The following is a 57,671-nucleotide window of genomic DNA, read 5'->3' on the forward strand; positions in this document are numbered from 1 at the left end:
ATTTTTATCAATTAAAGCTTGTACTAATTAAGATGTATTGAGCGTAGACTAATAGGTTAGCTTGGTATGTCTTTAATCTAACAAACTTTCCTCTTGAGAACAACCGTTCCTTTATCCACAAAGTGGGTGCAAAAGATGTTAGTAACTTGTTTATAAGAAGGTTTTCATTGCAAATAGTGGCAGGTATAGTGTGTATAACCTTATCCACAGTTTATAAAACTTGCGAAATTTGTCGAACGATTTATTGAGAAAGTATGAATAAGCCACTTGTAAACAATCTGAAACTTGTTATGTCTAAAGAATTTAGTTGAAGTGTAATATAAAAAAGATCCACTAAGAAATAGATAATATTTCTTAGTGGATCTTTTTTTGCATGTATAAAAGTCCAATTGCCTATATATAAGATTAAATAAATATAAAAACGTAAATGATTACAGTCTTAAGTCTATTAACTTAGATGTCTATAAATGCACTAGGTAAAGCATTTTGAATAGTATTACCTATGATGGTTTCGTTGAATGTGGTCGACTGTGGTGGTACTATAGATATAGAAGTAAGATAATTATATCGAGAAAATAAATTAATATTCAGATAAAAGACTACTCGAGCTACTGAAAGGAAGAATGATTTAAATGAAAAAAATACTAACAGCTGTGCTACTTTCACTCTCGCTGATTCTCTCTTCAACGAGTTTAGTAGATGCTGCAACTTTCAATGATGTTTCAAGTAAACATTGGGCATATAAAGAAATAAGTTATATGGTGGAAAATGGATTGATTAATGAGTCTTCAAAAGGAACGTTTTCACCTAATCAATCAATCACGCGTATAGATGCTGCAAGGGCACTTGCGTTAGCTATCGGTGCTAAGCCTTCAGCGGGTTTCAAACTGAACTTTAAAGATCTTGATGTGAATCATGAATCTTACAATCATGTTCGTGCATTAGTAGAACTTGGAGTATTAAACAATGCAGAGAAATTCAATCCAGAAAATAATTTGACACGTGCTCAAATGGCGAAGATTTTAACACTAGGTTTTGGATTGATTATTGATGGCAATCAGCAAATAAGCTTTAAAGATGTTGCAAAAGGTAATCATTTTTATGGATATATAAAAACGCTGGCAGAGGTCGGAATTACAACGGCAGGACAGAACGGTGAGTTTAATCCGAATGGGCATGTTTCAAGGTCTCATATGTCGGCATTCGTTCATCGTTCGGTAAAATTCAATACGGATTTGAAAAACGGACTTGTCAGTTACGATAAAGTGAATAAGAAATATGTTGGTAAGCTTGGAGTCGGTTCAGTAGCTAATGCTTCAGGGCTTCCAAGTGCGGCCCTCGATACAGTTACATTGGTAAATCAAAAGCGTGCAAGTGAGAAGTTGCCTACACTAAAGTTAGATGCTGAATTGAGCCGAATCGCTCAATTGAAAGCAGAAGACTTTGTCAAAAACAACTACTTTGCTCATTTATCACCTACATATGGTAGAGCAGGAGCGATGTTAGATCGCTTTAACTATTCATGGACTGCATATGGCGAGAATCTTGCTTATGGTTATAAATCACCGGCAGCTGCTGTTGAAGGTTGGATAAAATCACCTGCCCACTTGGCCAACATTCGGAAAAGCTCATTTACAAATATTGGTGTTGGTTACGCAGTAAAAGCAGACGGTACACCTTATTGGGTTCATCTATTTTCAAGAAAATAAAAACACTGAAAAACCCCGTAAATGACAGTATCATTTACGGGGTTTATCTTTTATTTTATTTGTGTAGTAAAGACAATCCAGACTCAATTGCAGCTTTACTAACTGCGTCTGCAACAAGTTGAGTGATTCGACTATCAAAAGGGTTAGGAATAATATAATCTGCTGAAAGTTCATCTTCCTCTATTAAAGAGGCTATCGCATACGTTGCAGCGAGTTTCATTTTTTCGTTTATATCTGTTGCACGCACGCTTAACGCTCCCTTAAAGATACCTGGGAAGGCCAATACGTTATTTACCTGGTTCGGATAGTCTGAACGTCCAGTAGCTATGACTTTTACGCCATATTCTTTGGCGATGTCTGGCATAATTTCAGGATTTGGGTTTGCCAATGCGAACACGATTGGATCATTCGCCATACAATTGATTAATTCTTGAGTTAGAACGTTGGCTACAGATACACCTATGAATACATCTGCGCCAGTCATCGCATCTTTTAGTGATCCTTTTATTTGAGATTGATTTGTTATTTCGGAAATTTCATCTTTTATGGGATTCATACCTTCAGGGCGACCTTTGTAAATCGTTCCTTTTGAATCACACATTATGATATGGTTTACGCCGATATCCTTAAGAAGCTTTACAATCGCAATCCCCGCAGCGCCAGCCCCGTTTACTGTGACTTTAATATCGCTAATTCTTTTGTTGACTAACTTTAAAGCATTTAGTAAACCCGCACCTACTACTATAGCTGTTCCGTGCTGGTCATCATGAAATACGGGTATGTTGCATTCTTCACGTAAACGTTGCTCGATTTCAAAGCATCTTGGAGCTGAAATATCTTCCAAGTTAATGCCTCCGAATGTTGGACTGATGGCTTTCACAATATTGACGATTTCATCCACATCTTTTGTATCTAAGCAAATAGGAAAGGCGTCGATATTGGCAAATCTTTTAAGAAGTAAAGCTTTCCCTTCCATCACTGGAAGAGATGCTTCTGGACCGATATCACCTAAACCTAACACGGCGGTTCCATCAGTAACTACAGCAACTAAATTTCCCTTAATCGTATAATCATATACAGCTGAAGGGGTATTAACGATTTCGAGACACGGTTCAGCTACACCTGGAGAATACGCCAAACTCAAATCAGCGCCATTTGCCATAGGTACTTTAGAGACAACCTCCATTTTACCTTTATGTTCCAGATGCATTGCCAAGGCAGAACTAAATGTTTTCACCACTGAAAAATCCCCTTCCTATTTGTTAATATCTCTTGTTGGAGTATTCTAATTAATAGCACAATTATCGCTGGAATACAATATATTTAAACTTCAGTTTATTTGGTGGAAAGGTAGATGGAGGAAGTGAAGCGCTTTCAATTCTTTTGTTTAAGGTTTCATGTGATAAATCTAATGCGAATAATTAATTATAGATAAGTGGCGATTTGAAGGTTTGTTTAAGATTGTGTAAGTTAAGAAGTTTTGTTCAAGCAGTAGATTCGAAGGAATTCTTTCTAATGTGTCTATTTTCCCTTTAACTCATTTTAAAGAAGCTTTTAAAGAGTGTGTATTAATGGTAGAATATGCAAAACGGAGAAGAGGCAGAAAATTAAGAATGGTTATTGAATAGAAAATTTTAAAGGTGAAGGATAACTTAATCGATTTGATGCTCAAAAAATGACGATTGGAGGTCGGAAAGTGGCTAAGAAATTGGAATTCGATGTGGAAATCGCTTCTGAATATGATCGAGGGGTCCGTAGAACACTTCCAACCTATGACCAGATGCTTCGTATCTCGCAGACTTTTTTACGTGCCAATTTAAAAGGAGATGCCAACTTATTAGTGGTCGGCGGAGGAGGAGGTAACGAACTAAAAGCATTTGGACCAACTAATCTTGGATGGAGCTTTACAGCCGTTGATCCATCGTTAGAAATGCTTGACGTTGCCAGAAGGAAAATGGAACAGCTGGAGATGGAAGAGCGTGTAAAACTGATCCATGGAACAGTAAAAGACGTTTCAGAGGATGCACTCTTTGATGGAGCCACTTGCATTTTGGTACTTCACTTTATACCGAAAGTTGAAGATAAGCTCGCTCTTCTTAAAAAGGTAAGGTTACATTTAAAATCGGGTGCTCCTTTTGTTCTTGTCAGTATGTTCGGGGATCCGCAAGACCCTGAATTTCAAGAGTTGGTTAATTTATGGAGAAATTATTGGCTTGATACAACAAATATGTCTGAAGAAAAAGTGGACGAGCTTATGCAAGGGACTTTGATGGAAGCATCGATTACGGAACAAAAGCTTCGAGAATTACTAGATGATGCCGGATTTCATAGAGTCGCTAATTTTTTACGAACAAACCATTTTGGAGGTTGGATTTGCCACGCAAAATAACAAAGGGGAATCGCTATGCTTGAAGAATTGGGAATTAAAGTAATCAAAGTAGATTTGCCATTTCGACTGAATCATGTAAATTGCTTTATGGCTGAAGGTGAAAATGGTTGGAAAGTTATTGATGCCGGATTGAATAACTTCTATACGAAGGCATTATGGAGGGAAGAATTACAAGGGAAAGTGGTAACGGATTTGTATGTAACTCATTATCATCCTGATCATTTTGGTCACGCTGGAGAACTGCAAAAGTTAACCAATGCAAAGGTTTCTATGTCGAAGTTGGACGCGGACACTGCCTTTCAAGTTTGGACAGATGAATATATAAATAACCTTCAGCATGACTATGAAATGGCAGGTATTCCTCCTGATATGGCCACCTATATGATAAATAACACAGCTGAATTTAAGCCGCTGGTTACACCATATCCAACAGTCGATCAGTACTTTGAAGAAGGGCAAGAAGTTCTGATAGGTAATCATAAATACGAGGTGTTGATTACACCTGGGCATGCGGAGGGAATGGTTTGCTTTTATAATGCTGAAAAAAACGTCCTGTTATCCGCCGACCATATCTTACCTAGAATCAGCCCGAATATATCCTATTGGTTTCACGGAGATCCAAATCCGTTGAAATCGTATATAACTTCATTGAAGAAGGTTAGAAAGTTAGATGTGGATTATGTGATTCCTTCCCATGGACAACCCTTTTACGGAGCGAATAATCGGATTGATGAATTGTTAGCGCATCATGAGGAAAGATTGGAAGAAACGCTTGATGTAATTGCTTCAGGTTTGACTGTGTATGAGGCTTGTAATAACCTTTTTAACTTTGAATTAACTGTGCATGAAAGTCGTTTTGCGGTGGGTGAAACACTTGCTCACTTAGAATACTTGCGTGACACTGGCGAATGTGTTCGGGAGAAAGATGGCGAACGATGGATATATCGTAAACTATGAATTAGAAAGCAACCTCTTGAAGGGTGTGACCTTCTCAAGAGGTTGCTTTCTTTAATTTTATTTTGAAAACGATGCGATTGCTTCATTTACCAAGTAGGCTCCGAGTTTCACAGTTCGATTGTTTTCATCTAGTACATGGTTCACTTCTGAAATGTCGAAAGAAAGTGTCTTCTGATCGCTTGTTACAGTTCGGATGATTGTACGAACAGTTGCAGGATCTAATCCAAATGGTGACGTAGCGCTTACGCCAGGTGCAAATGCAGCATTTAAGACATCCGTACAGACCGTTAGCATGATATAGTCATGCAATTTTATGAATTCTTGGATCGTAGCTTCTGCTTTTGTACTCGTGAGATTCTCTTCGAATAGATAGATGACGTTCAACTCATCAGCCTTATCAAATAGTTCTTGTGTATTCCCGTACTGTTGAATTCCGAGAACCAAGTAGTGGCTATTTGCATCATTTTCGAGGATTTGTCTAAACATTGTTCCGGAAGAAGGTTGTTCTTCATATGAGCGGATGTCAAAATGTGCATCAATATTGATGATCCCTAGAGATGCATTTTCTCCGATATGTTTTCTAACACCTAAATAGTGTCCAAATGCGGTTTCATGGCCTCCGCCAAGGATAATCGGAGTTGCTCCTTTTGAAAGGATAGTTGATACCGCATCTCCTAAATGCTGTTGGGCTTTTTCAAGTTCTTCTCCAATGCATTCAACTGTACCGACATCAACAAGTTTCTTATCGATTGGAAACCTCCATGGTAGTTTGGCAAGTTCTTTACGCAATTCATTTGGAGCCTTAGCTGCACCGAGTTGCCCATTGTTTCGACGAACGCCCTCTTCACATTCAAAACCGATAATTGCGCATGTCTGGGTAGTTTCATCTAAATCCTTCAACTCAGAAATTTCAACGACTTGGTGATAACGAAAGCTAGCTCTGTTTACAAGATGATCCGTACGTCCTGTCCAAATATCCTCACTCGTCTTCTTCATCAATTCCAATCACCCTTTTCTACTTATTGGTTGCGTCTATCTTTAATTATATAGAACTTAGGGCAAGGCTGTTGTAAATACTCGTAATGTTTTTGTGAAAAGCTTTTTTTGGTATAGTAAAGACTAAAGGATTGTGAATCGGGCAAGGGGGATTTAGAAGATGATTATAAAAGAAATAATTGTTCGCGCGATGAAGATGAAGATGAAAAAGCCATTTACAACGAGCTTTGGTACGGTCCAAGAAAAAAAGTTCCTTTTAATAGAAGTAATTGATGAATTAGGGAGTTCAGGGTGGGGAGAATCTGTTGCATTTGAAGCGCCTTGGTATACGGAAGAAACTTACAAAATGAACAAGCATATCATTCAAGATTTTTTAATTCCTCTCGTGCTTGGTAAGGAGATTAAGCATCCAGATGAAGTCACTCAACTCTTTGCTCCAGTAAGACAAAATAATATGTCGAAGTCAGCAATAGAAGGAGCTATTTGGGATGCGTATGCGAAACGGAATCGAATGTCGCTTTCTGAAGCATTGGGGGGGACGTTAAAAAAGATAGATGTGGGAATTAGTATAGGAATTCAAAAGAGTGAACAGGAATTAGTAGATATTGTTCGTTCTTATATAGAAGAAGGGTATAAACGTGTAAAAGTGAAAATCATGCCAGGTAAAGATATTGTGGTGATTCGCGAACTTAGGAAGTACTTTCCTGACATCCCTCTAATGGTAGATGCAAATTCGGCATATACACTTGCAGATGTAGAGTTGCTCCAAAGGTTTGATGAATTTAATTTATTAATGATTGAACAACCATTAGCGGCAGATGATTTTATTGATCATGCTGTGTTGCAAAAAGAATTAAAAACACCAATTTGCCTGGATGAAAGTATTCATTCATTCGAAGATACGCGAATTGCAATTGAACTAGGAAGTTGTCAGGTCATTAACGTTAAATCAGGGCGTGTTGGTGGTTTGACAGAAGCGAAAAAAATTCACGACTATTGCATGGCGCATCAAATACCGGTATGGTGTGGCGGCATGTTTGAATCGGGTATTGGAAGAGCGCATAGTGTTGCCTTGTCTTCATTATCGAATTTTGTTTTGCCTGGAGACATTGCGGGTTCCTCTCGCTATTGGAAGGAGGATGTTATTGCGCCAGAAGTTATTGTTGAAAATGGCTACATCACTGTTCCGACTGACTATGGAATTGGATACGAACCGAATATGAAAGTAATGGACAAGTACACCACTCGAAAAAGAAACTATAGGGCGTAGATGCCGTGGATTGTGCAAACAACTCATTTTGTAATCGGTTTTAAGGAGAAGAGGATCGTGTTCACACGTGTCTAGATTCTCGCTAAATCTTGTGTTCATGAGTTCAAGAAAGAAATAATAAAATGTGGACGAATTCGAAACCCTATATAATATAACAATGAAAGCGTATTCAGAAATATGAGGCATTCAAAATTAATAAACAATTTAGACAAAACTGTTGACTCTTCTTCTTATCCGGGATATGATAGCAACAATCCTAATCAGTTAGTGATTTAATTCACAAACTAGTTCGAGGGAATTATTTCAGTAAATACGAAACACTAAAATACAAACTTAATATACTTAAAACAATGATGAGGAAAAAGTAAATAGACATTTGTATTAACAGAGAGCCGGTCGTGCTGGAAGCCGGCAATACAACTATTTATGACATCACCTCGGAGTGGACTACTGAAAAGGTAACTGATTATGTAGTCTCGGGCGTAGAGTTTTTCTGTGCTCGTTATGACCGAATAGGCATTCGTCTATTCACGAGGTAGCTATATGCTACGAACAAGGGTGGTACCATGAATTAGCTTTTTCATCCCTATGTAAAGAATACAACATTCTTTGCGTGGGGTGGAAAAGCTTTTTTGATTTTCTGAAATAGCGATAGATTTAAGAATGAAGGAGGAGTTTGTCGATGAATGTTGATGTTCAAACGGAGCAAGTACTTGAAGAATCGATGAAGAATAATGACCAGGAACAAACCGAAGTAGTAAAGGATGGATCAGACGTACTCATTCAGGCGTTAAAGGATCAAGGCGTTGAGATGATATTTGGCTATCCTGGTGGTGCTGTATTACCGATTTACGACGCGCTGTATAAAAACCCGATTACACATGTGCTCGCACGTCATGAACAAGGCGCGATTCACGCAGCTGAAGGCTATGCACGAGTTTCTGGAAAGACGGGTGTAGTTATTGCAACTTCAGGTCCAGGTGCAACGAACTTAGTAACAGGCATTACGGACGCGATGATGGACTCTTTACCGCTAGTCATTTTTACCGGTCAAGTTGCAAAGGCGGTAATTGGAACGGATGCTTTTCAGGAAGCGGACATCATAGGCATCACTCAACCGATCACAAAGCATAACTATCAAGTAAATGACATAAATGATCTTCCAAGAATTATTAAGGAAGCTTTCCACATTGCTTCAACAGGTCGACGAGGTCCTGTTTTGGTAGATATACCGAAAAACATAGCGACGGATCTTTTCGTAACGCCAAGTGCCTTAGACGAAGAGGTTAACTTACCGGGCTATCAACCAACAACGTCTCCGAACTACTTGCAAATTCAAAAAGCAGGTAAAGCAATTGCTGCAGCGAGAAAACCACTCGTACTTGCAGGTGCTGGTGTTCTACATGCGCAAGCGATGGATGAGTTAAAAGAACTTATCGAAAGACATCAAATTCCTATAACGAATACACTACTAGGTTTAGGTGGTATTCATGGACAACATGAACTCTTCCTAGGAATGGCGGGAATGCATGGTACGTATGCATCGAATATGGCGATAAGCGAATGTGACTTGTTAATCAATATCGGAGCTCGCTTTGATGACCGTTTAACAGGTAACTTAGATTTATTCGCAACAAATGCAAAGGTGATTCATATCGACATCGACCCTGCAGAAATCGGGAAAAATGTTCCTACTGAAATCCCTATTGTCGCAGATGCGAAAGAAGCACTTAAAGAATTATTGAAACAAGACATTGTATCTCCAGATTCGAGTGAATGGCGCGCATATCTGAATGAGCTTTCTGAATCTTTCCCATTATGGTACGAAACAGAAAACAAGAAACGATTACTTCCTCAGCAAGCGATTGAAATGATTCATCGTATTACTGAAGGAAATGCGGTTGTAACAACAGATGTCGGGCAACATCAGATGTGGGCGGCGCAGTACTATTCATTTAATAATCCAGATAACTGGGTCACTTCTGGAGGCCTTGGAACGATGGGCTTTGGTTTCCCAGCGGCGATTGGAGCACAACTTGCAAAACCTGAATCGTTAGTTGTTTCAATAGTAGGAGATGCTGGTTTTCAAATGACCTTGCAAGAACTCTCACTTCTTCAAGAACTGAGAATTCCCGTTAAAGTAGTTATTTTAAATAACGAGTCTTTGGGAATGGTTCGCCAGTGGCAGGAGACTTTCTACGAAAAAAGATATTCGAAGTCGTTAATTCCAGTCCAACCGGATTTTGTGAAATTAGCAGAAGCGTACGACATTAAAGGGTACAAAATCGAAACGCCGGAAGAGGCGGAGGCTATTTTCACAGAAGCCTTACTTTCAGACGAACCCGTACTTATCGATTGTCGAGTAGACAGTGAGGAAAATGTTTATCCGATGGTTATGCCAGGTAAGGGAATAAATGAAATGATAGGAGTGAGCCGGAAATGAAACGAGTTATTACCGTAACGGTAATCAATCAAAGTGGTGTTTTAAACCGAGTGACCGGCTTGCTCATGAAGAGACAATTCAATATCGAAAGTATGACAGTCGGCCACACTGATCAACCAGGTTTATCCAAAATGACATTTATCGTGCATGTTGAGGATGAGAGAAAAGTGGAGCAACTTACAAAACAACTACAAAAGCAAATTGATGTTTTGAAAGTGACTGACATTACCGATATGACAATCGTCATGAGAGAGCTCGCTTTAGTAAAGGTTATCTCACCGCCACATGTGCGGAGTGAAATGAATAGCATCATCGAACCATTTAGGGCAACAGTCATAGATACCGCGAAAAACGTGATTACGTATCAAGTGACTGGAAACCCAGAGAAAATCGAAGCGTTTATTGATTTGCTAAGACCGTACGGCATTAAGGATCTAACAAGAACCGGTGCAACGGCGTTTGTCAGAGAAACACAAAAGGTTCATTCACCTCAGCTTTCCATATTAAAATAATATAAAGCAAAAACACACACAACTATTAGGGGGAAATTAAAATGGCTAAAATGTATTATAACAACGATATCGACGAGAGCGTTCTACAAGATAAGAAAATCGCAGTAATTGGTTACGGCTCACAAGGTCACGCACATGCACGTAACTTGAAAGACTCAGGATTTGATGTAGTAGTTGGTGTTCGCGAAGGAAAATCTTTCGACCAAGCAAAAGAAGATGGTTTGAATGTAACAACGGTGAAGGATGCTTCTGAACAAGCAGATGTCATTATGATTCTTTTACCAGACGAGAGACAAAAACAGATTTATAACGAAGAAATTGAACCAGCACTAAAAGAAGGAAAGTCACTTGTGTTTGCACACGGATTCAATATTCATTTTGATGAAATTAAACCACCAGCTGACGTTGACGTTTTCCTAGTAGCACCAAAAGGACCTGGTCACTTAGTTCGTAGAACATATGAAGCAGGCGCTGGCGTACCGGCACTTTTCGGAGTTTATCAAGATGCATCTGGTAATGCGAGAAATGTTGCACTTGCTTATGCAAAGGCAATTGGAGCTGCACGTGCGGGTGTACTTGAAACAACTTTCAAAGAGGAAACTGAAACAGATTTATTTGGAGAACAAGCAGTTCTTTGTGGTGGAGTAACATCACTTGTGAAAGCTGGTTTTGAAACATTAGTAGAAGCGGGTTATCAGCCGGAGCTTGCATACTTCGAAACATTACATGAAGTAAAGCTAATTGTTGATCTAATGTACGAAGGCGGATTAAGCGGAATGCGTTATTCAATTTCGGATACAGCACAATGGGGAGATTTCGTTTCAGGACCAATCGTTGTGAACGCGGATACGAAAGCTAGAATGAAAGATATTTTGACAGATATCCAATCAGGTAAGTTTGCAAAAGGTTGGATCCAAGAAAACGAAGATGGACGTCCTAATTACAACGCAATCGCTAAAGCAGAAGAAGATCATGAACTTGAGGTAGTCGGTCGTAAACTTCGCAAAATGATGCCATTTGTTAACCAAGGCTAATATCTAATTAAGAAAGTAGGAATGACAAATGCGAAAAATAGATATTTTCGATACGACTCTTCGTGACGGAGAGCAAGCTGCAGGCATTAACTTGAATACAGCCGAAAAACTAGAAATCGCACGTCAGCTAGAAAAACTTGGGGTAACGATTATTGAAGCAGGATTTCCTGCTTCTTCCCCGGGTGATTTTGAAGCTGTACAGAAAATTTCTAGGCTAGTAAAAAATTCAACCGTTACAGGTCTTGCTCGTGCAATGAAAAGTGATATTGACCGTACATGGGAAGCGCTTCGTGAAGCAGCACAACCACATATTCATGTGTTCTTAGCGACATCTCCGATTCATATGGAGCACAAACTAATGAAAACACCGGATCAAGTTGTTGAAATTGCTGTTGAAGCAGTGAAATATGCGAAGCAAAAGTTTTCACTTGTTCAATGGTCTGCAGAAGATGCATTCCGATCGGATCCAGAGTTCTTAGTTCGAATCATCAACCAAGTTATTAAAGCTGGAGCAACAACAATTAACGTTCCGGATACTGTCGGTTATGCGACACCTGCTGAATACGGTGCACTTTTTAAATACTTGAAAGAAAACGTAACCGGTATTGATAAAGTAAAGCTATCCGCACATTGCCACAATGATTTAGGTATGGCTACGGCTAACACAATTGCCGCTATCGAAAATGGTGCAGACCAAGTTGAAGGTACGATTAATGGACTCGGGGAGCGTGCTGGAAACGTTGCACTTGAAGAAATTGCCGTTGCACTTCATATTCGTAAAGATGTATATGGATTTACAACAGATTTGAATTTGCATGAAATCAAGCGCACAAGTCAACTTGTTAGTCAGTTAACGGGAGTTGTCATTCAACCGAACAAAGCTGTTGTTGGTAAAAATGCATTTGCGCATGAATCCGGTATTCACCAGGATGGAATGCTGAAAAATCCTGAGACTTATGAAATTATTACACCCAGCTTAATTGGAGCGACTGTAGAACCATTAGCGTTAGGTAAGCATTCTGGTAGACATGCATTTAGCGATCGTGCAATTACAATGGGCTTCGATTTAACGGATGATAAAATGAATGCTGCATTTGTTGAATTTAAAAAATTAGCCGACCGTAAGAAAGAAATTACGGAAGACGATCTGTTTGTCTTATTTACGAATCAGCAAATTACACTTAAAGATTCACCAGTTTATAAATTAACGAATGTGCAAGTTCAATATGAAACAGAAAACACACCAATTGCGACTGTAACAGCAGATCTTCCAAATGGAGAATCGGTTACGTTATCAGAAGCCGGTGCAGGTTCTGTTGAAGCAATCTTCAATACGTTGGAAAAACTAATTACAAACAAAGTCCATATTCTTGATTATCGCGTAACTTCAATTAGTAAAGGCAGAGATGCACTAGCAGAAGCATTTGTTAATTTAAGCATCGACGATCGAGTAATAACAGGACGCGATACCGCTCAGGACGTTTTGGAAGCATCAGCAAAAGCTTATTTAAACGCAATCAACAGACACTTAACAAACGAGTATGTACAAAAGATAGAAGCAATGCGATAAACACACTAGAAAAAAATAAGGAGGAGAACTCAATATGGAAAAAAGAGTAGCAGTTCTACCAGGTGATGGCGTTGGACCAGAAGTAACGGAAGCAGCAGTAAAGATCCTTCAAGTGATTGCAAGACGATTTAACCATACTTTTCATATTACTCACGGATTAATTGGCGGCGATGCGATTGATCAGCTCGGAAAGCCACTACCAGAAGAGACAGTTGCTCTTTGTGAAGCTAGTGATGCGGTTCTTCTTGGTGCAGTCGGTGGGCCTCAGTGGCATGATACTCCATCGGAATTACGTCCGGAAAAAGGACTATTAGCGATACGGAAACATTTCGATTTGTTTGCTAACCTACGCCCAGTGAAAGCCGTACAGTCTTTGCTCCATGCATCTCCTCTAAAAGAAGAAGTTGCTAAAAACGTTGATTTACTAATTGTTCGTGAATTAACAGGTGGGTTATATTTCGGAGAACCAAGTCGCCGTACGGAGAATTCAGCTGTCGATACACTTGTTTATACGCGAGATGAAATCACGCGAATTGTTGAAAAAGGATTTGAACTTGCCCGTTTACGAAGAGGGAAAGTGACTTCCGTAGACAAAGAAAATGTTCTTCAGTCTAGCAAGTTGTGGAGAGAAATTGTTGAAGAGAAGAAAAAGGCGTATCCAGATATTGAAGTTGAACATATGCTTGTAGATTCAGCTGCGATGAAGATAATTACAAACCCAGGTGCATTCGATGTAATGATTACGGAAAATATGTTTGGTGACATTTTAAGTGATGAAGCATCTGTTATTACAGGGTCGATGGGATTACTTCCATCAGCGAGTATTCGTGCAGATGGTTTTGGTTTATACGAACCTGTACATGGATCAGCTCCTGATATTGCGGGTCAAGGAAAAGCGAATCCAGCAGCAGCAATCCTGTCAGTTGCGATGATGTTGAAATACTCCTTTGGATTGGAAACAGAAGCTTCTTTAATCGACGAGGCAGTCAATACTGTATTCGAAGAAGGCTTCTTTACAGCTGATTTAGCAGGACCTAAAGACAGAGTTTTATCAACAAAAGAATGGACAAACAAAGTAGTAGAAGAGCTTGATATCCAGTCAGTTTCTGATTGCATCATGCTTACGTATGCTTGAAGAAGGGAGAAGTAAAAATGGCTAAGACAATTATTGAAAAGATTTGGGATCAACACGTAGTTTACGAAGAAGAAGGTAAACCAGACTTGCTCTATATTGACCTTCATTTAATACATGAAGTCACTTCTCCTCAAGCATTTGAGGGGCTTAGACTAGCAAATCGTAAGGTGCGTCGCCCTGATTTATGTTTTGCAACTATGGATCATAACGTACCTACAAAAAACCGTGATGCGATCAAAGATCCAATTGCACAAAAACAAATATCTACGTTGCAAAAAAACTGTGATGAATTTGGTGTTCCGCTTGCAAACATGGACCACCCTGATCAGGGAATTGTTCATATTATTGGGCCGGAACTTGGTCTTACACAACCTGGAAAGACTATTGTTTGTGGAGATAGTCATACATCGACGCACGGAGCATTCGGAGCGATTGCCTTTGGTATCGGAACGAGTGAGGTTGAACATGTATTGTCGACGCAAACGCTTTGGCAAGGACGTCCAAAAACAATGGAAGTTCGAATTACAGGCGAATTAGGCTTTGGCGTTCAAGCAAAAGATCTAATTTTGGCGGTTATTTCGAAATTCGGCATTGATATTGGGAACGGCCATATCATTGAATTCACAGGAGAAGCAATTCGTAGTTTAACGATGGAAGAGCGAATGACGGTTTGTAATATGTCCATTGAAGCTGGTGCGAAAGCGGGATTAATCAGCCCGGATGAAACAACGATTGAATATTTAAGAGGTCGTAGGCATGTTCCTGAAGGTGAAGCATTTGACCGAGCAGCAGCAGAGTGGCTTGCACTTGCAACAGATGAAGGAGCAACATACGATACGACAGTCGAATTAGATACAAGTGAGATAGAACCTTTCGTTACATGGGGAACGAATCCTTCAATGGGTTCAGGAATTACAAATAACGTTCCACATTCATCTGACTTTGAATCAGAATCTGATAAAGAAGCTTTGAAAAAAGCACTTGCTTATATGGGCTTAGAAGAAGGAATGCCACTGACGTCAATCGATATTCAACACGTATTCATTGGTTCATGTACAAATGCACGCTTAAGTGATTTACAAGCGGCAGCGAACATTATAAAAGGACGTAAAGTCCATCCTTCTGTTACAGCAATTGTTGTTCCTGGTTCTCGAACTGTAAAAATGCAAGCCGAAGAAGCTGGTTTAGATAAACTCTTCTTGGATGCAGGATTTGAATGGAGAGAATCAGGTTGTAGTATGTGTTTAGCGATGAATGACGACGTTGTACCTGCAGGTGAAAGATGTGCGTCTACATCTAACCGAAACTTTGAAGGACGTCAAGGAGCTGGATCACGTACGCACTTGGTGAGTCCTACAATGGCAGCGGCAGCAGCAATAGCGGGCCATTTTGTAGATGTTAGGAAGGAAGACTTAGCCACTGTTTAAGTGGTAATGTCTTTTAGAAAGGGATGATTTCGTGGAACCAATTAATAAAGTAGAAAGTGTTATCACGCCTCTTAACCGAAAAAACGTTGATACGGACCAAATTATATCTAAAGAATTCCTTAAGCGAATCGAGCGAACAGGCTTTGGACAATACTTGTTTTATCATTGGCGTTTCAATGCAGATGGCACTAAAATAGAAGACTTTGTAATGAATGACGAACGCTTTGATGGTTCAAAAATATTAGTAGCCCATGAAAACTTTGGATGTGGCTCTTCAAGAGAGCACGCACCCTGGTCTATATTAGATTATGGTTTCAATGTTGTTATAGCGCCTAGTTATGCAGATATTTTTTATAGCAACTGTATGAAGAACGGAATTCTTCCAATTGCATTAGAGGTATCTGAAGTAGAGGAACTATTAGCAAATGGTGAAAAAGAGCAATACTCTGTTCAAGTGAACTTGGAAGACCAAACGGTTACAGGTCAAGATGGAAAAACCTATTCCTTTGAAATTAACCCCTACTCTAAGAAGATGTTGCTTAATGGTTGGGATGAAATAGAGTTAACTTTTCAATACGAAGACTATATTACAAAATATGAAGAAAAACAGCGTGCTTAATTTTGGTGGGCGATTATAAAGGGAGATGTTTGCCGTTGGGAATTATGATGCAGGTAGTTTACTCGAAGCATTTGAAAGGTTAACAGACGTTGTTCATAGAACACCGTGTAAAGAATCTGCAACGTTAAATGAGTGGTCGGGTGCCGAAGTGTATATGAAACTTGAGAACTTACAGAAAACAGGTTCCTTCAAGGTAAGAGGTGCTTTTAATAAAATTGCACAACTGAGTAAGGAAGAATGTTCAAGAGGGTTAATCGCTGCCTCTGCTGGAAACCATGCGCAAGGCGTTGCTTTAGCGGGGACTAAACGAGGGATTCCAGTGACAATATATATGCCTAAAACGACACCAGAAGCGAAAGTGAGCGCGACTCGGAACTATGGTGCGATCGTCAAGTTAGTTGGTAATAACTTTGATGAGGCATATGTCGCCGCTCGAGCTGAACAACTTTCTACGGGCTCGGTTTTTATACATCCTTTTGATGATCTGGCAGTAATTGAGGGTCAAGCAACAGTTGCGATTGAATTTTTGCAACAACGACCTGAGATGGATACGATTGTTGTGCCTGCAGGTGGAGGTGGATTGCTTGCGGGGACAGCGCTTGCTATTAAAAGTATGCGCCCAAATATAAAGGTAATCGGCGTCCAATCATCGAATTCACCAGGTGTGCACTCATCTTTTCATGGTGTGAATAATAGTTCAGTATCTTTCCTACCAACGATAGCGGAAGGTATTTCAGTGAAGGAACCGGGAAAGTTAACAATGGATATTATCCGTAAGTATGTGGATGATGTTATAACCGTTTCGGAAAAAGAAATATCCTCAGCCATCCTCTTTATGCTCGAAAGAGAAAAAATTCTTGTAGAAGGAGCTGCGGCTGCTGCAATTGCGACAGTGCTCTATAAGAAATTACCTCATCCCGTAAGCAAAGTGGGAGTTATTGTGAGTGGCGGTAATTTTGATGTAGCCAAAATCAGTGATTGTATTAAGATGAGTTCAAGTGCAGTTCAAAACTTCTAAGTTAAAGTGAATTTAATCTATCCGTATGTTATCGAAAGATAATGTACGGATTTTTTTCGTCTAAATATATAAAATAGTAATTTACTATTCTTTACGTATTCTTAACCTTCATTGAATATGATACATACAAATAGAATCATGGAGGTGCGGAAAATTGAAAAAGTACATTGCGATGATGACAATTATTTTTGCGAGTATATTACTGACAGGTTGTATATCAATCCCGCTAGGAGATGCAGGGACATTGGAACTGTCGGAAGACGGAATTAGTGTAACTCCCGGGGATGCTACAGAAGAGTCGGAACAGGATGCCGTAGTAGAAGAAGAAGTAGTTTTGGAAGAAGAAAGTGCAGTTGAGGATGACGAAAAAGAAAAAGAAGAGGCTGAAGCACCTAAAGAGTCTGAGGATAAAGTTGATACCATTGCAGTTGACAAATCAGGGACTTGTACTGATTTTATCGAAGACATGAGAGGGAACGAACGGCAGGTTAAAGCACTTACGAAATTAACGCCTCCTGAGTTTCCTTTAACGGATTGTACATTAATAAATAGTATAAGTGAAAGAACGAACAGTTCTGCGGATGTTGTAGAATCCAATTTTGAGGTGCAAGGCTATTGGGCAGATGTTTATGATGATTTTTTAGCATATCTTGAACAAGAAGTAGATGGCGAACTAACTAAGTCAGAAAATGCACCAGATCAATCAGCGCAATTAAAAGGATACGATCCGAATTATTATATCCGACTGGATTTTAAACAACATTCCCCAGAAGATCTACCCGAATATGTAAGTATCTATTTTATTATTGAGTATTATCACACACCTAAAGAGTAAGGAGAGGGAGGTAGAAACTTGAAAAAAGTATGGATGTTTATAGCGATATTTTCAGCAATGCTTTTAATGGCGGGTTGCGTTTCGATTCCTTTAACGGATGGCGGTACTCTAGAAATTTCACAGGATGGCATTAACGTAGTACCAGCTGAAGGTAGTGAAGATGTTGATAACGAGGCTATCGAGGCAATAGTTGAGGAATCATCAGAAGTAGAAGAAGTTGATAATAATGAATTGGAAGAAGTCGCTAGTGAAAATACAGAGGACCAAGAAGAGACGAATCACGGAGAGGTAGAAGGACTAGGCGGTTGTGCGGATGAATTCTACTTACTTGAGCACAGATTACCGGAAGGTTTTCCTATGACGCCCTGTGCATATATTCGTCACTTTGAATTATTAGAAGACGTTGAAAGTGATGAACGGACAATTATTGCATATTATGATTCAGATGGAACTATAGATGAAGTTACTGAAGAATATATAAATTATTTTTCAGGAGCTGGCTATTCATTTAATACAACTTCTCATACGCAAGAAAAAAGTGAATTAGAGGTGAATGGAAAAGGTTTTGAATTGATTGTTCAGAGCAGTCAAGGAAAAGATGAGTTAATTGACACGGTAATTGAGTACAGAGAAACACCGATTAAACAATACGGACATAAAGAATCAATTATTAACTACACTGACAATGGATACGGAAAATGTTCGGACGAATTCTATACCGTCCTTCACCTATTGCCGGAAGGCTTTCCGATGAATGAATGTGCACAAGTCACCTTTATTCAGATAGAGGTTCCGGATATGTCTGTCAATGCAGCAGCAGGTTATGAAGTCGATGCCTATTGGACGGAAGAATTCGAAGCATACGAGAAATTTGTAGGGGATATTGGTGCGGATATTACGCATATCGAAGGACTTGCAACACAAGGGGATATTGTTTTTGATTTTGAAAACTATAGTGTGTCTATTTCAATAGCAAAACTATCAATGACAAAATCAGAAGTGCACATGAACGTAACTATTAAATTTTAAAAAAACCCCTTCTTAATAAGAGTAAGAAGGGGGTCTTTGATCTAAAGGGATGTAATTGTTCATTGAAGATTTTTTTGTAAGGTGTATAATTATTATAGTTCCAAATATTCTGAAAACGTAATGGTGCTCTATTAGTGGATTTAAAAGTCTGTAACTGGAGGGGAGTTGTATGACTAGTGAAAGGATACTAGTAGTTGATGATGAACCAGGTATACGGGAACTAATTCAGCTTTATTTAGAGAAGAAAGAATACATCGTGCAAGGCGCTGATAATGGTCGTGATGCAATCGGCATTGTTATGGAAGAAGAAATCGACTTAATATTACTCGATATTGAAATGGAAGGCATGTCTGGGTTTGAGGTTTGTAAGGAAATACGGAAATTCTCAAACGTCCCTATTCTCTTTGTAAGTTGTAAAAAAGAATTGTCTGACCGAATAGAAGGCATAGAAATAGGTGCGGATGACTATATAACTAAACCATTTGATTTTCATGAACTTGAAGCACGAATCGAAGCAATTTTTAGAAGGAAAAAGTGGATAAGTATGGATGTTGATCAAGAACAGTCAAAGGTCTTAAAATTTGATGATGTTCAAATTGACTTATTAAGTTGTGAACTTTTTGTACGTGAAGAAAAAGTGGAACTTTCGAATAAAGAATACCAGTTGCTTGTATTGATGGCGAAAGAACCAAATCGGGTGTGGCCAATTGAACAACTATACGATCAAATTTGGGGCTATTATTCGGATGGAAGTCCACAAACAGTCAAAGTGCATATTAGTAATTTGAGACGTAAATTGGAGCTTAATTCATCAGAACCAAAGTACATTCAGACGGTACGTGGTTTTGGATATAGATTTGCAATGACAAGTTAACTCATATTTTCAGAAAACTTAACGTATTCTTAACCTTTGAGTAGTAGTATAGGTCATAAGAAAAAATAAAGGGAGGTAAAGTAAATGACGAATCATGATTCATCAACTGAAAAACATGCAGCAACTTCGGAACAAACGATTTTTAAGGAAGAGGGTCAACCCCCAACAGGCGAAAAGAAACCTACTGCAGTAGGACTTGAGGAAAACATCGCAGGATTATTATGCTATATTTTCACACCAATAATTGCAATCATCTTTTTTATTATGGAAAAAGAAAATCGTTTTGTCCGTTTCCACGCTATGCAAGCAATTTTACTAACTGGATTCTTTGTAGTTATTGCTATCGGACTTGGAATTTTCACAGCAATATTAAGTTTAATCAAGCTAGGAATTATTGGTGGCTTAATATCTGGATTGTTCTGGATCCTTGTAGGCCCGCTCGCTTTTTTCCTAGCCGTATTTTGTATCTATCAAGCATACCAGGGAAAGATGTTCAAGGTTCCTGTTATTGGAAACATGGCCGAGAAATATTCAGTGCCCAAATAAAATTAAAGGAGATAGACTATCTATCTCCTTTTTGTATCAAGCAGTGTATAGAGAGTGTTCCTTTCACATAAATTAAAGTAGATTTAAAAACTTCACCTAGATTAAATGAATTCAATAGGTTGTTGAAAGGAGGTTTTTTTGTGACTATAATGCAGTTAATTAGGAAAACAACTCCATTTTTTCTTGCTCGATTTTTGATTTATGGAATTTTTGCAGTTGCGGCTTTAATCTTTTTAGGAATAATGATAGGCATTGGTTTTTTGTTATTAAAATTATTCGGTGAGGCATCAACTATATTTATGATTCTTATGGTAATTACTTTTGGAATTATTTATGGTGCGTTACGTTTTGTAGAGCGATATGTACTGTATATGGTGAAGGTAGGTCACATATCAATTGTTGTAGAATTACTAAGGAACGGGAAAATACCAGAAGGCAAGGGACAAATTGCCTATGGGAAAGATCAAGTTACGAAAAACTTTGGTTCTGCAAACGTAGCTTTTGTTGTAGACAAAGCAATTCACGGAGCGGTAAAGCAAATTCAACGGTGGATGCTTCGTGTCGGTGAGTTTTTTAGCTTTGTTCCTGGTGCGAAAAATATTATCGGAATTTTAAATGCAGTTATGTCAGTTAGTCTCAACTATATTGATGAAGCTGTAGTGAGCTATATTATTTTAAGGAAAAATGAAGAGCGTGAAGAATCCGTTTGGAAATCCGCGTCAGATGGAGTTGTATTATACGCACAAAGTTGGAAGGGAATTATTAAAACCGCTGCTGGTGCTGTCGTCTTCATTTATGGATTTAGCATTCTCACGTTTTTGATATTTGCATTGCCACTTATGGGAATTGGAAAACTAATTTCGAACAATTCTCCAGAACTCGGATTTTTTATGGGGGCGATTGCAATTATCGGTGCTTATGTGCTAACTGTGGCTCTGAAGCGGGCAATCATTGATCCTATTGTTACGATAGCAATGATTCGCACATACCAGATGAACATTAAAGGACTTGAGCCTGCAATGGACTTGCAACAGAAGTTATTAGGTGTATCAGGAAAGTTCAAAAGCTTGTTTGATAAAGGTAGAACGGAACAGGTGAAACCAACGGCGCCTGTGGAAGAAGCTGTCACATAAACTGAATTAAAATAATAGGTAGCCATTTCGCTTGATTGCGAGTGGCTATTTTTTTGTGTTTTTATCATTAGGTAAACTACTAAGGTGTGCGGCTAGACGAAAGATTGAGAAGAAAAAAGTAAATGGATTTATTTGAGGAAAAGTATGGAGATTGTTTCAAGAACAATAAAAATTGGTCTTCGCTTATAAATAGATTCAAATCTTTTACTAATTGTCGGAATGTGCATGGTAAATAGATAGTGTAGAGTTTCATGCTTCAAGATAAAAAAGGCTGGAGTTTATTACTCCTGCCTACTAAATTAACTGAATCATGTAGTCGTTTCAATGCTATTTGAAAAATAATTTAATTTAATTAACTAAAAGTTGTTGCAATTGAGAACTTGCTGATGTAATATACTACTTGTATACAACAAGAATTCAAGGAGGAATATAAATGAAAATTTTAAATCGTGTAGAAAATAATAAGTTAACAGAGGATATTTACCAGAGGTTTAGTAAAGTTGAGCCAGCAACAATTGGTCATCATTTGCATTACGGATTTATGGATACTCGAATTAAGTCTATGTTGCAGGATGTAAGTGTAGTTGGAACAGCATTTACTGTTAGAACAAGCGTAAATGATTCAACAATGGTACATAAAGCGGTTAGTTTAGCTGAAGAGGGAGACTTTTTAGTTATCGATCGTACTGGTGATGTGAAGCATGCTTGTGTTGGAGAGATAGTTGCTTATGCTGCCAATGCTAGAAAACTTGCTGGAATTATTATCGATGGACCATGTACAGATATACAAGCATTAAGAGAAATTGGTATTCCAGTGTTTGCAACCGGCTTATCTCCTATTACAACGAAGTTATATGGACAAAGTGGTGAAATTAATACAGTCATTCAATGTGGCGGCGTAACGGTTTCTCCTGGAGATCTAATTGTAGCGGATGATAATGGTGTGCTTGTTATTCCACAGGACTTGGATTACGAAGAAATTCTGAAGAAGACAGAAGCTAGTGAACAAAGTGAACCTAATACAAAGAAATTATTAGATGAAGGCCAAGTATTAAGTAGTATTACTAGGGCTGACAAATTGATAGAAGAATACGAGTCTAAATTCGGGAGTGTTGTTAAATGAAGCGATTTCTTTTTCTTATAATTAGTGCTTTGATGATTCTCGTTGTAAGCGCTTGCGGCAAGAACGGAGCAGGAGAAGATGAGGTAATTGAATTAAAGTTAGGGACGAAAATGCCACAAGAAACAGCAGAAGGTAAAGGGTTTGATCGCTTTGCTGAATTAGTAAAAGAGAAAAGTGACGGTAAAATGATTGTTAAGGTATATCCTGCTGAGCAACTCGGAACAGGTACTACACAACTCGATAACATGTTGTTAGGCACACAGGATATGTATGGAGAAGGAGCAACATTTCTATCCGACTTTGACCCTAGAATTGAAGTGAGTAGTATTCCTTATTTGTTTAGAGACTTTGAACATTATCAGAAGTTTAATACTGGGGAACTTGGTCAAGAAATCAATGATAAGTTAATATCTGAAGGTGTTAGAATCCTGAACAATGAAAGAAACTTTGTGCGTGGACCATATCGTGTTATGTTGACGAAAGAGCCCGTCAAATCAGTTAAAGATTTAGAAGGTTTAAAGCTTCGTTCATTCGAATCTGCATTTTATTCAGCTGCATATAGTTCAGTTGGAGCTAAGCCGACTGTTGTTGCATGGACAGAAACTTACCTAGGATTGAAACAAAACTTGGTAGATGCTGTTACATCACCTATTTCATTAGTATGGCCAATGAAATTTACAGAAGTGACGCCGTATATGACGATTATCGATGAGTATCCACAAGACGTAGTTATCGCAATGAGTGAGGATCGTTTTTCTAAACTATCCGAAGAGAATCAAGCGATATTAATTGAAGCGGCAAACGAAGCGGGAGAAGACGCTACAAAATTAACTTTAGAAGCAGTTGAAGAGCACCTCAAGTTAATGAAAGAAGAACATAATATTGAGATATTTGAGATTGATAAAGCTGAATGGGGAGAAGCATTTTCTGATTATCACTACCAGTTGGAAAAAGACGGAAAACTTCCAGAAGGTTATGTTGATCGCATAAAAGCAATCGAGTAAAAGGGGGACAATCATATGAAGAAAATACTAGATTGGATTGCCAATATATATTTGATTGTCGCGTTGATTTGTATGGTTGCTTTAATCGGTATACTGACTAGTGAAATAGGACTGAGATACTTTTTTCATCATTCAATGGTTTGGTCCCATGAATTGTTTTCCATTTTAATTTGCTGGATAACTTTTCTAGGATTTGGGAAAATAGTTGTTGAGAGAGAAGATATTTCCATCACATATCTAGTTCAGAAGCTTAGTAAGAGAATGCAGGGATTCGTTATGATGTTTAATAGCATTCTCTTGCTAGCTGCATCGAGTATCATGTTGTTTTATTCAGTGAAATTAACAATTAGTCATATGACCAAAACAACTGTAATAATGAAAGCACCATCTGCTTGGTACTATACACCTTTAGTATTGTTGTTAATACTAGTTGTACTTACGTCGATTTATCATATTTATTTGGCATCTAAGTCACGATTACACTTAGTTGCAATGGAAAAGGGGGAATAAGGAATGGTACTTGCACTAACTTTGTTCCTCGTTTTTCTTTTCTTGCTAGCAATTGGTTTTCCAATCTCGTTCGCGATGGCATTATCGACAATCGTAGCACTAATTATGGGTGGTTATACGTCGGAAGTGTTTTCGCTTATGCTAGTGGAAGGCGTTAAAGGATACACATTGTTGTCAATTCCCCTATTTATATTAGCTGGTAACCTGATGAACTCAGCGGGAATTACTTATCGGATATTCAACTTTGCTACTGCAATGTTGGGACATTTCCGAGGTGGATTGGCTCAAGTTAATATTATGTCGAGTGTAATTTTCGCCGGAATTTCTGGGACTGCTGTTGGTGATCAGGCAGGTTTGGGCGCAATTCAAATGAAGGCAATGTCTGAAAAAGGATATGAAAAATCATTTAGCGCAGCACTGACATTGGCATCATCAGTTATTGGAGCAATTATTCCTCCAAGTGTATCCCTTATTATTTACGCTTATTTAGCAGAAGTTTCTGTAGAGCAGGCATTTATGGCAGGGATAGTTCCTGGTTTATTAATCGCTTTAACATTGTCTATTTATGTCTATGTCGGATCCAAGCGCGGAACAATAGTTACTCCTCCGCCAGAACCGTTTCAATTTAAAGAATTAGTTCGTACATTAAAAGATGGCTTCTTTGCATTGCTTGCTCCTGCTGTTATCCTTGGTGGAATGATGGGTGGAGTAGTTACACCAACTGAAGCTGCAGCAATTGCAGTTGTATATGCACTTTTCTGTGCAGTTATTTATAAAGAGTTTACATTCCCGACGCTAAAGAAATCATTTATTGACAGTGTTGGATCAACAGCGCTAATTATGTTTTTGATAGGTGTTGGAACAGCGATGGGATGGATTATTTCTGCAGAACAAATCCCTTATCTCCTATCAGACGTTTTATTAGGACTAACAGATAATAAATACACAATGCTATTAATTATCAATATCATGCTTTTATTCTTAGGTATGATAATGGAAGGAATACCAATCAAGTTAATTGTATTACCAATTTTATTACCGATTATTGATAGTTTAGGCATTGATCGTGTACATTTTGGAATTGTAATGTCCTTTAACTTACTAATTGGTATGGCTACACCTCCAGTTGGATTAGGGCTTTATGTTATGAGTCGGGTTGGGCAAATATCATTTGAAAGTATTGTTAAGAAAATACTTCCAATGTACGTACCATTATTCATTGCTTTATTACTTATTACGTACTTCCCGCAACTATCATTGTGGTTGCCGAATTTGATACTAGGTAGATAATAGAAGCAATTTTGTGAAAATTAACAATTCCTATAGACTATCTATAGGATAAAATGTAAAATGAGGAGTGTAATACCATTGAAAATTGCAGTAGTTCAACTAAATACAAGAGATGATAAGCAAGAAAACTTAAGGAAAACCGCTACATTTATCGAACAAGCAGCTGAAAGTGGAGCAGAACTGGTATCTTTACCTGAATACTTTAACTTCATGGGGCCAGAATCAGAGAAACCAAAAAACGCTGAACAAATTCCAAGTGGTGAAACAACAACACTATTATGTGGACTTGCTAAAAAGCATGGTATTTATATTCATGCAGGTAGTATATTGGAAGAGTACACTGCTGAGAAATCATACAATACGAGCCTTATGATTGGTCCAGACGGAGAAGTTCTTGAAACATATCGTAAAATTCACTTGTTTGATATTGGCATTGAAGGTCAGGCGACTTATAAAGAGTCAGATACAGTTCAGTCAGGTGATACACCGGTATTTGTTGATTTGCCAGTTGGAAAAGCAGGACTAAGTATTTGTTACGATTTACGATTCCCTGAACTATTCAGAAACTATGCTTTAAATGGTGCAAAAGTGTTGTTTATTCCTGCTGCATTTACACTTTATACAGGTATGCTTCATTGGGAAGTTTTACTACGAGCACGCGCAATTGAAAACCAGTGTTATGTAATCGCAGCTGGTCAATTCGGAACGAACCAACCTGGAAAAGCATGCTACGGTAACAGTATGATTATTGATCCGTGGGGAACTGTTATTGCAAGATCTCCAGAAGGTGAAGGTTTTGTAATAGCGGATATTGATGGGACTACAGTTGAAAAAGCGAGAGAAAGTATCCCATGTTTAAATCACAGAAGACCGAAAGTTTACTAACTTTCGAAGAATGTAGGTGTTTCCAATCGGGGAAAAAGTATATTTAAGAGATGTTGCATATTTAAAAATTAAGGATTTAATTATCCGTGATGAACTGAGTGGCCCAGTTGTATCTGAGAATGAGCTGGCCACACTATTAAATATGAGCAGAACCCCAATTAGGGAAGCTTTGAATCGGCTTCAAAATGAAAGTTTTTTAGAAATTTACCCTAAGCGTGGTATTTATATTAAAGATGTGACAGTGGAAGAAACGATAGATATCATGAACATGAGACTTGCGATTGAACTTTTCTCTATGAACATTATTCCAGATTTATTTCAGGATAGGGATTTGGAGTTTCTAGAAAAATCAATTGTTGAACAGCAAGCAGCAGCCAAAGCTGAAGATGTTTACGAATTTATCAAATTGGATTTGGACTATCATGAACATTTATTAAAAATTGCTGGTAATGAATATTTCGTGAAAACGTTACACAATATAACGGACCGCATATTTCATACTGGTATAAAGATTTTTAAGCGTGATCTGACAAGAATGCAAACTTCGATTAATGATCATATTCTTATTAATGAGAAGCTGAAGAATAAAGATTTCGTAGAAGCCCGTAATGCAATGGAAGAACATATTGCAAGGGGCAAGAAACTGTACCTATTAAGGTAAGGTTAGTATTACAATTAACCAATGCCTTGTTTACACTATTTATCGACCAAGATTGATTACAAATAGAGCATTTCCTGAAATTCTGTGTAATGAAAGACATTCGCAGAATAAAGGAAAGCTCTATATGTATTTCACTAGTAACTTGAGAATGAAATAAGGCGGTTCAATAAATGGAGATAACTGTCGTTATACAATCAATCGCCATCATTTCATTTATGATAATTATTGGGGCTATACTTTCGAGGTCATTTGAATTTAATGAAGATACTAGAAGTGTTTTTATAAGCCTTATTGTTAATGTAGCGATGCCCTGTATTATTTTATCTAGTATTTTTAATGTTGAGATGGATGGAAATACATTCAAAACAATTATGTTTGTTTTTTGTTTATCTATCGTAATAAATATTGTCGGTATAGGATTGGGTTGGTTACTTTCAAGCGTCTTTTATCCGAATTCAAATAAGAAGAAGGAAATGGCGTTATTATCTGGTCTAGGAAATACTGGTTTTATAGGAATTCCTTTATGTGCTATCCTTTTTGGCCCAGAAGGTGCGCTTTATGCTGCAATATTTGATGCTGGAGTAGATTTTACGATTTGGACAGTTGGCGTTTTCATGCTTCAAAAGAATCGTTTTTTTGCAGTCCAAACATTTAAATCGATGATTAATATTCCGCTCGTCGCAATTGCTGTGGGATTGATTGCTTCTTACTTTCATTTCTCGCCACCACTTTTAATAAAAAGCCTTATTGATCAATTAGCGGCATTAGCGGCACCACTTGCTATGTTTTATATTGGAATCCTTGTTATGACGTTGCAAGGCGCTAAAGTGAAGAAAACAGGACCGCAGACATTACTACCTATTTTTGTGAAGTTGTTACTGTTACCGGCATTGGTTGCTTTATTAATTGGCTATTTGCAATTGGATGTATTGATTGTACAGACAATATTGATTCAAACGATGATGCCGACCCTGACATTGGCTTCTATCTTATTTGCGAAGTACTCAGCTGACGAGGAAATAGGAGCTATAACAGTCGTTTTATCCACCTTGCTGGCATTGCTTACAATCCCATTAATGGTGTATTTAATGAGTTTTGTAGTTGGTTAAGAATCATGGATATTGAAATCCCCCCTTCGTAGCTAGTCTGGCTATGAAGGGGGGATTTTTGCATGTCAATGAATATTCGAATAACACTGAATAAACAACGATTGACAATTAAGTACAGGTTAAATACACTTGAAATGCAAAGCATTACCACGTAAACAAACATTTCGCAGAAGGAAGTGACACATATTGCATATTAAAAATATTGTAGTTATAGGTGGCGGGGTTGTAGGTACTGCTATTTTAAGAGAATTATCGAAATATAAATTGAATGGAATCTTGCTTGAAAAACAACCAGATGTATGTGAAGGAACGAGTAAGGCAAATAGCGGGATTATTCATACGGGTTTTGATGCACCGCCTAACTCTATAGAAGCTAAGTGTTTGGAATTGGCGCGAACAGAGTGGCCGAAGGTTGTCCAGGATCTTAAAATACCTTTCATTCCATGCGGTGCAGTAATGGTGGCTATGACGGAAGAGGAAAAGAGAATAATTAGAGAAAAATATATTCCGAACGCAGCATTGAATGGTGTAAAAGTAAATTGGTGCGAGAAAGAAGAACTACTAGAGATGAATCCTGGAGTGAATGAAAATGCATTGGGTGGCCTTGTTATTCCAGAAGAAGCAATCGCGGATCCATTTTGGGCGACAAGATCTTTTGCAGAAGTTGCGGTACTGAATGGAAGTGAGGTAATACTTAACGCTGGTGTAACAGATATTACACCATTAGAAGAGGGTTCATTTGAAATAATGAGTGAAAACGGAAGAACAATATATGCGGATTATATTATTAATGCGGCAGGTTTATGGTCCGATGACATTGCAAGACTAGTAGGAGATGATAGTTTTGAAATTACTCCTCGAAAAGGTCAGTTTATTTTAACTGAGGAGGAAGTAAAGATTTCGCAAGTTATCCTGCCTGTTCCGACTGAAAAGTCAAAAGGTGCGCTCGTGTCACCTGCAGTATTCGGTGGCTTTTTACTTGGTCCTACTGCAGAAGAACAAATGGATAAATGGGATCGTTCTACAAATCAAAACGGCTTTCAATTTATTCAAGAGCAATGCGAAAAACTAGTTCCAGAAGTATCAGAGTATCCAAGCATTCGCCAGTTTGCAGGTGTAAGGGCAGTCTGTAGTGAGGGAGATTTTATCATTCGACCCGCCACGGCGCATAAGAATTTTATACACGCGGCAGGAATTAGGTCTACTGGATTGTCGGCCTCGCTGGGAATTGCAAAACTTGTAATTGAGCAGCTCCAAAATTCAGGACTCGAATGCATTGAGAAAAATGACTATGAGAAAGAACTTCCTAAACTAGTTGATGAGAATGAAGACAATGGGGAAATAATATGTCTTTGTAGATCAGTAACGAAAAGAGAAATTGTTGAGGCTCTAAATCGCCCAGTTCCTGCAATGACACTGGATGCTGTGAAAAGAAGAACTGGAGCACTATTAGGGCAATGTCAGGGGAATTACTGTATACCATCAATCATTGATCTTATGAATGCAAACCAAATCGTTTCCGAAAATATTGAAAAAGGACTTCAAGGCTCCTACTTGAATAATAAAAGGAGAGAACGTATATGACATATAACGTTGTAATAATTGGCGCAGGAATATCAGGTTTATCAGCCGCACTGGAATTGTCGAAAAAAGGTATTGATCATGTATTAATTCTGGAATACCAAAATACAAGCGGTGGGTTTACTAGAAATTATCATGACCATCAAAGCTTTGAAGAAGAACGAAAGCTAGTTGAAATGTCGAAACAACTCAACTACCCTATTTGGACGAATAGCACGGTCGTGGGCTTATTCCCATCAGGTTTAGATAATGGGAACCATCATATCTATGTTCAAGGAGCAAATGGTAAAGTGGTAATAGAAGCGAAAAAAGTAATAATTGCTACTGGAGCTCTAGAGAAATCTAGAGAACCTCATATGATATCGGGAACTAGACCCGCTGGAATCCTGACACCTTATTTGGCAGTTAGTCTGTTACAAAGAAAATTTATAATAGGGCAAAACGTGGTCATCTTTGAGAATGGGAGAATTACAACCAGTCTAGTGGATCGATTAAAAGAATTGGGAGTTAATTGCATTGTTTTAACCAAAGACTATGTACTCGAGGAAATTCAAGGGGTTAGTAAAGTTGAAAATGTTCGAGTGAGGAATGTCATTACAAATGAAAAAAGCGAATTCAAATGTGATGCTTTAGTTTATAAAAAGGGTAGAATCGCGGGTACTTTCTTTTTAAAAGGGACCCCAATTCATACAAATCAAAGTTATGAAATTGAAGTTACCCATGAGGGGTTAACAAATATACCGAACATATATGCAGTAGGAAGTTGTACTGTATTGGGGAATGACGACCATACGAACTCAATTGATCTAGCAAGAAACCTGTCTGAAAAAGTTTATGAAAAGTTGAATTGAGATGTGGAGAACAATTAAAAAGTGCAAAAGAATTGGCGGATAATATGCAAAATCTCTTTTTGCTGAATAACTAACTGAGGAGATCAGAATATGTTTCAGGATGAAAGACATGAACAAATTATGAAAGAACTTAATCGAAAAAAATCAATTAAAACAGTTGATTTAAGCAAGAAATTTAATGTTACCAGAGAAACAATTCGGAGAGATTTGCAAGAGTTGGAAGAAGAAGGACTGCTGAAGAAGGTGCATGGTGGTGCTATTTTAACAAAAACGAATGTTGAGCCACCTTATTTAAAAAGGAGTCAATTACACCTTGAAGAAAAAGAGGCGATAGCGAAAAGGGCAGCTGATTTAGTTGAGGATGGAGACTCGCTCTATATCGATATTGGGACAACGACGTTAATGATGGTTAACTATCTTCAAGGGAAAAAGAATCTGACCGTCGTAACAAATGGTTTATTGCATGCGGTGGAATTTACAAAGATTGAAGGCACGAAAGTTATTTTAAGTGGCGGTGAAATTCGAGCAGGAGAAATGTCGTTGTCGGGGCCGATTTCTACAAAAGGTATTAAACATCTGTACGTCGATAAATCCTTTATTGGAGTTGGCGGTTTATCAATCGACTCCGGAATAACGGATTATCATGTGCATGAGTCGGAGTTAAGAGCAATTATGATTGAGAACTCTACTGAAGTAATCGCACTTGCAGATTTCTCAAAGTTTGGAGTACGAGCTTTTACTCAAGTTTGTGAAATAAAGGATCTGACTGCGTTGATCACAGATAAGAAGTCTCCTTTGGACATTCTTGAAAGTATAAAGAAATTAAAAGTAAATGTAGATATTATATAGAAGATACTGATTGAAAAAAGGGGTGACATTGTGACTGAGGAATATTTACTTGCTATCGATCAAGGCACGACAGGAACTAAAGTTCTCTTGGTGGATAAAAACTCAAAAATCATAGCAACAGCCTATGAAAAACATACTCAATTTCATCCGAAAACTGGTTGGGTTGAGCATGATTCAATGGAAATATGGGAGAAGGTTAAAAACTGTGTTAAAAGCATTCTTGAAGAATTTCAATTGAATCCGAAAAGTATTAAATCGATTGGCATTGCGAATCAAGGAGAAACGGTAACATGTTGGAATAAAACAACAAAAGCTCCAATTGAAAAAGCTATCGTATGGTCTTGTACGCGTTCGCATGAAATTGCAGCGAACTGGAAACTTGATGGAGATTGGAACGAACGTGTTCATAAGAAGACGGGTTTGAAAATTGATTCGTATTTTTCCGCGTCCAAAATAAAGTGGTATATGGAAAACTCGGAAAAAGTAAAGAAGTCGATTCAAGAAAATACACTTCTGTTTGGAACGCTAGACACATGGCTAATTTGGAAGATGACAGGTGGACAGACGTTTAAAACCGATTCTTCAACAGCATCTAGAACGCTTTTATATAATATAAATGATAAGAAATGGGACGAGGAGATTCTTGATTACTTAGGCATAAACAAACATTGGCTGCCTACTATTTCTCCGACTGTTGGTGATTTTGGTGAAAGTGATCCTGCAACTTTTTTGGGAATCAAAGCTCCAATTCAAGTGAGTATTGTCGATCAGCCAGCCTCTCTATTCGGACATTTATGTATAGATGAGGGGGAGTCGAAATGTACATATGGAACGGGATGCTTTGCTTATGTAAACGTGGGGAATAATCGACCGGTTTTAAAAGACTCAAACACTTTGACTTCGATAGTTTGGGAGAAAGAAGGGGAGACAACCTTTGCGGTGGATGGAGCGGTTTATTCAGCAGGTTCATCTGTGAATTGGGCTATGGAAAAGGTCGGTTTATTTGAAAGTATTGACGAACTGAATGGTTGGTCTAAAAACTGGAATCTAAACGATGCGGAACTTGATCAAAGTCTCCTATTTGTTCCTTCATTAGGTGGACTAGGAACACCGTACTGGAACACGAAAGCAAAAGGAGTCTGGATGGGTATGTCGTACAGCACTTCAAAAGAAGATTTGGCCCGAGCTATTTTAGAAGGAATTGCACATAGGGTAGCAGATACGATAGAGATACTTTCAGAAGAAACAAATACAACGATCACTTCATTGAAAGTCGATGGAGGTTTAATCGACAACGATTATTTGATGCAATTTCAAGCAGATTTGTTGGGGATTCCGATTGTTATTCCAGAGAGTAACGAATCGACCGCGATAGGTGTTGCATTCTTACTTGGTGAAGCCGTTGGATGGTGGGAAACAAAAGACTTATATAAAGACGATTCAATCCGAAAAACTGTTCACCCTAAAATGGATTCCAAAGCTAGAGAAGGTTTAAGGGAGCGATGGAGAAAAACAGTCGCTTTAGTGGATGGATACTATGGAACCGAAAACGAGTAACAAAGACTGAACCAATCCTTAATTGCACACTTGAAAGAAAATTTCTATTTATCTGTTATGATAAATAGAAAGGGGGAGAGCAAATGATTGGTAGAAATGATCCGTGTACTTGTGGAAGCGGAAAAAAATATAAAAAGTGTTGTGGTTCAAAAAGTTCAAACCTTATAGAAATGATAGTAAATGAAGAGCTCGACCGAGTGTTGACTGGTTACTTTGATAATTACCCTAAAGATGAGGATCGTAATGAAATGGTGCTCCTAATGCGAACGTGGGTAAATCGTTTAACAGGGAGCTGGGAAAAACAAGATATCGAAGAGGCTTCTAGTGAGTATTACTTATTCATTCAGAATAAGAAAAGTTGGCATACATATCTTGAAAAACAGCTCGAAAGTGTAACCCGTGAGGCCACAATTAAAGTGCTTAAGCAATGGCACGATCCATTTGTATTGCTTGCAGAAATAATAGAAGTTGGATCCGAACGAATGAAGGTCCGCGAGCTCTTTGGTGAGAATGAATACGAAGTAACACGTAATGAAGGCATGCCGGCAGACATTGGTACATTGATGTTTGGAGTGGTTTTGACCGACCCTAGAAAAGTCGAAGATGGAATCGCACCAATTTCTTCTATGCTCTTCCTAGCAAAATGGAGTAAGCAGACTAAGAAATCCTTGATTGAATTGAGAGACGCAGCTGGCGATAAATCAGTGGAAACCTTTATTCATGAACATATCCTCGACATCTATGAGTTGCTAATTAAACGAAGTATGGCGTCTATGAATGAGCTAGTTGAAGAAGTACTTCAACCGTCTCAACTCCAGGCACTCGAAGCACTTGATTCTACACTTAGAGATTTAAATCAAACTTCAGATTCAAGGGAAATCATGCATAAGTTATCCGTTGCTTACTTTTTGAATGACAATAAAGATGTACCGGTTGAGGGGGATTATTTGGCAGCTGCTGTACAGACAGGTATCAATATTGGTACAGTTCAAGGGCTAGAACGAGAAGATGAGATAATCGAGAAATTACTCAATTCAAAAATGGCCATGCAAATGTATGTTGAACAGCTAACTTCACTTTATTCACAAATGATGGATAGTGGAGAAGAACCCCTTGCTGAACGCTTATACGAAATAGGGACAGATCCACGGCCGACCGAAAAAGCGTTATGGGAAACATCTATGACGACAGGTGGCGTTGTTCAACCTGAAAGAAAGCCGGGAATTGGTGAGGGGCGTGCACAGCTACTTGCATATGAAGCATATTTAGCAGAAGCGGAAGAAACACGCCGGAAACTAGCGAAAAGTGCAGCTGAACTAGGACCTGAAAACTCAGATGTTTTGCTCTTGCAAGCGGAAACGCTGAAGGACTCTACGAACTCTGTCGAGTATTACGAAAAAGCAATTCGTAATGCAAGTAGACTCTTTGAACCCGGCGAAGAGCCTTGGCAAAACATTCCGAATCGACCCTTCATGCGTGCGGCTTTTGCATATGGTGTGCATTTGTTTACTCATGGTGAGTACGATGAGGCGGCTTCAATGTATTTGGATTTATTGAAAATGAATCCGATCGATAATCAAGGTGCAAGGTATGAAGGAGTCGCGTCATTAATTCATGCGAAGCGCTACGAAGAAGCCGCAAAAATTCTCGTAAGATATGAAAAAGGGTCGAATCATGACGCAACCTATCTGTATCTCGATTGGAAACTGGAGTTTGAGGCATCTGCAGGCGAATCCAAAAACGCAGCTGAGATGCTTCAATTGGCGCAAAAAGCAAATAGCCACGTTATGCATCTGATGACGTTTAAAGTGAAGCCGATGAGCTATCCAAGATATGCATCGATTGAGCCTGGAAGTGAAATGGAAGCCAGGTATATTTGGATGTTGTTGAGTGGTGGGGCGCATAGCGGGTGATTTTGTAAAAGTAAATTTTACATCTAATAACTTGGGAATAAAAGGGTATTAAAGTAAGGGCTTCGCATCGTTTATCCAAATCCGATGCGAAGCTTTCTGTTTTCTGTTATATTTAAAGGACTAGTGAAGTTTTGGAAGGTGGAAATACATTGATTGGACGAAATGATCCGTGTCTTTGCGGGAGCGGAAAGAAGTATAAAAGATGTTGTTCTGGTAAGAATGAAAAGTCAGTTGATACTATCATAGATGAAGAACTGGAACGAATTCTATTAGGTGTTTACGACCAAGCTACGGATCGAAACAGTGTGGCCGAATTTGATGGTTATCTGAAGAGCTGGAAAAGTAGGTTAACCGGTTTTATTGAAGAGGGAGATATTGACGTTGCTGTAAGTGAATATTTTCTATTTATCGCAAGGGAAGATATCTGGAAACAGCATTTATTAAGAGTGCTTAATACTAAAATTCGTAGTGCAACACGCGCTGTTGCTGAATTGTGGCAAACACCAATCGTTGTATTTGGTATGGTTAAAGAAGTTCAAAATGGGTTCATAGAAGTTGAGGAGATTTTAGGCGAAGGCACATACTTTCTAGAGAAACGTGAAGGTGTGCAAATTGAAAAAGGCACAGTAGTCTTTGGCCTTGTTTTATCAAATACTCGGATTCATCCTCAAGGGGTTGTTCCTGTCACGTCGCTCTTGATTATTCGTAAGGGAAGCGAAGCGGTAATCAGTAAAGTAGTGGCACTTGCTGAAAATAGTGGACTTAATGAAAGTAGACTATTTTACAAGGAGCATATGCTGGACGTCTATAGCTTAATAATGGAAGTCGATAACAAGCCTGTAGAAGAAGTAATTGAACAAGAACTAAGCGAAGTTCAGAATACAGTGCTCGATTTATTAGTTAGTAAGCTAGAAGAAACGAGTGCGACTTCCGAAGAACAAAAAGCTGTGAAAAGCATAGGCCTAATGTATTTACAGAAGGAGCAACCTAATTTTCGGAAACCGGATGTTGTCTCAGCGGGATTGTTCCAATCTGGTATCTATTTAGGAATCCTCAAGTTGGATATGACTCAGACTGAGGTCGCGAAACTTTTTGAAGTATCTGTTGGGGCCATGACAAAACATGCGGAGAAAATTACTGATTATACATTTGAAGAACATGTGAAGCAAGCCATGAATAAATGAAGGTACTAAATCTAAATGAATTAAGTGAATTTAACATGTGAAGATCTGGTTTAATAGGTAAAGTATGGATGTACAATAAATAACGTTGGTGAAAAAATCCCAATCCCTTTTTAAAGAGATTGGGATGGAATTTCGCTAACGTCTTTTTATTTTCCTAACAGAAAACAAGGAAGATTACCTGTAAAGTTAAATTTGCTTTATGCAATACGAGTAATTCCTATTTAAAGTTTCTAATCTTTTACTTTATCCTTTTTTTCTTGTACATTTCAACATACCCCAAAATATCCACAACATACCCTTTTGCTTCCACTTCATAATCCGTCTCCACAAAAGCTTCCCTAAACGAGAGGACCACAGATTCCAGTAGGAAAGTTCTTGGTTTTTCAGAATGTAGCTCCTCAATTAAAAATTGCAGGCATTCCTTTCCACTTAGGGATGCATCTTTTTCCAAGGCATTATAAAACCCACTTAGTTGCACAATTAAATCTTGCTTGGTCACACTACCCTTTTCCACGATACAAAATAGATCCTCCCGTAGAAAAGCATCTTGTGAGTCCATCATTTCAACGATTATGGTTTCGATTCTGCGCATGATAAACGGAACCAATTTTGTCAAATCAATCATTTCCTGCATGTCCATTTTCCATGCCAATAACATCTGCTGCATCATGCCATACACGAAAACCGCACAATCAGCGGCATATGGTGTGCCACTATCACCATAAATATCGATAAGTCGGTGGGTTAGCCATGAAAGTTCAGCAAGATGTTGATTTTTGACAAAAGTCTTTAGATCAGAATCTTCCGAGTGAATTGCATTCTCGAATATGGGAAGTAAATTATATTCTCGTGTGACTTGCATGCGAGCAAGAATTTGTTTGCTAAGAATGTCCTTATCAGAGATATCTTGTCCGATTAGTAATTCGCGTCGTCGTAGCGTGACCTCGTCTCTTGCACGTTCTAAAATAGCAACAAGGCATTCGTTTTTCGATGAAAAGTAATTGTAAAATGTCCCTTTTGATATGTTGGATTCATCTAAAATTTCTTGTACGGACGTTCTTGAGAATCCTTTTTCTATGAAAAGACGCTGTGCTGTTAATAAAACTTTTTGTTTTCGTTCAATCATGGGATTCATCCTTATACTCATAGTCTATTTATATAGTACGCTTCAAAGTCTTTGTTATCAACAGATTTGAATGATTGGTATTAAAGTGTTGAAAAGGTTGGACTATAGGTATAAGATATTGAAGTGACTCTTTTTATCTAGAATGTTTGAGTGGGGGAATATAGATGGATCTTAAAAAAATGCATGAAAAACCGCCTTATGGCATGTTGGCGATCTTGTTTATAGGTGCGTTCGTTGCGTTTCTAAATAATACGTTATTGAATGTCGCTTTGCCGACGATTATGGATGAGTTCAAAGTTAAACCGTCTGAAGTACAGTGGTTGACTACGGGATATATGCTTGTTAATGGAATTTTAATACCAGCAAGTGCTTTCTTTATTCAAAAGTTTACAAATCGAAGGTTGTTTATAACCGCGATGTCGCTTTTCACAATGGGTACGCTTCTTGCAATGCTTGCACCATCATTTGGCGTGCTTGTTGGGGCGCGTATGGTTCAAGCATCTGGATCGGCAATGATGATGCCATTACTTATGAACATAATGTTGACGGCCTTTCCAATCGAACGCCGTGGAGCAGCGATGGGCATGTTTGGACTTGTAATGTTTACAGCACCGGCGATTGGTCCGACACTTTCGGGATGGGTAATCGAGCATTACACATGGCGAACGCTTTTTGGCATTGTCCTTCCGTTTGCGATTATGACGCTTGTTTATTCAATCTTTAAGTTGCGTAATATTACACCAAATCGAGATATGAAGTTAGACGTATTCTCACTTCTTTTGTCGAGTATTGGTTTCGGTGGGCTTCTATATGGATTTAGCTCCGCGGGTGATAAAGGCTGGGATGCGCCGATTGTTTATGGAACGATTGTTATTGGTGCGATTGCGCTAGTGACGTTCATCGTACGCCAGCTACGGATGGAAGAGCCGATGTTGGACTTCAGGATTTATAAGCATCCAATGTTTGCTTTATCTTCTGCGATATCGATAGTGTTATCCGTTGCAATGTTTTCTGCAATGATATTGACACCACTTTATGTGCAAACGGTCCGTGAAATCTCACCATTTCATTCCGGTATACTAATGCTTCCGGGTGCGATTCTTATGGGAATCATGTCACCGATTACCGGGAAGTTATTTGATAAATACGGTGCGCGTGCGATGGCAATCATTGGATTATCTTTGACGATTATTACGACGTTTTATTTAAGTAAGCTAAATATGGAATCGGGTTATTACTATATAATGATGCTTTACACAATTCGAATGCTCGGGATTTCATTGGTAATGATGCCTGTAATGACAAATGGATTGAACCAGTTGCCTATGATTTCGAACCCACATGGAACAGCGATGAATAACACGTTGCAGCAAGTTTCGGGGGCGATTGGTTCCGCGCTACTTCTGACGATTATGACGAAACGGATGGAATCAGCGGGTACTACTTTATTTGCTGAAGCGCAAGCGGCTGGGAATGTTCCAACTAGCGCAGAAGGACTTAAACAATTGGAGCACGAACTTGGGAGCCTAGCGATGCTCGATGGAATTAATTTTGCCTTCTTTGTTTCCACTTTGGTTGCAGTTGTGGCTTTGCTTTTAACGTTCTTCATTAAACGTGTTGTGCCACCGAAAAGTGAGGGTGCGTACGATCAACCCGAAGTGTAACGAACAATCTTAATTGCTATTGAAATGACAAGCCTCGCATCGGTCCAGTTTACAAACCGATGCGAGGCTTTTGCTTGCTCAATAAAGGAGTTTGTCAAAAGAATGTCGAAAAAGTATTGAAACGAACTAATTTTATCAGTAGTTCATAACATAAAGTAAAGAGTGGAAATTGTGCTTATGTAAACAATTCAACAAATGGCAACGTCCAACGTAGACAGATAGATATCGACCAACAACTAGTAAGGGGATGATGACATGAAAGTTGTAGTTCTCGGAGCGGGGTTAATGGGAAAAGAGACGGCGCGCGATCTAGTGAAAAGCGACGATGTCCAAAAGGTGTATTTAGCAGATTTAAATATCAGACAGGCTGAAGACTTTGCTGAAGAAATGATGAATGACAAACTTGATATCCTTCTTTTAGATGCATCAAACGATCAACAATTAGCAGATGTGATGGCACTTGGGGATGTCGTTATCAATGCACTTTTCTATACATTTAATGAAAAAGTTGCACGCACTGCGATAGAGGTTGGTGTCCATTCAATCGACTTAGGTGGACATATCGGCGGAGCTACAGAAGCGGTACTTGGATTCTGCGAGAAGGCGAAGGCGAAGGGGGTTACGATTATCCCGGACCTCGGGGTTGCACCAGGAATGATTAATATACTTACTGGTTACGGTGCGAGTAAATTGGATAACGTACATTCGATTAAACTCTATGTAGGTGGAATTCCGGTTGAGCCAGAACCACCACTGAATTATAATGTTGTATTTTCGTTAGAAGGTGTTTTTGATCATTATACGGAGTCTTCACAGGTCATCCGAAATGGAGAATTGAAAGTGATTCCCTCGTTATCAGGAATTGAGCATATTCATTTTGAGAAGTTTGGAGAATTAGAAGCGTTTCATACATCAGGCGGAACATCCACATTGACAGAATCATTCCCGAAAGTCGATACCCTAGAGTATAAAACAATTCGTTATAAAGGGCACGCAGAGAAGTTCCAACTTCTTGTCGATTTAGGGTTGTTATCGCGTGAAAATGTTGTGATGATTAACGGTAGAGCTATTAAAGTGCGTGATGTTATGCGCGAACATTTATCAGCGAAGCTTCGACTGGGTAAAAAATCGGATGCGGTTCTTTTAAGAGTGATTGTGAGCGGGGAAAAGGATGGCTCTCCGATTACGTATGAGTATGAGCTGATTACTGAAAAAGATCTAACTGTAAATGAAACAGCCATGGCGCGCGCAACTGCAAATACCGTTTCTGTTGTAGCGCAGATGATTGGAAATGGAACGATTCATAAACGAGGGGTTTATCCACCAGAAAAAATTGTTCCTGGAGCACATTATATAGAAGAGATGAAAAAGCGTGGAGTCGCTATTCAAGAGGTTAAGAAAACATCGAATAGATTGGTTTGAACTAACAGCACTTCTTTGGATGAAAATTCCGAAGGGGTGTTTTCTATGAAACATGTAACTATTTTACGTGTTTTCAGTCAAATTCAACGAAAGGGGGACTATCTATGTCTAAGAAAATATTTTTATCTATAGGATTAGCTCTCTTGCTTTTCAATTTACCCGCTTGCGGAACAAAAATGAAGACTGAAAACACGTGGGTTTCTACTGACGTAGATTTTGGCGAGAAAGACTATGAAAAGGTCACAGCTGCCAATAACGAACTCGGTTTTCATCTAATGAAAGAAATCGAAGTGGACGAGCATCACAACGCATTCATTTCTCCAACAAGTGCCTTCATGGCATTGTCGATGGTTTATAACGGTGCAGATGGGGTTACGAAAGAAGAGATTTCGAAGGTGCTCGAAGTTGAAGGAATGGATAGCTCAGAATTAAATAAAGCGAATGCATCTTTGATGTCGATGTTAATGAAGAACACGAATGGAATCCAACTAAGTGTAGCAAATTCGATTTGGCTTAATGAGAACTTTCATTTTCAAGAGGACTTCTCGAAAAAGAACATGGATTATTACAATGCAGAAATACAAGAAATCAATATATATGAGGACGATTCCGTAACGCGCATCAATGACTGGGTAAAGGACGCTACGAATAAGAGAATCGACGAAATTGTAGAAGCACCGTTAGATCCAGATCTTGTTGCAATTTTATTGAATGCCATTTATTTCAAGGGTGATTGGACATATGAATTTGATGAAAAACAAACAGAAAATCGCTCGTTTTATTTGCGGGACGGAAAGACGAAAGAGATTCCACTCATGTCGTTACGGAAAAAGTTGAACTACTTGGAGAATGAAGAATTCCAAGCGGTGAAATTGCCTTATGGCGAAAAAGAAATGAGTATGACAATCTATTTACCGAAGGAAACATCTAGTTTAGATGAATTCAGCAAAACTTTAACGAATGAAAACTGGTCAACCTGGAATGCATCGTTTGGCGAAGAAGAAGGAACCGTTTTATTACCGAAATTTCAGTTGGAATATGAAATCGAGTTAAATGAGACACTTAAAACACTTGGAATGCCATCTGCTTTTGACCGTGAGGCGGTATTCACAAAAATGATTGATGAGGATGTTCCTCTCTGGATTAGTAAAGTGAAACAAAAGACCTTTATTGATGTGAATGAAAAAGGAACGGAAGCCGCGGCAGTTACATCCGTAGAAGTAGTTACAGAGTCTGCGCCAGCGAATCCTCCTTTTCATATGGAAGTAAATCGCCCATTCTTTTTGGTGATTACAGATGAGCAGACGAATGCGATTCTATTCATGGGGAAAATTTCAGAACCTCTAGAAGCGAAGTAATTAATTTTCATGAAACCATTGCTTCTCACATACGTATGTATAGGAAATAGGCTTGTCAGAAAGGGAGTTGTCTAGATGAGTAAATACACCATTAAGGAGTTCATTCAACAGACGAAACAAGATGATCGGGAGAACGAGTATTTCGAGTTGGAAACACCAAGAATTCTGGAAGTAAATTTGGCTGGTCACGTATGGGCAAAAACGGGTTCAATGATTTCATATACAGGTGGAATTAAGTTCGAGCGTGAACGAGTATTGGAGCACGGTGTAGGACAAATGTTTAAAAAAGCATTTACAGGTGAAGGCACTTCTTTAATGAAAGCAAGTGGGAACGGCCGCTTGTATTTAGCTGACCAAGGAAAGAAAATTACTATTTTTGATTTAAATCATGAGTCAATTACTGTGAACGGAAATGACCTTCTTGCATTTGAGCCCAGTATTGAGTGGGACATTAAATTAATGAGAAAAATGGCAGGCATGGTGTCGGGTGGATTATTCAATGTAACACTACAAGGTAAAGGAAAAGTGGCGATTACATCTCATTATGAGCCGCTAACTTTACTTGTACGTCCGGGTGAGTCGATTATTACAGACCCGAACGCAACCGTTGCTTGGTCAGGAAACCTACAACCCGAATTTCGAACGGATATAAGTTTCCGAACATTTTTAGGCAGGGGAAGTGGCGAATCCATTCAAATGGAGTTCACTGGGGAAGGTTTTGTGATCGTTCAGCCGTTTGAAGAGGGTGTCGTTACGCCAAATCCACAGTAATTTAGCTAAAAACTTCTGAAGTGAGTTTGACTTTAGGAGTTTTTTTGGTGTGATTTGGTAGGGCTAAAGTGTGTGTTCGCCGATAAAAGTGAGTGATGCGCCGATATGTGGGGGAGACCCGCCGATATCCAGTGCACAACCGCCGATAACGGGTGCGATACCGCCGATAAAGCGGATCCACGCGCCGATATCCGTGATCCGGTGATAATGCTAACTTCGGGAGTTTTCACATGTGTAAAAAGTGATCCAAAAGACCTCGTTCGCCGATAAAAGCATGTGACGCGCCGATATCCGACGTACAATCGCCGATAACGGGTGCGATACCGCCGATAAAGCGGATCCACGCGCCGATATCTGGAACCCGGTGAGAATGCTAACTTCGAGAGTTTTCACGTGTGTAAAAGGTGATCCAAAAGACCTCGTTCGCCGATAAAAGTGGGCGATGCGCCGATATGTGGGGCGGACTCGTCGATATAGGGTGAACAACCGCCGATAACGGGTGCGATACCGCCGATAAAGCGGATCCACGCGCCGATATCTGGAACCCGGTGAGAATGCTAACTTCGAGAGTTTTCACGTGTGTAAAAGGTGATCCAAAAGACCTCGTTCGCCGATAAAAGTGAGTGATGCGCCGATATATGGCACGGACGCGCCGATATCCGGCGCACAACCGCCGATAACGGACCCAATACCGCCGATAAACCCCCAGCACGCGCCGATATCCCGACTCCGGAAGAAAAAGCTTGCAAACTTTCGTTACAAAGCGTAATATAATGACTAGATGACCGATACCGTAATTTAGTCAGTCAACCATGAAGTTGAAGAAAGTGAGGTGTAGATATGGACCGTAGACAAGAGATTTTAGAGGCTGCAGCAAAATCCTTTTCGCTCTTTGGATACAAAGCGACTACGATGGATCAAGTTGCTAAAATTGCAAATGTAGGAAAAGGAACAATTTATACGTTTTTCGCTAATAAAGAAGAGCTCTTCAATGCAATAGTCGTAAAAATGATTCGTGAGATGAAAGCGGAAGCAGATAAAGTAGCTGTTGAAGGTGCTTCTTTTGAAAGCAATGCACATGCAAGATTAATGCAAATGCTTAAATTTAGAAATACCCACCAATTGTATGCCAAGTTAATTGATGAAGAAAAGGAACTTCGTACGCCAGCGGTTGGGGAAGTACTTGAAGAAATTGAAAATAAAATCGTAGACTATATTGAAACGAAGATAAAAAAAGGGATTCAAACAGGGGAGCTAAAGCCTTGTGATACTGAACTTGTAGCTTACTTATTGTTTAAAGCATATTTTGCCCTCGTTTCAGATTGGGGACGTACCCATGAAGAAGAGTTAGGTGAGGAAAGAATTGCGGCGTTGCTAAGTGAGACCATTTTTAAAAGTCTCTTAGTTTGAGGCTTCTTTTTATTCAAATAAATGACTGATTGAGTGTAATGGTCAACCAGTTTTACAGGAGGACAAATTATGAAGAAAACAATGACATGGGCAGAATGGAAGGGAATTTTCAAGTCAAGGAAAATAATGATCCCAATGATCGCCATTTTGTTTATTCCAGTACTATATGCAGGTATGTTTTTATGGGCGTTTTGGAACCCTTATGCATTGATGAGTGAATTGCCGGTTGCAATCGTCAATCTTGATGAAGGGGCGGAAATGGATGGAGAAGAACTAGCCCTCGGAAAAGAATTAACGGATAAATTAGTAGATGGTAACCAATTTCAATTTGTGCAAACTTCTTTAAGTGAAGCAGAGGAAGGGTTAAAAAACCAAGATTATTATGTCGTTATTGAAATACCGGAAAACTTCTCAGCTCACGCAACAACGCTTCTGGACGATAACCCAGAAAAACTCCTGATTTTGTATAAACCAAATGAAGGATTCAATTTCTTGTCTGGGCAAATTGCTGAAACTGCAATGGATCGAATTCGTGCAGAAGTGAATGAAAATGTGGCTTCAACTTATGCAGAAAAGTTATTTGATTCCATACATGAGTTAGGCGATGGATTCGGTGAAGCAGCTGACGGTGCGGGAGAATTACATGACGGGGCAAGCGAATTAGCTTCCGGTTCAGAAGAGTTGAAAGGGTATCTTATAACATTAGCTGAGAGTACGATTACTCTTGCAGATGGATCCGATAAACTTTTAGCAGGGGCTAGTGAGGCTGCAAAAGGCGCCAATGATTTGCATACTGGCATGGGGGCTTTGTCAACAGGATCTACCGAGTTACTTTCTGGAGCTAGCGAAGCTTCAAAAGGTGCGACAGCCTTGAATGAAGGCGTAAGTACTTATACAGAAGCTGTCAATCAGTTAACAACTAGTTACAGTAAAATAGCAGAAAAAGAACAAGAGTTAGGAGTGGCCCTTTCTACTTTAGATAAAAAAACATCAGAAATTAGCTTAGCTATTGCGGAACTTTCAAAAGGATCATCCAACTTAAGTGGGGGGATTGAGCAACTTGCAGCTGGACTTGCGCCAATTATTCAATCTCTTCCTGAAGAACAACAGGCTGTTTTACAAGCCACACTAGATCAGGTTGCACAAGGAAGTGCTGATTTAACAAATGGAATGCAGCAAGTAGCCAAGAGAACAACAGCTTTGCATTCTGGAACTTCAGAACTCTCTTCCGGAGCAAATCAACTTGCCCAAGCCCATAGCCAAGCACTTAATGGTCTTGAAACACTCAACAATTCTTCAGCTCAACTTGTTGAAGGTGCAAAAAGTCTTGCCACAGGTAATGCGGCATTAGCAACTGGTGCACAGCAGCTTGCTGAAGGCATCGACAAAGCACAGTCAGGCTCATCTATTTTGGCAACTGGCCTCACGACATTGACAGAAGGAACGGGAACTCTTAAATCAGGAACTGATACACTTGCCTCAAAATCTCAAGAGTTAGCAACAGGATCCACTACGCTTGCGGATGGAATGGCGGAACTGGATAAAGGTGCATTAACACTGAAAGAAAAGTTAGTAGAGGCAAATGAAACGGCAAGCGAAATTCAACCAACAGAAAAAACCTATGCAATGGCAGCAGCGCCTGTAGATGTTGAAAAGGAAAGCATCAACGAAGTACCAAACTATGGTACTGGATTTGCTCCTTATTTCTTATCACTCGGATTATTCGTGGGTGCGCTACTTCTATCCATTGTATTCCCACTAGTTGAACCAGCGATTAAGCCGACAGGTGCATTGCGTTGGTTTGCTAGTAAAGTATCCGTATTAGCGATTGTAGGCTTGCTTCAGGCACTCATAGCGGTTGGCATTGTCAAATTTGCACTTGGAATGGAGACAGTCAATACACCATTGTTTGTTTTGACAGCCATACTCACTAGCTATACATTTATAGCGCTCGTTCAAATGCTAGTATCGATTTTCAGCGATGTTGGACGCTTTATCGCTATTCTCATTTTAATTTTGCAATTAACAACAAGTGCAGGAACATTTCCTTTAGAATTAATTCCAGCACCGTTACAAATCTTTAACGTATTCCTTCCAATGACTTATTCTGTTCATGCATTTAAGGCATCAATTTCAACAGGAGATTTTTCTTTCCTGTGGGCCAATAATGGAATATTAACTGGGTTTACAGTGGTTTGTTTGGCAATCACGTTTGGTTACTTCAAACTAATTTATACAAAGAGACATTCAAACCAAACAGTATCTGCATAACTAACAGAAGTATCCTTTCTTAGTGAAAGGGTACTTTTGTTGTTTATAAATCAATGTCATAGCAAGCGACGAAATCATTGCGATTCTCTTCGTGGAGTAGATTTAGGGGATTTTTACAAGCATGGAAAAACCGCAATTGCCAGAGCAATTGCGGTGAAGTGGAGATGTGTTTCTTCGAGAAGAAAGCTTAGTTATCCAATCTTTCTATAATCGTAGCGTTAGCCATACCCATTCCTTCACAGATGGCTAAGAGTCCGTAACGGCCACCTGTTCTGTGGAGACGATGTATTAACGTGGTCATTAACTTTGTACCTGTTGCACCAAGAGGGTGTCCCAATGCGACAGCGCCACCATCTACATTGAGCTTTGCTGGATCTGCGCCTAATTCTTTTAACCAAGCCAATGGCACAGGTGCAAATGCTTCGTTTACTTCATACGTATCCATATCTTCAATTGACAGGCCTGCTTTTTCCAATACTTTTTGAGTTGCTGCAATTGGTCCTGTTAACATCAAAGTTGGATCTGATCCAATGACACTTCTAGCTATGATGCGAGCTTTAGGTTTAAGTCCCAACTCTTTTGCTTTATCTGCTGACATTAGTAAAACTGCTGATGCACCATCACTCATTTGACTCGCATTACCTGCTGTAATGACACCATTTTCGTCAAAAACAGTTTTTAATCCTCCGAGTACTTCCATTGTAGTACCTTCTCTTGGACCTTCGTCTTGATCGAAGATGATAGTTTCACCATCTTTGCTAACTGTCACAGGAACAATTTCCTCTTTGAAATTACCGTTCGCAATTGCTTTAAATGCTCTTTCATGACTTTGAACAGAAAACTCATCGAGCTCTTTTCTAGATAAGTTAAATTTCTCTGCAACTTTCTCGGCTGAAACACCTTGGTTTACAATTTCGTGTTTATCCGTCAATTTTGGGCTTAATGTTGCTTCTCTTACGTTAGAAAACATAGGTTCACGTGTCATGCTTTCCGTTCCGCCTGCGATAACGATTTCCATATCTCCAGATGCAATTGCCTGTGCTCCAAAATGAACAGCCTGTTGACTTGATCCACATTGGCGATCAATTGTTACACCGGGTACATGGATAGGGAAGCCAGCGATTAATAAAGATGTTCGTGCTATATTCGACGCTTGCTCTCCTGATTGAGTTACACAGCCTAGAATGACATCTTCTACTAGGCCTGGATCAATTCCAACTTTATTTACAAGTGCGTTTAATGTCTCTGCCGCTAATTCGTCAGGTCTTGTTTCAGCTAAGGCACCTTTTCTTCGACCAACTGCTGTTCTTACGGCTTCTACGATTACGACTTCTCTCATTTACTATTCCACTCCTTATATGATTAGTAATATTTATTTAATTGCTTTTCTAAAGTGATTGAAAGATTTATTAAAGCTTAAAGCTATGAAATCTAATAAACTAGTTGTTACTAGTCTTTGAAAAGAACTTATTGATTTTTAGCGAGAAGACAATCGAGTGCCTCCATCTAGGCGAATAACTTTACCGTTGATATACTCGTTCTCTGTCATAAAGAGTGTTAGAGATGCGTCTTCATCCGGTGCAATTGTATTAATTCGGATGCCGCAACTAGATAAGTCGCGGGCAGTCGGCAAGGTCATATATCCTACACGATCACTCCCATTTCATTTTCCGAATATATTTTTTCCGATAACTTCTTTCATGATTTCGGATGTACCTCCGTAGATACGTTGGACTCGTGCATCAACAAATGCTCTTGCTACTGGATATTCTTGCATGTATCCGTATCCGCCAAAAAGTTGCAAGCAACCATCTGTAATTCTACCTTGGGCTTCCGAACACGAAAGTTTCGCCATGCATGCCATTTCTGTATCCAATTCTCCATGTTCAACAAGACGTATGCATTCATCCACAAACGTGCGGTGCAAACGAACTTCTGTCTTCATTTCAGCAATTCGGAAACGGGTATTTTGAAAATGGCTAATTGGTTTACCAAAAGCTTCTCTCTCCTTGACGTAGTCAATTGTAAGTTCCAGAATACCTTCCATTGCTCCCTGAGAACCAACGGCTATAATAAGGCGCTCTTTGGAAAGCTCCATCATTAAAATCTCAAAACCGCGATTCAAAGTTCCTAATACTTTTTCGGCGGGCACAACAACATCCTCCATATATTGTTCGGATGTGTCACAGGCATGTAGGCCAATCTTGTCTAAATTTTTTCCTTTCGTAAAGCCTTTACTTGGAAGGTCGACGATAAATAAAGTAGTTCCTTTTGCACCGGAAACATTCAAATCGGTTCGGGCAGCGACTACGACAAAATCACAATGTTGTCCATTAGTGATAAAGGTTTTAGATCCATTTAGAATATAAGCATTTTGCTCTTCATCAAAAATAGCTGTTGTTTTAATGCCTTGAAGGTCACTCCCGGCGTTTGGTTCAGTCATTGCGATCGCGCCTATTAACTCTCCAGTAGCCATCTTGGGTAAGTAGTGGTTTTTCTGATCTTCTGTTCCTGAATTTAATAAATAATGCGCGACAATATTCGAGTGTACTGAAATGTTTGTTGAAATAGCTGAGTAATTTAAATAACAAAACTCCTCTATAAGAGCTGATGAATATGTGAAAGGGGCACCCATTCCACCATACTTTTCCGGAATGTCAATGCACAACAAACCCTCCTCGCCCAATGTATTCCAAAGTTCTCTTGGAATATTTCCGTCTTTTTCCCACTTTAAGTAGTCAGATTCTAAATGCTTTTTAGAGAATGCCTGTATTGATTTTTTGAAAAGCTGTAGTTCGTCCTTACTTACTGAATCTATTTTCACCATGACATGAGTACACCTCTAATCTATTTGTTTTTTGGCTCGAACAGATACTTCACTGAGATACTGCAGCTACTTGTTCGCGCAACTTGAATTTCATTAATTTCCCGGAAGCGTTCCTAGGAAGCTCGTCCTCGAATAGTATTTTTCGAGGGATTTTGAATGCAGATAAATTTTTTCTGCAAAAGCTTTCTAATTCTGTAGTATCAATTAATTCTCCAGGCTTTTGCACAATTATTGCCGTTACAACTTCGCCCCAATGTGTATCCGGCATTCCGATGATTGCGACATCAGCAATTTGTGGGTGTGCACTTAATACGTTTTCAACCTCTACGGAGTAAACATTTTCTCCGCCAGAGATAATCATATCCTTGCTTCTATCTACGATATAAACAAAGCCATCTTCGTCTGTCATTCCCAAATCGCCTGTATATAGCCAACCATCTCGGAGTGTATCAGCTGTTTCTTTAGGCTTTTTATAGTACTCTTTCATTATCGTAAAGCCTCTTAAAAGAAGCTCCCCAACCTCACCTGCTTTTGCAATACTTCCATCTGGTAAGACAAGTTTTGATTCTGTTAGGAATAATCCATCTTTTCCGGCAGAACCAACTTTCGTTTTATGGTCCTCCGGAGATAAGTAAATACCTGAGGGTCCTCCTTCTGTTAGACCGCACAAGCTGTAAAAGTTGGGTGACTTGAAAAAAGTCATGCATGCGCTAACTTGAGAGGAGGACATTGGTGCTGCACCATACGTAAATCTTTTAATGGAGGAAACGTCATAGTTGTCCTTATCCTTAAAATTAAGCAACGCTAAGTAAATAGTAGGTACTGCAAAGAAATTAGTAATTTTAAACTTTTCAATGTCTCTGAAAACTGCAGCAGGATCAAAATCGCGGTGGATGACATGTGTACCGCCTAGTGAGAAGCCAGAAACTAAGCAAATAGCTAGCTGTGCCGCATGAAATAACGGTGCGATATGAATAAATCTTTCATCCGATGTATAGCCAAGCGTTCCAGTCATTGTAAAAACTGAATTTATGGTTCTCTGGTGATCAAATAAAGTCCCTTTTGGATTACCGGTTGTTCCTGAAGTATACAAAATTTGAAGATCATCCGTGTTAGCGATTTCAATTTCTGGGTTAGCATCGTTTTCAGATGAAGCAGATTGTATAGATAAGTTCCCATTAGTGACTGCATTTTCAGTTATGAGTACTTGGCGGATTGCGGGAACATTTATTCGCGCTGCTTCAACCACTTCCTCGAATTCGGAATCAGAAATGACCATGACGCTATCTGATTGATCCAAAATATATGTGATTTCTCGTTCGACTAATCGAAAATTCATTGGAACGATGACAGTACCAATCTTAACGCATGCATAATAAGCAATTGCGAAATAATCGGAGTTCTTTAACATTAAAGCAATCTTTTCACCTTTTTTAACGCCTTGATCTATCAATCCATTTGCGAAGCGATTTACAGTCTTATTAAATTCGTCGTATGTGTACGACCTTTCATTGTAATAAAGCGCCATTTTGTCAGGGTGCTTACGTGTGTTTTGCTCCAATAACTTTGCAATATTCATAATCGAATCCTCCTGTAAAGCGAATTTTTTATATGCAGTAAATAAGAATGGGGACAAGTATATCAGTTGTTTTTGATTCGCTAGAATGGAAAGCTACTTGTTCTTTTTTAGGTTCGTTACTAAAATATGCAGTTTGAGAAAACGGTTATTTTTAATGCCGAGCACCAATTATTTGTAGGCGCTTACAAAGGCATAATTTAGTAGATTTGGAAATTTAAAATAAGTTTTCAAAAGCACTCTATAAAAATGTATAGAGTTAGTATGATAGTTATGATGAGTGGAACTACTAACTGCATCCTATGAAACTTTTTAAATGCTTAATAAAGTAGCTTGTTCCGAGTGTAATCTTCTATTGGCTACCCTTTGTGCATTACATACTCTTGTTCAATTAAAGTAAATATTCAAAAATTATGGAACACAAAGACTATTGTATCACATGAAATTCAGTTTGACATATATACTAGTATTATTATTTGTAACATTTTTTTCAAGCGACTAAAATATGAGCTCCGTAGGGGCAAACTTGGTGAGGAGTCTTAGGGAATTTATCGTAAATAAGTGAATTCACTTATTTTCTATTTGGAAACTGTACATAGATTTAATTAGTTTTTCTAGTCTTGATATAAATAATAATTTTTGATGTTTGAACTGTATTTTAAAGTCTGATTATTTCGACAGATTTGATTATGTTCGTTAAAATACGCACTAGTAATAAAAAGAACGTTTTATTGAAAAAGTTTGGTTGGTAAATTGCAACAATAAGTTAGCCACCTAGATAAAATCCAGTGTATTTATGAATGGGGACTGTTTTCCCCCACCCTTAGAAAGCTGTTTTGACCTTGAACTTATTCCTGAAATGCTAAGCTAATTTCGCTAACTCCTGTTCAAAAAGAACTGCTGGTTGTTGATAGTCTAGAATCCTTCTCGGCAAATTATTTAACCTCTGATAAATCCGTTGGATAGCTTCTGTTGAGTAATCAGAAATCGCCTTTCCCTTCGGGATATATCTTCTGAGAAGACCATTGTGCCGCTCATTTGAACCTCTTTCATACGGAGCGTAAGGGCGAGCGAAATAGACATCTGTGACATCTTTTAAACTCACTTCTAGATTGGAAAACTCACTGCCGTTATCAGATGTAATTGTCTTAAATACTTGTGGGAACAGTTCACCAAAATCTTGTTGTAATTGGTTCATAGCGTAGTCAACTGAATCATGATCTTGATCGTCAAGTAGGATGGCGTAATAGTTTCTGGTTTTACGTTCAACGAGGGTCAGTAATGCGTTATCATCCGATTTTTTCCCCTCAACAGTATCAATTTCCCAGTGACCGAATTCAACTCTTTCTTCAATTTCAAGAGGGCGGTCAGCAATACTTGTACCTAAAACACGACGGTTTTTCCGGATGCGTTTGGTCTTTGTATTTAGCCTTGTTTTCATAGACAAGTCAATGTTTCGAACGCTTAATAAGTCCAAATCGATATAGTTATAAAGGGTTTTCGTAGAAACCGTTGGTTTGTCTTTCCAGTCAGTTTGAGTGGAGGTATAGCCAACTACAGCATCAGGTGACCAACCTTCTTCAATGATTTTTTCACAAGCAAAATCAATGAATTCGGTTGCGACAAGAAGCTTTCTTTTAGCACCGCAATTCATTCTGTTTCGTTCATACACAGCCTGTCCTGTTTCAGCGAAATAGGCGGTGTAGGGTGTACGACCTGTTTTAAGCTGGGTCGTTGTTCCACGCTCGAGTTCATTGGCAATCGTTTGGTGAGCACGGCCTAGACGTCTTGCGATGTCCCGATTAGAGTGGCCGGCCTTGTGAAGCGCAGCAATTTGACCACGTTCAAAAGGGGATAGGTGTTTATCTTTACGGTTTTGTATGGTATTCTCGGTGTGTGCCATTATAAAACTTCCTCTCATTGTGAGTCTCGCAACTTCAATGATACACGAAATTTTATAATGGCATTTTTTTGTTTGAATTTAACTGGCTAACTTGATTGTACAACTAGCCAAAAAGTTTGGTTTAGCCAAGAGGTAGGATTAAATCAGAGGATCAATTTACGACTGTGAACAACCGATAAAATAGAATGAAAAAATGGCTCTAAATTAAGTTATTAATTGAAAGGACGTGCAAGCTGTTGAAATTTAATGAATTTAAAGTAGGTCAGACGTTTCAATCGGATTCAATGATTGTGACGAAAGAAGAGGTCTTAGATTTTGCACACAAGTACGACCCCCAACATATTCATATTGATGAAGAAAAGGCAAGCAAGGGAAGATTTGGAGGCTTAATCGCTTCTGGTATCCAAACAGTAGGAATTACTTGGAGAAAATGTGTTGATTTAGATCTTTTTGGAGAAGATCTGATTACAGGTGCTGGGATAAAAAATGTTTCTTTCGCTAGGCCTGTATATCCAGATGACGAATTGTATGTGAAAGTTGAAATCATTCAAATGGAACAAAGTACTGAAGAAGATGGGTTGATAACGGTTTTATTATCGACTTTTAATCAGCATAATAAAAAAGTGCTAGATATGGAAGCTAGGGTAATTATTCAAGTGTAAATATACTTGTGATCATCTCCACGCCAAAGAATTCTCAATTCAATAGATTGTTTAAATAGGGAAGTGTCCTATCATACGAGATGGTACGTTTCGTAGTTTATTACCTATTTTGATAATTAATGAAACTAAAACTCCTGTTAGCAGTCTAATTAGTTAACTGCACAAACAGGAGGGGAAATCACATGAATAGACGGAGTGTATGGCTAATTGGAGCTGGGGGATTAGTAGTTTTTGCGATGCTATTTGCATTTTCAATTGACAGAGTAACGATAACGGCATCCGAAAATGCATTGAAAGACCAGGGGTGGCGAGCAAGTTTTTCTACCCCCTTAAAAGAAGAAGCAGTAAGTCAAAAACGGTTGTATCTTGTTGATAAAGATGGAGAAAAACTATCAATTGATATGCAGTTGAGTAGTGACCGAAGAAGTGTGCAAGTAGATGGACTTGAACCAGGAACGTACACCCTACATGTGGAACGGGATGCGATAGACGGGGAACATTTTAAGACCTACACCACACAGAACGTTACGTTCACAATTCATGAAACAATCGAATCGGTTTCATCTGAGAAAGAATTAGTAGCGTACTTTGAACGTGCACAAAAAATGCAGGAAAATCAAGTTTACTTTGCAGGAGAAGAAATGGAAGTAATGGAAGATAGCGCGGCCTCTGGAGAAAGTAACAAATCCAGCGGTGGAGATCATTCGACAACAAACAACCAAGTTGAAGGGGTTGACGAGGCAGACAGTGTAAAGACAGACGGTAAATATGTGTATTCTGTACTTACGAATCGAAAAGTAGAGATTATTGACATTCAAGATGCTACAAATCCAGTAGTAGCTTCTGAAATTGCCTTTACAGAAGACTTTTACTCTACTCAACTCTTTCTTCATGAACAGATGCTTGTCGTTCTAGGTGAAAAATATTATATGGAAAATGAACTCCAACCGGCGTCAGATTCGATGTATAGAATGCCGATGAACGGGATGACGATGGTTCGAATTTATGATGTTTCCAACCCTGAAAATCCTACTCTTATTCGTGAAGTTGGTGCGGAAGGTAGCTTGAGCGGGGCAAGAAAAGTGGAGAACTATTTGTACTTCGTAACGAATGTCCGAAAATATGTTGATTTTACTCAAGATGTTGATGGGGAAATGGTACGACCTTTTATTTATGACTCTGAAAAAGAAGAAGAGCTATCGATTCTACCTTACCCAGACATCTCGATTTTACCAGGTGCACTCGATTCAACGTATGCCATCATCACTGCGATTGATTTGACATCGGATGCGAAGAAGGATGTTGCAACGAAAGGATATCTTGGTGGTAGTGAACAAATGTATATGTCTGAAAATAATTTGTATGTAACAGCTATGCTTTATGAAGCAAATCCAGAGGCTCAAAATAAAGATGCTGCAACAAGTCGAATGATGTGGTGGCCGATGAGCGGGAATACAGAAGTATTTAAATTCGCTATTAACGGCACAAACGTCACTTTCCACAATTCAGCTTTATTGAAGGGAAGCCTGCTTAATCAGTTTTCGATGGATGAATACAAAGGGAATTTCCGTGCGGTCACGACGGAAGGAAACATGTGGGATGAAAAAAATCCTTCTAAAAACCACCTATTTATATTGGATGAAAATATGAAGCAAACAGGTTCGGTAGAAGGACTTGCAAAAGGGGAGCGCATCTACTCGGCACGTTTTATGGGAGACAAAGCGTATATGGTAACGTTTCGTGAAACGGATCCATTATTCGTCATAGATGTTGCCAATCCTTCAGAACCAAAAGTTTTGGGCGAATTAAAAATACCTGGTTTCTCAAATTATTTACATCCGCTCGATGAAAATCATCTCATTGGATTTGGTTATGAAACGGTTGCTGAAAAAGATCCAAATGGCGGCGAACCAAGAATATTGACGCTCGGTATGAAGATTTCACTATTTGATGTATCCGACTTTGCGAATCCGAAAGAAAAGGATACAGAAATCATCGGTGGAAGAGGTACCTATTCGCCAATTCAATACGATCATAAAGCGTTATTTCAACATAAGGCGAAGAGTTTGTATGGATTTCCTGTAGTTATTTATGACGAAGGGACCCGAAAGGATTATATTGATTATCAAAGATCGGGAGCATTAATCTACGAAATAACTGCAAATGAAGGCATCCAATTGAAGGGGAATCTGCTAAACGAGAAAAAGGCGGGCCAACCTTATGAAGATTGGGAAAAGGAAATTCAGCGTATGTTGTATAGTGGAGATACATTGTATACAGTTTCAATGAAGGAATTAAAAGGATACTCACTAGAAACGTTCGATAAAATTAGTGAATTGCAATTTAATTAAGTAGGAGAAAAAGTATGAGGATCTAGTTAACACGAAATACAAAGGAGTCCTTTCAATTCGAAAGGACTCCTTTACGTATTCATTATTCAACAAAAGGAATAGCATCTGCTGTAACGGGTGCGCCAATGTAATAGCCTTGGACAGCATCGACATTCATAGCTTTAAGTGCGTTGAATTGTTCTTCAGTTTCTACACCTTCAGCGACAACATACATGCCCATCGACTTTCCGAAATGAATCATACCTTCAACAAGTTGCTGGGTTTTTGGATGAGTAAGCAATGATTTAATGAATATCTTGTCTATTTTAATTTTAGTAATCGGTAGAGACTGCATATATCGAAACGAAGCATAGCCAGTACCGAAATCATCAAGTGCAAATTTGATGCCGGAGTCATGTAATTCTTTCATTTGACGAAATATCGAGCTTTGTTCTTCAGCTTGAAATGCAAAGTTCTCCGTAATCTCTAGTTCTAAATGCGACGCCGGACAACCTGTTCGATTTAAAATTTCAAGAATCTCAGTTCGTAGATTTGGATTGGTGAACTCACGAACGGATGAGTTTACAGCAATGCTCACGGGTTGCTTTTTGGTGCTAAGTGTATTTGCAAGCTTTGCTGATTCTTCAAGCACAAAGGATCCGATGTTATGAATTAGCCCATTTTCTTCAGCAATTGGAATCAGTTCATCTGGAGTGACATGTCCAAGCTCATCATCTTCCCATCGAACAAGTGCCTCATAGAGTAGAATCTTTCCTGAGGATAAATCCATTTGTGGTTGGTAATAAACTTGTAAGTTTTCATTGTCCAATGCTGTTAGCAATTTACGGTCAATAATCGCTTTTCTATTGAGTTCTTTATGAGATTGTGCGGAGAGCGAAGCAATTTTTCCACCACCATTTTCAGCAACATCTTTCAAAGTACTCAAAGCTGCTTTCATTAAATGTGTATATGTTTCTTGGTCTTCTGGATGGCGAACAATTCCACCGCTTATCGATAATTTCAATGCGGTGTTCTCAATATAAATGGGGTGTTGCTCAAGAAAGTCTAAGAACCCTTGTATATACCAATCACCAAAAGCGGTTACAACAACGAAGTCATTTACACCGATGCGCGCAATAGGATCGTCTTTGAAAAAGCGTTTTAATCGATTTGAAAAAGACTGAATGAATTCTTTTTCAGAACCATGAGTTTGCAAGTCTTTCAGGGTATAGAAGTGATCAATTGAAATGTAAACAAATGAGAAGCTTTTATTGTTTTCGATAAAATCATTAACAGTGACCTCAAGTTTGTGGCGACTCATTAGACCGGTTTCATGATCGATAAATGCAATTTCTTGAAGTTGCTTGCGCAGTTGTACATCTTCGGTTATATCTAACTCGAGAAAGATAACAGAGGATAAGGTGCGTTCTGTATTCAAGGTAGGAATTGCAATCATTTTTACGAAGTAATGTTCACCTGAACGAGAAAGTTTTTCAACACTACCTGCCCACGTATTTCCGGATAGAATTGTTTTCCAAATGGTGTGTGCTTGGTTTTGACTCTCGTCCACGTTAGGAAACATCTGCCAGAATGTTTTCCCTAGAATACGTTTAGGAGTCCATTTACTTATTTTTAAAAATTCGTTATTGGTAAAGGTAATAACACCGTCGCTGTCCGTATGGGTAACCATATAAAATTCTCCGAGACTTTTCAAAATATCCGGTTGATCTAGATCGTTTTGACTATTATCTGAATTCATGGAGTCTTCCCCTTTCGGATGTTCTATACTTCTATTATAGAGTATATATGCTTATAGTCCATAACAAATCGTGTTATTTTCAGAATTAACTCAAAAATAATGATTCTTATGTAGGTAAAGAGATTGAAATATATTGAAGTTGGATCGTTAAAGGGGCTTTTGTAGGAAAAGTTTAGAAAAACGACCGATAACCCGTAGGCGAGTCGGTCGTTATTATTAATTATTCGTATATTGAATGTAAAGTAGGTCGGAGGCTTCAATTTCTAAATCTTTGGGAACTAGTAAATGGACCTTAATTGTAGAAGAACTCCCGTACCAAGAATTAGGATTGGCACGTTTATTTTTTTCGAATTGACTTAACAAAAATGAATCACGGTACGTAGAATAGTTGATGGTCGTTTCAGGTGGAGCGAGAAAAACGACTGTATCCAACTTCCATTCGGGTAAAGCATACAAGTACTGATCAGAAAAATCGAAACCGTTGTGTACAAGTGTTGGTTTGTAAATGGTTTCTTCAATAATTCCATCATTTACATCTTTTCGTTCAATAAGAATATCTGCATAGTTTAGGTAATCATC

47 protein-coding genes and 1 other annotated feature (1 of these 48 running past the window's edge) are annotated in these 57,671 nt (G+C 38.8%); of the genes, 38 read left to right on the top strand and 9 right to left on the bottom strand.

The genetic code is table 11. The features are described 5' to 3' along the window. Positions 1-632 precede the first annotated feature (632 nt). Positions 633-1,709, top strand: coding sequence for a CAP and S-layer homology domain-containing protein (locus ACXYMX_RS02910; RefSeq protein ID WP_459042731.1), 1,077 nt, complete (start codon positions 633-635; stop codon positions 1,707-1,709). A 55-nt stretch (positions 1,710-1,764) separates the two neighbouring features. Here the strand turns inward: ACXYMX_RS02910 and ACXYMX_RS02915 are convergent, their stop codons facing one another. Next, positions 1,765-2,946, bottom strand: a complete 1,182-nt coding sequence (locus ACXYMX_RS02915; protein WP_459042921.1) for an NAD(P)-dependent malic enzyme — start codon at positions 2,944-2,946, stop codon at positions 1,765-1,767. A gap of 459 nt (positions 2,947-3,405) precedes the next feature. On the opposite strand from ACXYMX_RS02915, the gene ACXYMX_RS02920 reads away from it, so the two are divergent. Further along, entirely contained in the window at positions 3,406-4,098 is a 693-nt protein-coding gene (locus ACXYMX_RS02920) for a class I SAM-dependent methyltransferase (protein WP_459042732.1), read from the top strand. Positions 4,099-4,113: 15 nt separating this feature from the next. Beyond that, positions 4,114-5,055 (top strand): MBL fold metallo-hydrolase, encoded by a 942-nt coding sequence (locus tag ACXYMX_RS02925; RefSeq protein ID WP_459042733.1) that lies wholly within the window; start codon positions 4,114-4,116, stop codon positions 5,053-5,055. A gap of 57 nt (positions 5,056-5,112) precedes the next feature. Here ACXYMX_RS02925 and hutG read toward each other — a convergent pair whose 3' ends face one another. Then, on the bottom strand, positions 5,113-6,051 hold the full coding sequence (gene hutG / locus ACXYMX_RS02930) for a formimidoylglutamase (RefSeq protein ID WP_459042734.1): 939 nt from the start codon (positions 6,049-6,051) through the stop codon (positions 5,113-5,115). Positions 6,052-6,211: 160 nt separating this feature from the next. Here hutG and menC point away from each other — a divergent pair, with 160 nt between their 5' ends. From menC to ACXYMX_RS03065, 27 genes are all read left to right on the top strand, one after another. Beyond that, a complete protein-coding gene (gene menC, locus ACXYMX_RS02935; protein ID WP_459042735.1) occupies positions 6,212-7,321 on the top strand; it encodes an o-succinylbenzoate synthase in 1,110 nt (369 codons plus the stop codon). A 341-nt stretch (positions 7,322-7,662) separates the two neighbouring features. Beyond that, positions 7,663-7,912: a binding site (T-box leader), on the top strand. A 133-nt stretch (positions 7,913-8,045) separates the two neighbouring features. Next, positions 8,046-9,764, top strand: a complete 1,719-nt coding sequence (gene ilvB, locus ACXYMX_RS02940; protein ID WP_459042922.1) for an acetolactate synthase large subunit — start codon at positions 8,046-8,048, stop codon at positions 9,762-9,764. Further along, a complete protein-coding gene (ilvN, locus tag ACXYMX_RS02945) occupies positions 9,761-10,276 on the top strand; it encodes an acetolactate synthase small subunit (RefSeq protein WP_459042736.1) in 516 nt (171 codons plus the stop codon). Before ilvB ends, ilvN begins: the two co-directional genes overlap by 4 nt. A 41-nt stretch (positions 10,277-10,317) precedes the next feature. After that, entirely contained in the window at positions 10,318-11,310 is a 993-nt protein-coding gene (gene ilvC, locus ACXYMX_RS02950; RefSeq protein ID WP_459042737.1) for a ketol-acid reductoisomerase, read from the top strand. A gap of 28 nt (positions 11,311-11,338) precedes the next feature. Then, the gene (locus ACXYMX_RS02955; RefSeq protein ID WP_459042738.1) at positions 11,339-12,880 is read left to right on the top strand and encodes a 2-isopropylmalate synthase; all 1,542 of its coding nucleotides are present in this window, start codon (positions 11,339-11,341) and stop codon (positions 12,878-12,880) included. 34 nt (positions 12,881-12,914) lie between these two features. Then, a complete protein-coding gene (gene leuB / locus ACXYMX_RS02960; RefSeq protein WP_459042739.1) occupies positions 12,915-14,015 on the top strand; it encodes a 3-isopropylmalate dehydrogenase in 1,101 nt (366 codons plus the stop codon). 17 nt (positions 14,016-14,032) lie between these two features. Beyond that, entirely contained in the window at positions 14,033-15,442 is a 1,410-nt protein-coding gene (gene leuC, locus ACXYMX_RS02965) for a 3-isopropylmalate dehydratase large subunit (protein ID WP_459042740.1), read from the top strand. A gap of 31 nt (positions 15,443-15,473) precedes the next feature. Next, positions 15,474-16,061, top strand: a complete 588-nt coding sequence (gene leuD / locus ACXYMX_RS02970; protein ID WP_459042741.1) for a 3-isopropylmalate dehydratase small subunit — start codon at positions 15,474-15,476, stop codon at positions 16,059-16,061. 25 nt (positions 16,062-16,086) lie between these two features. Continuing rightward, positions 16,087-17,079 (top strand): threonine ammonia-lyase, encoded by a 993-nt coding sequence (gene ilvA, locus ACXYMX_RS02975; protein ID WP_459042742.1) that lies wholly within the window; start codon positions 16,087-16,089, stop codon positions 17,077-17,079. Between the two features lie 154 nt (positions 17,080-17,233). Further along, on the top strand, positions 17,234-17,914 hold the full coding sequence (locus tag ACXYMX_RS02980) for a hypothetical protein (protein WP_459042743.1): 681 nt from the start codon (positions 17,234-17,236) through the stop codon (positions 17,912-17,914). An 18-nt stretch (positions 17,915-17,932) separates the two neighbouring features. Next, positions 17,933-18,943 carry a hypothetical protein gene (locus ACXYMX_RS02985; protein WP_459042744.1) on the top strand — a complete coding sequence of 337 codons (1,011 nt, stop codon included), beginning with the start codon at positions 17,933-17,935 and terminating at the stop codon, positions 18,941-18,943. A gap of 169 nt (positions 18,944-19,112) precedes the next feature. After that, complete coding sequence (locus ACXYMX_RS02990; protein ID WP_459042745.1) at positions 19,113-19,817, top strand: response regulator transcription factor; 705 nt, start codon at positions 19,113-19,115, stop codon at positions 19,815-19,817. A gap of 84 nt (positions 19,818-19,901) precedes the next feature. Next, on the top strand, positions 19,902-20,363 hold the full coding sequence (locus ACXYMX_RS02995) for a DUF4870 domain-containing protein (protein WP_459042746.1): 462 nt from the start codon (positions 19,902-19,904) through the stop codon (positions 20,361-20,363). A gap of 140 nt (positions 20,364-20,503) precedes the next feature. Beyond that, the gene (locus ACXYMX_RS03000) at positions 20,504-21,496 is read left to right on the top strand and encodes a hypothetical protein (RefSeq protein ID WP_459042747.1); all 993 of its coding nucleotides are present in this window, start codon (positions 20,504-20,506) and stop codon (positions 21,494-21,496) included. Between the two features lie 433 nt (positions 21,497-21,929). After that, positions 21,930-22,619 carry an RraA family protein gene (locus ACXYMX_RS03005; RefSeq protein ID WP_459042748.1) on the top strand — a complete coding sequence of 230 codons (690 nt, stop codon included), beginning with the start codon at positions 21,930-21,932 and terminating at the stop codon, positions 22,617-22,619. Beyond that, entirely contained in the window at positions 22,616-23,623 is a 1,008-nt protein-coding gene (locus ACXYMX_RS03010) for a TRAP transporter substrate-binding protein (protein WP_459042749.1), read from the top strand. Before ACXYMX_RS03005 ends, ACXYMX_RS03010 begins: the two co-directional genes overlap by 4 nt. Positions 23,624-23,638: 15 nt before the next feature. Continuing rightward, positions 23,639-24,133, top strand: coding sequence for a TRAP transporter small permease (locus ACXYMX_RS03015; protein ID WP_459042750.1), 495 nt, complete (start codon positions 23,639-23,641; stop codon positions 24,131-24,133). 3 nt (positions 24,134-24,136) lie between these two features. Beyond that, positions 24,137-25,423, top strand: a complete 1,287-nt coding sequence (locus tag ACXYMX_RS03020; RefSeq protein WP_459042751.1) for a TRAP transporter large permease — start codon at positions 24,137-24,139, stop codon at positions 25,421-25,423. 78 nt (positions 25,424-25,501) lie between these two features. Then, positions 25,502-26,308: a carbon-nitrogen hydrolase family protein gene (locus tag ACXYMX_RS03025; RefSeq protein ID WP_459042752.1), complete on the top strand. Its 807-nt coding sequence runs from the start codon at positions 25,502-25,504 to the stop codon at positions 26,306-26,308. Positions 26,309-26,324: 16 nt separating this feature from the next. Then, a complete protein-coding gene (locus tag ACXYMX_RS03030) occupies positions 26,325-26,969 on the top strand; it encodes a GntR family transcriptional regulator (protein ID WP_459042753.1) in 645 nt (214 codons plus the stop codon). Positions 26,970-27,139: 170 nt separating this feature from the next. Continuing rightward, a complete protein-coding gene (locus tag ACXYMX_RS03035) occupies positions 27,140-28,078 on the top strand; it encodes an AEC family transporter (RefSeq protein WP_459042754.1) in 939 nt (312 codons plus the stop codon). A gap of 186 nt (positions 28,079-28,264) precedes the next feature. After that, the gene (locus ACXYMX_RS03040) at positions 28,265-29,662 is read left to right on the top strand and encodes an FAD-dependent oxidoreductase (RefSeq protein ID WP_459042755.1); all 1,398 of its coding nucleotides are present in this window, start codon (positions 28,265-28,267) and stop codon (positions 29,660-29,662) included. Next, on the top strand, positions 29,659-30,510 hold the full coding sequence (locus tag ACXYMX_RS03045; protein WP_459042756.1) for an NAD(P)/FAD-dependent oxidoreductase: 852 nt from the start codon (positions 29,659-29,661) through the stop codon (positions 30,508-30,510). Before ACXYMX_RS03040 ends, ACXYMX_RS03045 begins: the two co-directional genes overlap by 4 nt. A 90-nt stretch (positions 30,511-30,600) precedes the next feature. Next, complete coding sequence (locus tag ACXYMX_RS03050) at positions 30,601-31,359, top strand: DeoR/GlpR family DNA-binding transcription regulator (RefSeq protein ID WP_459042757.1); 759 nt, start codon at positions 30,601-30,603, stop codon at positions 31,357-31,359. Positions 31,360-31,389: 30 nt separating this feature from the next. Next, positions 31,390-32,916, top strand: coding sequence for an FGGY family carbohydrate kinase (locus tag ACXYMX_RS03055; RefSeq protein WP_459042758.1), 1,527 nt, complete (start codon positions 31,390-31,392; stop codon positions 32,914-32,916). 83 nt (positions 32,917-32,999) lie between these two features. Next, positions 33,000-34,829 carry an SEC-C metal-binding domain-containing protein gene (locus ACXYMX_RS03060; RefSeq protein ID WP_459042759.1) on the top strand — a complete coding sequence of 610 codons (1,830 nt, stop codon included), beginning with the start codon at positions 33,000-33,002 and terminating at the stop codon, positions 34,827-34,829. Between the two features lie 149 nt (positions 34,830-34,978). After that, the gene (locus tag ACXYMX_RS03065; RefSeq protein ID WP_459042760.1) at positions 34,979-36,013 is read left to right on the top strand and encodes a YecA family protein; all 1,035 of its coding nucleotides are present in this window, start codon (positions 34,979-34,981) and stop codon (positions 36,011-36,013) included. Between the two features lie 238 nt (positions 36,014-36,251). Here ACXYMX_RS03065 and ACXYMX_RS03070 read toward each other — a convergent pair whose 3' ends face one another. Further along, entirely contained in the window at positions 36,252-37,139 is an 888-nt protein-coding gene (locus tag ACXYMX_RS03070) for a TetR/AcrR family transcriptional regulator (RefSeq protein WP_459042761.1), read from the bottom strand. A gap of 164 nt (positions 37,140-37,303) precedes the next feature. Here ACXYMX_RS03070 and ACXYMX_RS03075 point away from each other — a divergent pair, with 164 nt between their 5' ends. The 6 genes from ACXYMX_RS03075 to ACXYMX_RS03100 all read left to right on the top strand — a co-directional run bounded on the left by ACXYMX_RS03075 (position 37,304) and on the right by ACXYMX_RS03100 (position 46,035). Continuing rightward, entirely contained in the window at positions 37,304-38,803 is a 1,500-nt protein-coding gene (locus tag ACXYMX_RS03075) for a DHA2 family efflux MFS transporter permease subunit (RefSeq protein ID WP_459042762.1), read from the top strand. Positions 38,804-39,058: 255 nt separating this feature from the next. Further along, complete coding sequence (locus ACXYMX_RS03080) at positions 39,059-40,225, top strand: saccharopine dehydrogenase family protein (RefSeq protein WP_459042763.1); 1,167 nt, start codon at positions 39,059-39,061, stop codon at positions 40,223-40,225. Between the two features lie 104 nt (positions 40,226-40,329). After that, complete coding sequence (locus ACXYMX_RS03085; RefSeq protein ID WP_459042764.1) at positions 40,330-41,583, top strand: serpin family protein; 1,254 nt, start codon at positions 40,330-40,332, stop codon at positions 41,581-41,583. Between the two features lie 75 nt (positions 41,584-41,658). After that, entirely contained in the window at positions 41,659-42,354 is a 696-nt protein-coding gene (locus tag ACXYMX_RS03090) for an AIM24 family protein (RefSeq protein ID WP_459042765.1), read from the top strand. A gap of 840 nt (positions 42,355-43,194) precedes the next feature. Continuing rightward, a complete protein-coding gene (locus ACXYMX_RS03095) occupies positions 43,195-43,764 on the top strand; it encodes a TetR/AcrR family transcriptional regulator (RefSeq protein ID WP_459042766.1) in 570 nt (189 codons plus the stop codon). 69 nt (positions 43,765-43,833) lie between these two features. Beyond that, positions 43,834-46,035, top strand: coding sequence for a YhgE/Pip family protein (locus tag ACXYMX_RS03100; protein ID WP_459042767.1), 2,202 nt, complete (start codon positions 43,834-43,836; stop codon positions 46,033-46,035). A 187-nt stretch (positions 46,036-46,222) separates the two neighbouring features. Here the strand turns inward: ACXYMX_RS03100 and ACXYMX_RS03105 are convergent, their stop codons facing one another. The 4 genes from ACXYMX_RS03105 to ACXYMX_RS03120 form a co-directional block, all read right to left on the bottom strand. Then, entirely contained in the window at positions 46,223-47,374 is a 1,152-nt protein-coding gene (locus ACXYMX_RS03105; RefSeq protein WP_459042768.1) for a thiolase family protein, read from the bottom strand. Positions 47,375-47,698: 324 nt separating this feature from the next. After that, positions 47,699-48,862 (bottom strand): acyl-CoA dehydrogenase family protein, encoded by a 1,164-nt coding sequence (locus ACXYMX_RS03110; RefSeq protein WP_459042769.1) that lies wholly within the window; start codon positions 48,860-48,862, stop codon positions 47,699-47,701. 49 nt (positions 48,863-48,911) lie between these two features. Continuing rightward, positions 48,912-50,441: a long-chain-fatty-acid--CoA ligase gene (locus tag ACXYMX_RS03115; RefSeq protein ID WP_459042770.1), complete on the bottom strand. Its 1,530-nt coding sequence runs from the start codon at positions 50,439-50,441 to the stop codon at positions 48,912-48,914. Between the two features lie 859 nt (positions 50,442-51,300). Then, positions 51,301-52,344 (bottom strand): IS30 family transposase, encoded by a 1,044-nt coding sequence (locus tag ACXYMX_RS03120; RefSeq protein ID WP_459042923.1) that lies wholly within the window; start codon positions 52,342-52,344, stop codon positions 51,301-51,303. Positions 52,345-52,577: 233 nt separating this feature from the next. Here ACXYMX_RS03120 and ACXYMX_RS03125 point away from each other — a divergent pair, with 233 nt between their 5' ends. Both ACXYMX_RS03125 and ACXYMX_RS03130 read left to right on the top strand, forming a co-directional pair. Then, the gene (locus ACXYMX_RS03125) at positions 52,578-53,003 is read left to right on the top strand and encodes a MaoC/PaaZ C-terminal domain-containing protein (RefSeq protein ID WP_459042771.1); all 426 of its coding nucleotides are present in this window, start codon (positions 52,578-52,580) and stop codon (positions 53,001-53,003) included. Positions 53,004-53,185: 182 nt separating this feature from the next. After that, positions 53,186-55,354, top strand: coding sequence for a beta-propeller domain-containing protein (locus ACXYMX_RS03130; RefSeq protein ID WP_459042772.1), 2,169 nt, complete (start codon positions 53,186-53,188; stop codon positions 55,352-55,354). Between the two features lie 82 nt (positions 55,355-55,436). Here the strand turns inward: ACXYMX_RS03130 and ACXYMX_RS03135 are convergent, their stop codons facing one another. Then, complete coding sequence (locus tag ACXYMX_RS03135; protein WP_459042773.1) at positions 55,437-57,092, bottom strand: sensor domain-containing protein; 1,656 nt, start codon at positions 57,090-57,092, stop codon at positions 55,437-55,439. A 216-nt stretch (positions 57,093-57,308) separates the two neighbouring features. Then, positions 57,309-57,671, bottom strand: partial view of a hypothetical protein gene (locus tag ACXYMX_RS03140; RefSeq protein WP_459042774.1) — the 3' portion only. 333 nt of this gene lie beyond the right edge of the window; 363 of the gene's 696 nt are visible here — the last part of the coding sequence; its start codon lies beyond the right edge, outside the window — the gene reads right to left on this strand; its stop codon occupies positions 57,309-57,311.

Source organism: Sporosarcina sp. CAU 1771, from assembly GCF_054482775.1.

Coding starts and splice junctions, on each gene's coding strand:
- ACXYMX_RS03110 (WP_459042769.1), bottom strand. CDS start 48,862: ATGGTGAAAATAGATTCAGTAAGTAAGGACGAACTACAGCTTTTCAAA.
- leuC (WP_459042740.1), top strand. CDS start 14,033: ATGGCTAAGACAATTATTGAAAAGATTTGGGATCAACACGTAGTTTAC.
- ilvC (WP_459042737.1), top strand. CDS start 10,318: ATGGCTAAAATGTATTATAACAACGATATCGACGAGAGCGTTCTACAA.
- ACXYMX_RS03060 (WP_459042759.1), top strand. CDS start 33,000: ATGATTGGTAGAAATGATCCGTGTACTTGTGGAAGCGGAAAAAAATAT.
- leuB (WP_459042739.1), top strand. CDS start 12,915: ATGGAAAAAAGAGTAGCAGTTCTACCAGGTGATGGCGTTGGACCAGAA.
- menC (WP_459042735.1), top strand. CDS start 6,212: ATGATTATAAAAGAAATAATTGTTCGCGCGATGAAGATGAAGATGAAA.
- ACXYMX_RS02995 (WP_459042746.1), top strand. CDS start 19,902: ATGACGAATCATGATTCATCAACTGAAAAACATGCAGCAACTTCGGAA.
- ACXYMX_RS03015 (WP_459042750.1), top strand. CDS start 23,639: ATGAAGAAAATACTAGATTGGATTGCCAATATATATTTGATTGTCGCG.
- ilvB (WP_459042922.1), top strand. CDS start 8,046: ATGAAGAATAATGACCAGGAACAAACCGAAGTAGTAAAGGATGGATCA.
- ACXYMX_RS02910 (WP_459042731.1), top strand. CDS start 633: ATGAAAAAAATACTAACAGCTGTGCTACTTTCACTCTCGCTGATTCTC.
- ACXYMX_RS03075 (WP_459042762.1), top strand. CDS start 37,304: ATGGATCTTAAAAAAATGCATGAAAAACCGCCTTATGGCATGTTGGCG.
- ACXYMX_RS02955 (WP_459042738.1), top strand. CDS start 11,339: ATGCGAAAAATAGATATTTTCGATACGACTCTTCGTGACGGAGAGCAA.
- ACXYMX_RS03130 (WP_459042772.1), top strand. CDS start 53,186: ATGAATAGACGGAGTGTATGGCTAATTGGAGCTGGGGGATTAGTAGTT.
- ilvA (WP_459042742.1), top strand. CDS start 16,087: ATGTTTGCCGTTGGGAATTATGATGCAGGTAGTTTACTCGAAGCATTT.
- ACXYMX_RS03085 (WP_459042764.1), top strand. CDS start 40,330: ATGTCTAAGAAAATATTTTTATCTATAGGATTAGCTCTCTTGCTTTTC.
- ilvN (WP_459042736.1), top strand. CDS start 9,761: ATGAAACGAGTTATTACCGTAACGGTAATCAATCAAAGTGGTGTTTTA.
- ACXYMX_RS02925 (WP_459042733.1), top strand. CDS start 4,114: ATGCTTGAAGAATTGGGAATTAAAGTAATCAAAGTAGATTTGCCATTT.
- ACXYMX_RS03035 (WP_459042754.1), top strand. CDS start 27,140: ATGGAGATAACTGTCGTTATACAATCAATCGCCATCATTTCATTTATG.
- ACXYMX_RS03005 (WP_459042748.1), top strand. CDS start 21,930: ATGAAAATTTTAAATCGTGTAGAAAATAATAAGTTAACAGAGGATATT.
- ACXYMX_RS03045 (WP_459042756.1), top strand. CDS start 29,659: ATGACATATAACGTTGTAATAATTGGCGCAGGAATATCAGGTTTATCA.
- ACXYMX_RS03105 (WP_459042768.1), bottom strand. CDS start 47,374: ATGAGAGAAGTCGTAATCGTAGAAGCCGTAAGAACAGCAGTTGGTCGA.
- ACXYMX_RS03095 (WP_459042766.1), top strand. CDS start 43,195: ATGGACCGTAGACAAGAGATTTTAGAGGCTGCAGCAAAATCCTTTTCG.
- ACXYMX_RS03135 (WP_459042773.1), bottom strand. CDS start 57,092: ATGAATTCAGATAATAGTCAAAACGATCTAGATCAACCGGATATTTTG.
- ACXYMX_RS03010 (WP_459042749.1), top strand. CDS start 22,616: ATGAAGCGATTTCTTTTTCTTATAATTAGTGCTTTGATGATTCTCGTT.
- ACXYMX_RS03070 (WP_459042761.1), bottom strand. CDS start 37,139: ATGATTGAACGAAAACAAAAAGTTTTATTAACAGCACAGCGTCTTTTC.
- ACXYMX_RS02990 (WP_459042745.1), top strand. CDS start 19,113: ATGACTAGTGAAAGGATACTAGTAGTTGATGATGAACCAGGTATACGG.
- ACXYMX_RS03090 (WP_459042765.1), top strand. CDS start 41,659: ATGAGTAAATACACCATTAAGGAGTTCATTCAACAGACGAAACAAGAT.
- ACXYMX_RS03080 (WP_459042763.1), top strand. CDS start 39,059: ATGAAAGTTGTAGTTCTCGGAGCGGGGTTAATGGGAAAAGAGACGGCG.
- ACXYMX_RS03050 (WP_459042757.1), top strand. CDS start 30,601: ATGTTTCAGGATGAAAGACATGAACAAATTATGAAAGAACTTAATCGA.
- ACXYMX_RS03020 (WP_459042751.1), top strand. CDS start 24,137: ATGGTACTTGCACTAACTTTGTTCCTCGTTTTTCTTTTCTTGCTAGCA.
- hutG (WP_459042734.1), bottom strand. CDS start 6,051: ATGAAGAAGACGAGTGAGGATATTTGGACAGGACGTACGGATCATCTT.
- ACXYMX_RS03115 (WP_459042770.1), bottom strand. CDS start 50,441: ATGAATATTGCAAAGTTATTGGAGCAAAACACACGTAAGCACCCTGAC.
- ACXYMX_RS03100 (WP_459042767.1), top strand. CDS start 43,834: ATGAAGAAAACAATGACATGGGCAGAATGGAAGGGAATTTTCAAGTCA.